48 protein-coding genes (2 of these 48 only partly in view) are annotated in these 57,671 nt (G+C 60.1%); 16 read left to right on the forward strand and 32 right to left on the reverse strand.

Going from position 1 to position 57,671, the window contains the following annotated elements; genetic code table 11:
- The 6 genes from AC30D7_RS02935 to pdxR form a co-directional block, all read right to left on the reverse strand.
- Positions 1-56: the beginning of an undecaprenyl-phosphate glucose phosphotransferase gene (locus AC30D7_RS02935; protein ID WP_490132960.1), read on the reverse strand. It extends 1,336 nt beyond the left edge of the window; only the first 56 of its 1,392 coding nucleotides appear in the window; it begins with the start codon at positions 54-56; its stop codon lies off the left edge, out of view.
- Between the two features lie 139 nt (positions 57-195).
- Positions 196-2,439 carry a GumC family protein gene (locus AC30D7_RS02940; protein WP_490132961.1) on the reverse strand — a complete coding sequence of 748 codons (2,244 nt, stop codon included), beginning with the start codon at positions 2,437-2,439 and terminating at the stop codon, positions 196-198.
- A 2-nt stretch (positions 2,440-2,441) separates the two neighbouring features.
- The gene (locus AC30D7_RS02945) at positions 2,442-2,975 is read right to left on the reverse strand and encodes a polysaccharide biosynthesis/export family protein (protein ID WP_490132962.1); all 534 of its coding nucleotides are present in this window, start codon (positions 2,973-2,975) and stop codon (positions 2,442-2,444) included.
- A gap of 13 nt (positions 2,976-2,988) precedes the next feature.
- On the reverse strand, positions 2,989-4,149 hold the full coding sequence (locus tag AC30D7_RS02950) for an outer membrane beta-barrel protein (protein WP_490132963.1): 1,161 nt from the start codon (positions 4,147-4,149) through the stop codon (positions 2,989-2,991).
- 231 nt (positions 4,150-4,380) lie between these two features.
- On the reverse strand, positions 4,381-4,902 hold the full coding sequence (rfaH, locus tag AC30D7_RS02955) for a transcription/translation regulatory transformer protein RfaH (protein WP_490132964.1): 522 nt from the start codon (positions 4,900-4,902) through the stop codon (positions 4,381-4,383).
- 492 nt (positions 4,903-5,394) lie between these two features.
- Positions 5,395-6,927, reverse strand: a complete 1,533-nt coding sequence (gene pdxR, locus AC30D7_RS02960) for a MocR-like pyridoxine biosynthesis transcription factor PdxR (protein ID WP_490132965.1) — start codon at positions 6,925-6,927, stop codon at positions 5,395-5,397.
- A 109-nt stretch (positions 6,928-7,036) separates the two neighbouring features.
- Between pdxR and AC30D7_RS02965 the strand changes: the two genes are divergently transcribed.
- A complete protein-coding gene (locus AC30D7_RS02965; RefSeq protein WP_490132966.1) occupies positions 7,037-7,672 on the forward strand; it encodes an FMN-binding negative transcriptional regulator in 636 nt (211 codons plus the stop codon).
- Between the two features lie 37 nt (positions 7,673-7,709).
- Here the strand turns inward: AC30D7_RS02965 and AC30D7_RS02970 are convergent, their stop codons facing one another.
- The 6 genes from AC30D7_RS02970 to AC30D7_RS02995 all read right to left on the reverse strand — a co-directional run bounded on the left by AC30D7_RS02970 (position 7,710) and on the right by AC30D7_RS02995 (position 14,523).
- Positions 7,710-8,702: a LacI family DNA-binding transcriptional regulator gene (locus tag AC30D7_RS02970; RefSeq protein ID WP_490132967.1), complete on the reverse strand. Its 993-nt coding sequence runs from the start codon at positions 8,700-8,702 to the stop codon at positions 7,710-7,712.
- 75 nt (positions 8,703-8,777) lie between these two features.
- Positions 8,778-10,268 carry a glycoside hydrolase family 32 protein gene (locus AC30D7_RS02975; RefSeq protein WP_490132968.1) on the reverse strand — a complete coding sequence of 497 codons (1,491 nt, stop codon included), beginning with the start codon at positions 10,266-10,268 and terminating at the stop codon, positions 8,778-8,780.
- Positions 10,265-11,398, reverse strand: coding sequence for an ABC transporter ATP-binding protein (locus AC30D7_RS02980; protein WP_490132969.1), 1,134 nt, complete (start codon positions 11,396-11,398; stop codon positions 10,265-10,267). Before AC30D7_RS02980 ends, AC30D7_RS02975 begins: the two co-directional genes overlap by 4 nt.
- 27 nt (positions 11,399-11,425) lie before the next feature.
- Entirely contained in the window at positions 11,426-12,268 is an 843-nt protein-coding gene (locus AC30D7_RS02985) for a carbohydrate ABC transporter permease (protein WP_490132970.1), read from the reverse strand.
- The gene (locus tag AC30D7_RS02990) at positions 12,265-13,227 is read right to left on the reverse strand and encodes a carbohydrate ABC transporter permease (RefSeq protein ID WP_490132971.1); all 963 of its coding nucleotides are present in this window, start codon (positions 13,225-13,227) and stop codon (positions 12,265-12,267) included. The genes AC30D7_RS02985 and AC30D7_RS02990 overlap by 4 nt, the downstream gene beginning before the upstream one ends.
- A gap of 21 nt (positions 13,228-13,248) precedes the next feature.
- Positions 13,249-14,523 (reverse strand): ABC transporter substrate-binding protein, encoded by a 1,275-nt coding sequence (locus AC30D7_RS02995; protein WP_490132972.1) that lies wholly within the window; start codon positions 14,521-14,523, stop codon positions 13,249-13,251.
- A 168-nt stretch (positions 14,524-14,691) separates the two neighbouring features.
- On the opposite strand from AC30D7_RS02995, the gene AC30D7_RS03000 reads away from it, so the two are divergent.
- Positions 14,692-16,257: a carbohydrate porin gene (locus tag AC30D7_RS03000; protein ID WP_490132973.1), complete on the forward strand. Its 1,566-nt coding sequence runs from the start codon at positions 14,692-14,694 to the stop codon at positions 16,255-16,257.
- Positions 16,258-16,377: 120 nt separating this feature from the next.
- Here the strand turns inward: AC30D7_RS03000 and AC30D7_RS03005 are convergent, their stop codons facing one another.
- Positions 16,378-18,264 carry a sigma-54-dependent Fis family transcriptional regulator gene (locus AC30D7_RS03005; RefSeq protein ID WP_490132974.1) on the reverse strand — a complete coding sequence of 629 codons (1,887 nt, stop codon included), beginning with the start codon at positions 18,262-18,264 and terminating at the stop codon, positions 16,378-16,380.
- A 347-nt stretch (positions 18,265-18,611) separates the two neighbouring features.
- Here AC30D7_RS03005 and AC30D7_RS03010 point away from each other — a divergent pair, with 347 nt between their 5' ends.
- The 5 genes from AC30D7_RS03010 (at position 18,612) to AC30D7_RS03030 (ending at position 24,023) form a co-directional block, all read left to right on the forward strand.
- Entirely contained in the window at positions 18,612-19,670 is a 1,059-nt protein-coding gene (locus tag AC30D7_RS03010; RefSeq protein ID WP_490132975.1) for an ATP-NAD kinase family protein, read from the forward strand.
- Between the two features lie 33 nt (positions 19,671-19,703).
- On the forward strand, positions 19,704-20,681 hold the full coding sequence (locus tag AC30D7_RS03015) for a thiamine pyrophosphate-dependent dehydrogenase E1 component subunit alpha (protein WP_018928914.1): 978 nt from the start codon (positions 19,704-19,706) through the stop codon (positions 20,679-20,681).
- 33 nt (positions 20,682-20,714) lie between these two features.
- The gene (locus AC30D7_RS03020; RefSeq protein WP_030128853.1) at positions 20,715-21,734 is read left to right on the forward strand and encodes an alpha-ketoacid dehydrogenase subunit beta; all 1,020 of its coding nucleotides are present in this window, start codon (positions 20,715-20,717) and stop codon (positions 21,732-21,734) included.
- Positions 21,731-22,843, forward strand: a complete 1,113-nt coding sequence (locus AC30D7_RS03025; protein WP_490132976.1) for an acetoin dehydrogenase dihydrolipoyllysine-residue acetyltransferase subunit — start codon at positions 21,731-21,733, stop codon at positions 22,841-22,843. The genes AC30D7_RS03020 and AC30D7_RS03025 overlap by 4 nt, the downstream gene beginning before the upstream one ends.
- Before the next feature lie 94 nt (positions 22,844-22,937).
- Positions 22,938-24,023, forward strand: coding sequence for a 2,3-butanediol dehydrogenase (locus tag AC30D7_RS03030; protein WP_490133058.1), 1,086 nt, complete (start codon positions 22,938-22,940; stop codon positions 24,021-24,023).
- A gap of 71 nt (positions 24,024-24,094) precedes the next feature.
- Here the strand turns inward: AC30D7_RS03030 and AC30D7_RS03035 are convergent, their stop codons facing one another.
- From AC30D7_RS03035 to AC30D7_RS03090, 12 genes are all read right to left on the reverse strand, one after another.
- Positions 24,095-25,150 (reverse strand): hypothetical protein, encoded by a 1,056-nt coding sequence (locus AC30D7_RS03035; protein WP_490132977.1) that lies wholly within the window; start codon positions 25,148-25,150, stop codon positions 24,095-24,097.
- 33 nt (positions 25,151-25,183) lie between these two features.
- Positions 25,184-26,992, reverse strand: coding sequence for a hypothetical protein (locus AC30D7_RS03040; protein WP_490132978.1), 1,809 nt, complete (start codon positions 26,990-26,992; stop codon positions 25,184-25,186).
- Positions 26,993-26,995: 3 nt separating this feature from the next.
- Complete coding sequence (locus AC30D7_RS03045) at positions 26,996-28,306, reverse strand: hypothetical protein (protein WP_490132979.1); 1,311 nt, start codon at positions 28,304-28,306, stop codon at positions 26,996-26,998.
- 19 nt (positions 28,307-28,325) lie between these two features.
- The gene (locus AC30D7_RS03050; RefSeq protein ID WP_490132980.1) at positions 28,326-29,249 is read right to left on the reverse strand and encodes a hypothetical protein; all 924 of its coding nucleotides are present in this window, start codon (positions 29,247-29,249) and stop codon (positions 28,326-28,328) included.
- A 67-nt stretch (positions 29,250-29,316) separates the two neighbouring features.
- Positions 29,317-31,695, reverse strand: coding sequence for a hypothetical protein (locus AC30D7_RS03055; RefSeq protein WP_490132981.1), 2,379 nt, complete (start codon positions 31,693-31,695; stop codon positions 29,317-29,319).
- 10 nt (positions 31,696-31,705) lie between these two features.
- Positions 31,706-32,845, reverse strand: a complete 1,140-nt coding sequence (locus tag AC30D7_RS03060) for a hypothetical protein (RefSeq protein ID WP_204125415.1) — start codon at positions 32,843-32,845, stop codon at positions 31,706-31,708.
- A complete protein-coding gene (locus AC30D7_RS03065) occupies positions 32,824-34,269 on the reverse strand; it encodes an alkaline phosphatase family protein (RefSeq protein WP_490132982.1) in 1,446 nt (481 codons plus the stop codon). The genes AC30D7_RS03060 and AC30D7_RS03065 overlap by 22 nt, the downstream gene beginning before the upstream one ends.
- Positions 34,259-35,491, reverse strand: a complete 1,233-nt coding sequence (eboE, locus tag AC30D7_RS03070) for a metabolite traffic protein EboE (RefSeq protein WP_204125413.1) — start codon at positions 35,489-35,491, stop codon at positions 34,259-34,261. Before eboE ends, AC30D7_RS03065 begins: the two co-directional genes overlap by 11 nt.
- Positions 35,488-36,372 (reverse strand): TatD family hydrolase, encoded by an 885-nt coding sequence (locus AC30D7_RS03075; protein WP_490132983.1) that lies wholly within the window; start codon positions 36,370-36,372, stop codon positions 35,488-35,490. The genes eboE and AC30D7_RS03075 overlap by 4 nt, the downstream gene beginning before the upstream one ends.
- 36 nt (positions 36,373-36,408) lie before the next feature.
- On the reverse strand, positions 36,409-37,182 hold the full coding sequence (locus tag AC30D7_RS03080) for an EboA domain-containing protein (RefSeq protein WP_490132984.1): 774 nt from the start codon (positions 37,180-37,182) through the stop codon (positions 36,409-36,411).
- Positions 37,179-38,069 (reverse strand): UbiA family prenyltransferase, encoded by an 891-nt coding sequence (locus tag AC30D7_RS03085; protein WP_490132985.1) that lies wholly within the window; start codon positions 38,067-38,069, stop codon positions 37,179-37,181. Before AC30D7_RS03085 ends, AC30D7_RS03080 begins: the two co-directional genes overlap by 4 nt.
- A complete protein-coding gene (locus AC30D7_RS03090) occupies positions 38,066-39,940 on the reverse strand; it encodes a 3-dehydroquinate synthase (RefSeq protein ID WP_490132986.1) in 1,875 nt (624 codons plus the stop codon). Before AC30D7_RS03090 ends, AC30D7_RS03085 begins: the two co-directional genes overlap by 4 nt.
- 442 nt (positions 39,941-40,382) lie before the next feature.
- Here AC30D7_RS03090 and ltnD point away from each other — a divergent pair, with 442 nt between their 5' ends.
- The 5 genes from ltnD (at position 40,383) to otnI (ending at position 45,767) form a co-directional block, all read left to right on the forward strand.
- The gene (ltnD, locus tag AC30D7_RS03095) at positions 40,383-41,288 is read left to right on the forward strand and encodes an L-threonate dehydrogenase (protein ID WP_018928932.1); all 906 of its coding nucleotides are present in this window, start codon (positions 40,383-40,385) and stop codon (positions 41,286-41,288) included.
- 10 nt (positions 41,289-41,298) lie between these two features.
- A complete protein-coding gene (gene otnK, locus AC30D7_RS03100; protein WP_490132987.1) occupies positions 41,299-42,591 on the forward strand; it encodes a 3-oxo-tetronate kinase in 1,293 nt (430 codons plus the stop codon).
- Positions 42,588-43,226 carry a 3-oxo-tetronate 4-phosphate decarboxylase gene (otnC, locus tag AC30D7_RS03105; protein ID WP_490132988.1) on the forward strand — a complete coding sequence of 213 codons (639 nt, stop codon included), beginning with the start codon at positions 42,588-42,590 and terminating at the stop codon, positions 43,224-43,226. Before otnK ends, otnC begins: the two co-directional genes overlap by 4 nt.
- Positions 43,227-43,420: 194 nt before the next feature.
- Positions 43,421-44,881 carry a GntP family transporter gene (locus tag AC30D7_RS03110; RefSeq protein WP_018928934.1) on the forward strand — a complete coding sequence of 487 codons (1,461 nt, stop codon included), beginning with the start codon at positions 43,421-43,423 and terminating at the stop codon, positions 44,879-44,881.
- Positions 44,882-44,984: 103 nt separating this feature from the next.
- The gene (otnI, locus tag AC30D7_RS03115; RefSeq protein WP_490132989.1) at positions 44,985-45,767 is read left to right on the forward strand and encodes a 2-oxo-tetronate isomerase; all 783 of its coding nucleotides are present in this window, start codon (positions 44,985-44,987) and stop codon (positions 45,765-45,767) included.
- A gap of 4 nt (positions 45,768-45,771) precedes the next feature.
- Here the strand turns inward: otnI and AC30D7_RS03120 are convergent, their stop codons facing one another.
- From AC30D7_RS03120 to AC30D7_RS03130, 3 genes are all read right to left on the reverse strand, one after another.
- Positions 45,772-46,590 (reverse strand): DeoR/GlpR family DNA-binding transcription regulator, encoded by an 819-nt coding sequence (locus AC30D7_RS03120; protein ID WP_018928936.1) that lies wholly within the window; start codon positions 46,588-46,590, stop codon positions 45,772-45,774.
- 111 nt (positions 46,591-46,701) lie between these two features.
- Entirely contained in the window at positions 46,702-47,259 is a 558-nt protein-coding gene (locus AC30D7_RS03125; RefSeq protein ID WP_019578696.1) for a hypothetical protein, read from the reverse strand.
- Between the two features lie 86 nt (positions 47,260-47,345).
- Positions 47,346-48,644, reverse strand: coding sequence for a methyl-accepting chemotaxis protein (locus AC30D7_RS03130; protein ID WP_490132990.1), 1,299 nt, complete (start codon positions 48,642-48,644; stop codon positions 47,346-47,348).
- Positions 48,645-49,162: 518 nt separating this feature from the next.
- Here AC30D7_RS03130 and AC30D7_RS03135 point away from each other — a divergent pair.
- Genes AC30D7_RS03135 through AC30D7_RS03150 form a run of 4 tightly spaced genes read left to right on the forward strand, consistent with a single transcriptional unit; the run spans position 49,163 to position 53,482 of the window.
- A complete protein-coding gene (locus AC30D7_RS03135; RefSeq protein WP_490132991.1) occupies positions 49,163-50,020 on the forward strand; it encodes a sugar phosphate isomerase/epimerase family protein in 858 nt (285 codons plus the stop codon).
- The gene (locus AC30D7_RS03140; RefSeq protein WP_490132992.1) at positions 50,013-51,062 is read left to right on the forward strand and encodes an isopenicillin N synthase family dioxygenase; all 1,050 of its coding nucleotides are present in this window, start codon (positions 50,013-50,015) and stop codon (positions 51,060-51,062) included. Before AC30D7_RS03135 ends, AC30D7_RS03140 begins: the two co-directional genes overlap by 8 nt.
- A 25-nt stretch (positions 51,063-51,087) precedes the next feature.
- Positions 51,088-51,885 carry a transporter substrate-binding domain-containing protein gene (locus AC30D7_RS03145; protein WP_096480308.1) on the forward strand — a complete coding sequence of 266 codons (798 nt, stop codon included), beginning with the start codon at positions 51,088-51,090 and terminating at the stop codon, positions 51,883-51,885.
- A 49-nt stretch (positions 51,886-51,934) separates the two neighbouring features.
- The gene (locus AC30D7_RS03150) at positions 51,935-53,482 is read left to right on the forward strand and encodes an amino acid ABC transporter permease/ATP-binding protein (protein WP_490132993.1); all 1,548 of its coding nucleotides are present in this window, start codon (positions 51,935-51,937) and stop codon (positions 53,480-53,482) included.
- 29 nt (positions 53,483-53,511) lie between these two features.
- Here AC30D7_RS03150 and AC30D7_RS03155 read toward each other — a convergent pair whose 3' ends face one another.
- The 4 genes from AC30D7_RS03155 to AC30D7_RS03170 form a co-directional block, all read right to left on the reverse strand.
- Positions 53,512-54,276, reverse strand: coding sequence for a substrate-binding periplasmic protein (locus AC30D7_RS03155; protein ID WP_490132994.1), 765 nt, complete (start codon positions 54,274-54,276; stop codon positions 53,512-53,514).
- 214 nt (positions 54,277-54,490) lie between these two features.
- On the reverse strand, positions 54,491-55,468 hold the full coding sequence (locus AC30D7_RS03160; protein WP_490132995.1) for a helix-turn-helix domain-containing protein: 978 nt from the start codon (positions 55,466-55,468) through the stop codon (positions 54,491-54,493).
- Between the two features lie 88 nt (positions 55,469-55,556).
- Positions 55,557-57,035 carry an aldehyde dehydrogenase family protein gene (locus tag AC30D7_RS03165; protein ID WP_490132996.1) on the reverse strand — a complete coding sequence of 493 codons (1,479 nt, stop codon included), beginning with the start codon at positions 57,033-57,035 and terminating at the stop codon, positions 55,557-55,559.
- A gap of 75 nt (positions 57,036-57,110) precedes the next feature.
- On the reverse strand, positions 57,111-57,671 hold the 3' portion of the coding sequence (locus tag AC30D7_RS03170; protein WP_490132997.1) for a VOC family protein. 288 nt of this gene lie beyond the right edge of the window; only the last 561 of its 849 coding nucleotides appear in the window; its start codon lies off the right edge, out of view; its stop codon occupies positions 57,111-57,113.

A 57,671-nucleotide genomic window follows, 5' to 3' on the forward strand; every position in this document is an offset into this window, starting at 1 on the left:
CCCCAGAAGGTCAGACCTCGGCGGTGAGTCATTTGAGCGGTGTATAGCGATGTCATCGGCTCAACCTCCAGGCATGGGTTGGACAACGGTGCCGAATACGGCACGCCCTTTCCCGCACACTGGTATCGATCGACTGGGATGAAGCGGTTTTTGGTGGTTGTTGGAAAGAAGTTACTCAAGAGACAGGCGCAAGAGTTACCGGGTCAGATAGTCGTAGTTCTGAAACGTATCGCTGTGGCTATAACCCTGCTTGCGCGCCTTGCGCAGGTCAACCTGGTTGAGCACCACGCCAAACACCGGCGCGTGGCTCTGTTGCAGTGTCGCGAGGCACTTCTGTACTTGGCTGATCGGTGTGCTTTCGGCCTTGATTACGTAGATCACCGCGTCCGAATGCTTGGCCAGTAACAGCGCGTCGCTGACCATCTGTGCAGGCGGGGAGTCGATGATGATGCGTTGGTACCGTGACTTCAGCGCTTCGAGAAGGGGCGTCAGGCGTGGCGAGCTGAGCAGGTCCAGCGGCGCGGGCGAAAGCTTCCCGGCCGGTAACATGTCCAGATTGCCGACCGTCCGGATACAGTCTTCGAGCCGCGCGGTACCGGCCAGGACATTGGCCAATCCCGGGCTGTCCGCCGGAAGATCGAAATTGTGCGAAAGGCTGGATCGGCGCATGTCGGCATCGATCAACAGGACCCGCTCCAGCAACGCAAGCGAGTAAGCCAGGTTGTTGGCAATGGTGCTTTTACCTTCATCGGCCATGGTCGAGGCAACGAGCACCACCTGTGACGGCTTTTCTCCGCCGTGCAACATCAGCCAGGTGCGCAAGTTGCGAATGGTCTCGCAAAAACGCGGATGCTCGTTGTCGTCGAACAATCGCGCCAGTTGCCGGCGGCTTCTCTTCGTGACCAGCGGCACCACACTGAGCAGGGGGATGTTAAGTGTGCTTTCGACTGCTTCGTCGGTCTTGAAGGTTTTGTTCCGGGCTTCGGATATTAATGCCAGCGCCATGCCGATCAGCGCGGCCACGACGGCGACAATCATCATGATCAGTTTTTTGCGGGGTTTGCTCGGCTCCAAAGGCACAATCGCCGGGTCAACGATGCGCGCCTTGGTGGAATCCATGTCTGAGGTAGCCGCAGTTTCCTTTAACCGGGTGATGAAGGTTTCATACAAGGCGCGGCTGCTGTCGACTTCACGCTGGAGTTCACGCAGCTGGAACTCCTTGCGCGAAATATTCTGTATCTGCGTCTTGTTGCTGTTGAATGAGTTTCGCAGTGAGCTTTCACTGGCCCTGGCTAACTGGTAATCCTGTTCGATGCTGGCAACCACCTGTCGAACCTGTAGACGCAAACTGTCGGTGGCCGTACGCAACTCGGCGCGAGCGGCGATCAGGGTCGGATGTTTTGGACCGTAACGCCCCGACAACTCTTCGACCTTGGCTTGAGCCTTGGCCTGTTGTGCCTGGAATTTCTGCACCAAAGCGTTGCTCAAGACGGCGGGCACACTGGAGAGTCTGCTCAGATCGCCATTGCTCAGAGCCTGGACCTGACGGTACCGGCTCTCGGCTTCCGCCAGGTTACGGCGGGCATCGATCATGCGGTTGCCGGTCATTTCCAGTTCATTGGCGCTGATGGTGGCGACACCGCCAACATCGACCAGGCCTTGTTCTTCCCGATAAGCCTGAAGCTTGTTTTCTGCACTGCGCAGGTTATCGCGCAATTCGACCAAGCGTGAATTCATCCAGCTGGCGTTGGTCTGCGAGGACTTCAGGCTATTGTCGAACTGGCTATCAATGAAGCCTTGGGCAATCGCATTGGCGGTTGCGGCCGCCAGGTCAGGATCAGGTAGCATCACCTCTATATTGAGCAACTGGCTCTTGCCGACAAATTTGACGTCGGTGCGTTTCATGAGGTTCTGCGTGACCTCATTGAATATGTCGGTTTCAGTGGGTATTACCTGCTGGGGTAGCAAAAAATCCAGAGCCGGCAACCACTGGCCAAGATCAAGGCTTGCCAACCATTTGCGTGGCGTAAACCAGGACTGCGGTTGCTGGCGTGGATCGGTCACCGGGTTAGTGGTGAGGTTGAGCTTTTTGACGGCGCGTTCGGCCAGGTCCCGCGATTGCAGGAGCGCCAGTTGCGTCTGCAAGTAATCGACGGTACCGGAACTTGAATCTGTGACTTGCTGGAAGGTCAGCAGTGGTGGCGTTTTTTCTTTGATCAGCAGGGTGGTGCTGCCGATGTACTGTGAGGGAATGAATGACAGAATGGCTATTGCAAGCGCACAGGCAAGCAGTATCAACCATGCGATTTTCCAACGAGCACGCCAGATCACCCTCCAATATTTGAGCAGGTCAATGGTGTCCTTTTCCTCGCTGTGCTGCTGATACTGAGGCAGAGGTTGGAGTGGACGTTCGACGTAGATGCTTGGGCTGTTGTCCATGATCAGAAAAAGCCTTGTGCAATGGAGATGGTGTCACCGGGGGCGATGGTGGTGCTGCGCGTGACCGTATCGGTCAGGGGTGGTGAGCCATCGCCGCGCACGATGGTCACTCGCTTGATCGAGGCCCGTTCGGTCAGGCCTCCGCCCAAGGCAATGGCTTTCTCAAGCGTCAGCCCGGGCTCGTATGGATAGCTGCCGGGTTTCTTCACCTCGCCATTGATGTAGAACGAGCGGTAGACGATCAGGTTGAGGCTGACCTTTGGGTCGACCAGGTAACCTTGCTTGAGCCCGTCGACGATGATTTTTTCTACCTGATTGGGGGTGAGCCCCTTGGCGGCGATCTCTCCCAGGAACGGATAGGAAAAGGTACCGGCGTCATTGAGGCGGATTTTGTCAAAGCTCAGATCCCGCTCTCCGAATACGGTGATGCGCAATACATCGCCGGCCGCCAGTTTGTACTGGGCGCCGGGGTCTGCTGCAAAAGTTGCGGGCAGCAGCCACGGCACCAACAACAAGCCAAGCATTCGCGAGTTCATGGAAGGAAACCTCTTAGAGACTTATGTTGAAGCTGAGCAAGAAAATGTTGCGTTCAAAACTATGGTTGTCGGCGTCGGAATTGTCGTTGCGATAGCGATAGCCCAACTCGATATCCAGCCAGCGACGCATCTGGTATTCCACGGCGAGGTTGTAATCGTGCAGGTCGTCGGTACGGTTCTGACCCTCGTATTGATAACGGGCCAGCCCAACTTCGGCCACGGTGGTGATACGTTCGGTCCAGCCATGACGCCAGCCAAACAGGGCAGAGGTGGTCTTGACGGCGTCAGCGCCATCGTCGCCCTCGGCCAATGCCTGGTGAGCAACAAACGAAAAGGTCGAGTAGGTGCGTGGTTTCCATCGCAGATCCACCTGCCAGGTCGGGTTATTGAGGTCCTTTACGCTGTTGTCATCGAAGTTCTTGCGCTCATAGCCGATACGGACTTTGCCGCTGGTGCGTGCGGTGAAGTCCCATTCGCCGCCGGCCAGGACCGCATCGGAGGTGCTGTTGAGGCGGCTGTCGGATAGCAGGTAGTCGAAGACCGTATGGTCGTACTCCAACAAGCCACGGGTGTTGCTGCCTATGCGGTGGTACCAGGTGGTGGTCAAGCCGGTGGTGTTACGCTCCTTGTCTTTGTTGATGCCGTCGGAGTTGTCGTAACGAAGTTGAGCGTAACTGGCGCCCAGATCGATCTGATTGTCAGCGCTCCGGGCGCCGAAGGTATAAAGACCATTGACGCGGTTAGTGCGAATCTTGTCGTTGATCCCTTCGACTGCAGTCGAGGTTGTACGCTCATATTTACGTGCTTCGGCATCCAGTTTCAGTCGATGACGATCGGTAAATTCCATGATGCTGTTGAGCCGCACACGTTGTGCCGTATTCGAGGCGTCCGAATGATCATGATAAATGTATCGGGTAGGTTGCCAGATAAGTCGCGTGGCACTGTTTCGATCTTCGGCCTTGAGTTCGAAAGAGGGCGCCACCTTGGTCACCATGGACGACTGACGCCCTCGCTCCAGTTCCCGGAAGTTGTCATCGTAGCTCTCTGAAAATAACAAAGTGGGGGTGAAGTTGAATCCGTAGATGTCAATGGTCTGGGGATCGAGGCTCCAGGCCGCTCCGGGATACAAAGAGATCATTATCAGTGCGAATGGACCGCGTGTCTTAAGGGTCATGTTATTGCTCCTGGGGACGAATCCAATGACGATAGACCGGAAAAACAGGGCCGAATGTGCGCGATGTAACATGGGTTGATGTCAGTAATTTTTTAGGCGAGTGAAGTTTGTAAGTGTGAATAGTTGCGCGCCTGAATAGGGCTTGTGAAAAAAGAAAGTATAAACTTTGGTTTAAATTCAAAGTTGGATGGGTGCGTTAAAGTTGGTTGGCGAGGCAGGTCAAGTAGGGTCTTATAGCTGGAGTCGCGCTCGCTCAATATCAATCAGTGGAATACGAATCGGCTGTTCTCTATTTAGAAAGTGAAGCAGGATCATAACTCTCTCATCACCTAACATGGTCAGGAAAATACCTTCGAGTGTCGACAGCGGTCCTCGGGTTATTTGCAGTTTTTCACCGGGCTTGAACGAGTGAGTTGCAAGAATTTCCGGTGGCTTATAGCACCGGCTACGCAAATGTTCGATGACATCGTCAGGAACTGTTGCAGGGCCGTGATTAAAGTCGACGATTCGGCTGACGCCACGGGTAGAACGCAAAGGCGCCCACTTGTCGTCACGACTCAACTGAATGAAAAGGTACCCCGGGAAGAGGGGCTCAAGGTATTGATGGGGTCTGCCGTGAATCAGGCGCTGGCTAACGATTTGCGGGCAAAATATGACATAGTTTTGCCGCAATAGATTGATTTTGGCCCGTTCGTCCTGACGTGGCTTGCACTGTAAAAGATACCAGTTGGAGGCTTGGGTACTCGTCAACATACTGGCAAGCTCCGTAGCGTTGGTTTAGGCATGTCTGTTGCTTGTCAACAATGCCGTTATCCTTCCAGTGAACTCTATGAAGTTGTGGAAGTCCTGAAAGTGTTAAGTTTTTAGAACGGTGTATCAGCGATGAAGCATGTAACGCACGGGAAACGGTAAGGGGAGCGCACAGGGCTTTAAAGTGGAATGTGTAAGCCTTACTTAACGCTGTGCGTCATATTGCCTTCGAGCACGAAACGAAGCGGGTCTTTTGCGATGGCCAAAGCTACCGCATGGTCCGAACCTTCGGGCCCTATAAAAATAAGTAATTTCGATCGTGGGTCTTATTTAAATGCAGTGGGCAACGAGATCCACCCACTGCATCCTCGCCTTTATCAGGATCAGGCGTCGACCCTGTTAGGTATTGATCACTCAAGGCGACCTGTCAAATGTCACTAGTCAAAAATATAGCCTTCTGTCCAATAAGTTATTAAAGCAATTCAACTTATTGTTTTAAGAATGATTTTTGGCAATTGGCATGGTCCTGCGGCCCAACGGATTCGCGGCCGACGCGATGACCTGCGCCAGGCGCCGCGTGGCGCACTCAATGTCTTGGGCACTGAAACCGCCCAAGCCCAGAATCAATCCCGAACGGCCGTTGCCGCCGGCATACATCGGGGATACGGCACGTACCGATACCAGAGCTTCCGAAGCTTTGGTCGCGACCCACTGATCATCGATACCCTCCGCCAGCCAAAGCACCAGATGCATGCCCTGATCGCTCGGTTCCAACCATGCAAATTCGCGAGGAATCAGTCTGGTAACGGTCTCGATGATTTGTCGGTGGATGTCGGCGTACACGCCGCGAATTCGCCGGATGTGTCGATCCAGATGTCCTTGCGCGATGAACGCTGCGAGTACGTGCTGATCGGCGTTGGCGGGATGCCGATCCATGAGAACCCGCGCACCGCAAAAGGCTTGCACCAGATAGGGCGGAACGACTGCGTAGCCGAGTCGTAACGAGGGGAACAGTATTTTGCTGAACGTCCCCAGGTAGATAACCCGGTCGGGGTCCAGCCCTTGCAAGGATGGAAAAGGGTGGCCGGCGTAACGCAGCTCACTGTCGTAATCGTCCTCGACGATCCAGGCATCGGACGCCCTGGCCCATGACAACAAGGCATCGCGTCTGGCCATGCTCATTGGCATACCGAGCGGGTATTGGTGTGACGAGGTCACGAAAGCGGCCCGTGCCTGGGGGCATTGTTCGATGCCGTGTTCAACATTCAGCCCCTCGGCATCAACCGGGACGCGGATCATTTGATTGCCATGGCCCGCGCTTTCAAGAATCCCGGTAATCCCCCGGTAGGCCGGATCCTCCACCCACGCAAAATCACCCACATCGAGCAACACCTGACAGGCGAGGTACAGGCCTTGTTGCGTGCCGGAGGTGATGATCACCTGGCTCGCTTCACAGCGCACGGATCGTGACTTGCGCACGTAATCCGCTACCGCTTCACGCAATTCAAGCTCGCCTTGTGGGTCGCCGTATCCCGAGGGCGCCCCAGGCCCCCGCGCCCTGATGCGATTGCCAAGGCGACGCCAGATATCGTCAGGCGCCGCTTTGCCAATCGGCACCGAGACCGAGAACGGAATCTGCGCAGCCGCTCCAAATTGCCGGGCCACCTGAGCGAACCGTTCGATTCGCACCGAGGGCGTCCACGACCTGGCTTCGGTTGGCCGGCCTTGCTCCTGCCCGGTGGTTGGCGACGCGTCTGCCAGGGAGCGGGCCACCCGTGTGCCTGCTCTGCCTTGGGACTCCAGAAAGCCCTCGGCGATCAATTGCTCAAAGGCCTCGATGACGGTGCCTCGGGCAATCATCAGCGATTTGCCGAGAGTGCGCGTTGAGGGCAACAGCTCGCCTGGCTTGAGGTCGCCCCTGCGGATCGCGGACCTGAGTGCTTGAGCCAACTGTCGTCCCAATTGACCGGTGGTTCGATCCAGCGTGCCCAGCGATGGAATTTCAACAACGTTGGCTTTACGTGCCATCAATTCTGGCCCAGTGATTCTGTTGGATATTGGCTCTATACCATGGGCCAGATCATCAACACAATTCACATGAAGGCCACCTCACCCCTGAACGATTGAAGGAGTTGATATGTACGTACCCGCCCATTTTGATGAGCCTCGCGCCGAAGCCCTTCATGAGCTGATCGCCGAGCACCCGCTGGGCATTCTGTTTACCAACGGCGAAAGTGGACTGGATGCCAACCACGTTCCTTTCGAGTTGAAGGCCTCGCAGGGGCAGTTCGGTGTGCTCCAGGCGCACGTCGCGCGTGCCAATCCAGTCTGGCAGGACGTTAAAAATGGAGACGAAGTGCTGGTGGTTTTTCGCGGTGCCGAGGCTTACATCTCGCCCACCTGGTATCCAAGCAAGCACGAAGCCCATAAACAGGTTCCGACCTGGAACTATAAGGTGGTGCACGCCCATGGGAGGATCACCATTCACGATGATGAGCGCTATGTCCGTGGGTTGGTGGCGCTCCTGACCCGAACCCATGAGTCATCCCAGCCCGAGCCATGGAAAATGACCGACGCTCCGAAGGACTACATCGCCTCGATGCTTAAGGCGATCGTAGGGATAGAGATCGAGATCACCCGCCTGGTTGGTAAGTTCAAGCTGGGTCAGAACAAGGAAGCGAGAGACATCCGTGGTGCCGCTCAGGCACTCAAGGACAGCGGAAAAATCGTATTGGGAGAGGCAATGCTCGCGGGTGTCGATGCCAAATCCTGAGACGCCTCGTACACTGGCTGGTCTACGGCGCTCGCACTCATAGCGACGCCCTGATCACCAATGGACAATCAACCGGCTGGGCTCCCTCCACCTCAAGGGCTTCGATCAGGTGCCGGGCTGCATTGCGACCGATTTCGTAGTACGGCAGTTGCACCGTGGTCAGCGGCGGGATGAACAGTTCGGCGATACCGATCATGTTGTCGTAGCCGAGCACGGCGACATCGCCGGGAATTTTCAGACCACGGCTCAACAATAGCTGATAGGCACAAAACGCAATCCGATCGTTGCCACAGATCAGAATGTCGAATTGTGGGCGACCCTCAACAATGTGCCGGTCGAGGATGGCTGCGGTTTCACCGTAGGCGTCATGCTCGGAAAGGTCGTATTGCAGAAGCGCGTCAGGCGCCAGCCCGAATGCCTGACAGGCGCGCAGCAGGCCTTCTTGTCGCAGCCCCCAGGCCAGGCTCTGTTTTGGCAGATTGATGCACAGTGGGCGCCGATAGCCTTGGCTCAATGCGTGATGCACGGCGCGATACTGCCCCGTTTCGTCGTCCGGCACATAACTGACCAGGCGACTGTCATCGGCCAGGCAATTGGCGAGTACCAGCGGTTTGCTCTTCAAACGCTCGGGAATGCTGACGTGGCGAAAGCCCATGGCGCTGAAGATCAACCCGTCGGGACGGTGCGACAACATCAGGTCGATGTTCTGGTCGGTGGGCGGGTTGCTCAACAGGTTGAGGATGAAGACATTCCAGCCGGCTTGCTGCGCGGTCTGTTCGATGGACAGCAGCAGCTCCACCGCGAACGGTGTGGTCGCAGTGTCCAGCGCGAACACACCGATGGTGCGCGACTGGAGGTTATCGCCGCGCATCTTGCGCGCCGACAGGCTCGGTACGAATTGCAGTTCATCAATGGCGAGACGCACCCGCTGAAGGGTTTCGGGGCTCAGTTTTTCCGGGTTGTTGAGCGCTCGAGAAACCGTCATCAGGGACACGCCAGCCAGTTGTGCAACGTCTTTCACTGAAGTCATGCGAGGCGAGGCCGGTCAGGTTGACGCAGAATCATGACACAGGGCCCGGGTTTCTCGCGACCCGAATGACGCCGCTCACAGCCATCCCGAGGCCAGGGGCCATGCCCTGGGAATGCAGACACGTCCGCCACTGCCGCTTGCCAGAAGCTTCACCCCCAGACTGTCGGGCCGTGGATAGAGGCGACTGCTGAGGCTGAAACGGCCGTTTTCGTCGAACACCTCGATGGACGAACGATCGAGAAACACGCGCAGTTCCAGTCGCTCTTGTGTCGGGTCAATCGACACACTGCGCTGGCCGCTGACTTGCGCACCCGAGCGACTGCGATCCAACACCAGGCGCTGCAGCGCCGCATCGTAATAAAGCAGGGTTTCTTCACAGCCATCGTCGCTGCAACGCAAGGCGATGCCCAGGTGGCCCTCGGTGCAGCCGCGCAGATCCAGATGCAGATGAATTTCGAGTCGGTCGCCATTCACATGCGGCACCGGACGGGTTCCCGACTCATCCCACCACGGCGTGGCTGGCATCGGTGTTTCGCGCAGAGCGGTGAGCTCCCGTGCCGGATACACGCAAAGGCGATCGTCATGCAGTTCAAGTTCGCGCGGCAAGCCGAGCATGCCGCACCAGTGATGGGCCTGGCTCGGCATCGGGCTTTCCCACATGTCCAGCCACGCCCACAGCAGGCGCCGACCATCGGCGGCCACCAGCGTTTGCGCGGCATAGAAATCGTGGCCGTTATCAAGCTCGATAAAAGGCCCGCCGGTGAAGTGCCATTGGCTGTCGAGTTGGCCGACGCGATAACCGGTCTGGTATTTGTTGAGCCGTTCGTAACCCTGGGGTTGCATGCCCTGAGGGGAGTACAGCAACACATCGCGCCCGTTCAGGCGAAACAGATCCGGGCATTCCCACATATAGCCATCGCCCTCGCTGCCGCTAGCCACGTAGTCGAGGAACTCCCAAGTATGCAGATCCGTGGAACGGTACAGCGGCAGCAGCGGTTTATCGCCCAGACGTGCGCCGGCAATCAGGTACCAATAGTCATCTTCTTGCCAGACCTTGGGGTCACGAAAGTGCATGATCGAGTCTTGCGGCGCGGTCTCGATGACCGCGCCATGTTTGACGAAACGAATGCCGTCGACACTGGTGGCCAGGCACTGGACTTGACGGATCGAGCTTTCATCACCCACATCCTTCAGCCAGGTGTGCCCGGTGTAGATCAGCGCCAGGGTGTCTCCACACACCACCGCGCTACCGGAAAAACAGCCGTCGCGGTCGAAGTCATCGCCGGGCGCCAGGGCAATCGGCAGATGCTGCCAATGGACCAGGTCGGCGCTCTTGGCATGCCCCCAATACATCGGGCCCCACTTCGCGTCAAAGGGGTGGTGTTGATAGAAAACGTGATACTCGCCACGGAAGTACACCACCCCGTTAGGGTCGTTCATCCAGCCTGTCGGGGGGGCAAGGTGATATCCGGGGCGGTAATCGTGGATGACCCGAGACAGGCCGTCACTCAGCGCTCGCTGCGCAGCAGATATTGGATCGTTCATGGTATTCAAAGGCAAAGTCATAGGACGCCTGCTCGTGCCGAGCGCAGAGTGACGGTTTCAATGGCATGTGGGTGGCGCCTCAAGGCTGTGCCGTCGGCGTCGAACAAGTGCAGGTTGTCGACGTCCAGCTGCAGCTCGACCCGATCGCCCGCCTGCCATCCGGCGTGGACTTCACAACGACAGATCAGTGGCTCGTCCTGACCGGTCTCGAGGTGGACGTAGGTTTCGCTGCCCAGGTATTCGACTACGGTCACGACGAAGCCGGCGGTTCCTTGCGCCGCCTTGAGTGACACGTGCTCCGGACGAATGCCCAGGCTTAGCGGCGTGCCTGCCACCAGATTCGAGCTGTCGAAGGGCAGGGACGTCATGCCTGACACGAGGCTGTCGACCAGGCTGGTTTCGCCTGGCGCCTGCAAGCGAGCAGGCAGAAAGTTCATTCTGGGTGAGCCGAGAAATCCGGCGACAAAGCGGCTGGCCGGGCGCTCATAGAGTTCGCGCGGGGAGCCGACCTGCTCGACGCGACCGCCATTGAGCACGACAATTTTGTCGGCCAGGGTCATCGCTTCCACCTGATCGTGGGTGACGTAGATCATGGTCGAACCCAGACGGGCATGCAGCCGGGCGATTTCATTGCGCATCTGCACCCGCAAGGACGCATCCAGGTTGGACAGCGGCTCATCGAACAACAAAATGTCCGGCTCCCGCGCCATCGCTCTGCCCATGGCCACACGCTGACGTTGTCCGCCAGACAACTCCTTTGGCTTGCGTTGCAGCAGTTTGTCCAATTGCAGGATTTGCGCGGTTTTCAGCACGCGCTCGCGCAGGCTGGTCTTTTCGGTCTTGGCCAATTTGAGACCAAAACTGATGTTGTCGTAGACGCTCATGTGCGGGTACAGCGCATAAGACTGAAACACCATGCCGACGCCACGCTCGCGCGGCTCCAGGTCGTTGACCCGACGCCCGTCGATCAGCAGATCGCCGGCGCAGATCGAGTCCAGTCCGGCGATCAGTCGCAGCAGGGTCGATTTTCCGCAGCCCGAAGGGCCGACGAACACCACGAATTCACCTGCCGCAATCTCCAGATTGACGTCGCGCAGAATCCGCGCGCCGCCCAATTGTTTGTTCACGTTATCCAGTTTCAACTTGATCACGATGCTGTTCCTTGTAGTTGTCGGGCATCAACCCTTTAACGCGCCGGTGGTGAGGCCGGAAACGATTCGGCGCTGGAAGATCAGCACCAGAATCACCAGAGGGACGGTGACCAGCACAGATGCCGCCATCAGCAACCCCCAGGGCAACTCATGGGGGCTGCCGCCGGAAATCAGGGCGATGGCCACCGGCACCGTGCGTTGGGTGTCGGTGAGGGTGAAGGTCAGGGCAAACAGGAACTCGTTCCACGCCGCGATGAAAGCCAGCAAACCCGTGGTGACCAGGGCGGGCCAGAGCAGCGGCAACAGCACTCGGGTCAGCGCGACCCAAGGCGACGCACCGTCCATGATTGCCGCTTCTTCCAGCTCATGGGGCAGTTGGCCCATGAACGTGGTCAGCACCCAGACGGTGAAGGGCAGGGTGAAAATCGTGTAGCTGAGAATCAACGCCCAGGATGTGTTGTACAGGCCCAAGGCACGGATCACCTCGAACAGCCCCGACAGCACCGCGACCTGGGGAAACATCGACACCCCAAGGACCATCATCAACACCGTGCCACGCCCACGGAATTTCACCCGGCCCAAGGCATAAGCGGCGGTCAGGCTGAGAAACAGCGCCAGCGTCACCACGCTAAGCGCAACCACCAGCGAATTACCGATAGCCCGCAGGAATGAGGCTTGGTTGAGCACCGCCGCGTAATTGGAGAAGTCGGGTTTTTTGATCCAGTAACTCACCTCGAACAAGGCGCTGGACGGCTTCAGCGAAGTGACGATGGCGTAGTAGAAAGGGAACACCGCATACAGCAGCAACACCCCGATCAGGCACCAGAAACCGAAGCGCAACAGTGCTTTTTTCAGTAGGCGAGGGCTCATGACCGGACCTCCAGTTGGCGGCGTCCGAGGTAGAGATAAAGCATGGCGATCACTGCAACCACCAGAAACAGCAGGGTCGAGGCGGCGCTGCCGTAACCGACGTCCTGGAACTCCACCAGATGCTGGCGGGCATAGACCGACATGCTCATGGTGCTCGACGAGTTTGAGGTCAGCACATAAATCACGTCGAACACCCGCAGGGAGTCGAGGATGCGGAAGATCGCCGCCACCAGCAATGCGGGCATCAGCAGTGGCAGCGTCACCCGCCAGAACACCTTCAGCGGATGAATACCATCGACCCTGGCGGCTTCGTAGCAGTCACTCGGCAACATCTGCAAGGCGGCGAGCATCAGCAGCGTGACAAACGGTACGGTCTTCCAGACGTCGACGATAATCACCGCCCACATCGACAGATCGGCATCTGCGGTCCAGGCCAGAGGCGCGGTAATCAGGCCGAGGCTGAGCATCAGGTGATTGATGATGCCGAACTGGTCATTGAGCATCCATGACCAGATCTTCGCCGAGACAATGGTCGGAATCGCCCACGGAATCAGAATCAACGCTCGCACCAGGGAACGGCCGGCGAACTGGATGTTCAGCAGCAACGCCACCAGCAGCCCCAGCACAACTTCCAGCCCCACCGACACCACGGTGAAATGCAAGGTGTTGCGCACCGCGTTCCACCATTGCGGATCGACCAGGATGCCCGACCAGCTGGAACCGTTGTGGAACAGATAATTGCTCAGGCCAACGAAGGTGCCGCCAGCGGTGTCCGCCAGGTTGGCGTCGGTCAGGCTGAACCAGAATGTCCGCAGCAACGGCCAGGCCGCCACCAGGGCCAGACACAGCAACATCGGCGTCAAAAACAGCCAGGCGGCCCGCACTCGGCGACGCTGTACCGGCGTTTCCCTGGTGAGCAGGAGCTCGTCACAGGGGACATGGGTAGTAGAAACAGACATGGTGATTTCCTTCCTTGTGGCTTACCAGTTCCGGTGTTTGATGCGCGTGAGTTCGCCTTCCAGTTCGGTCAGCGCCTGATCGACCGGCAACTCGCCGGCCAGCACGCCATGCACTTGATCGAAGAACGCATTGGAAACCCGCGGATAACGCGCTGCGGTGATTGAAGCGGGGCGCATGACGCCGTCGTTGAGAATGCTGTGCAGCTGACTGTAATAAGGCATGGCCGCGAGCAGCTCGGGATCCTGGTAGAGCGACTCGATCACCGGGTTATAGGCGCCAATCAACGCACGATGTTTTTGCTGTTGAGCGCTGGTCAGGTAGCTCACCAGTTCGGCAGCAAGCTTCGGGTTGGCGCTGTAACGCGACACCGCCAAACCCCACCCGCCGAGAGTGGAGGCATGGGTGCCGGTGCTGCCGCCGCGGGGCAGGGGAGCGACCCCGACTTTGTCTTTTACCGCACTGTCCTGGCTTTGCACCAAGGCCCAGACATAAGGCCAGTTGCGCATGAACAGCGCATTGCCCGACTGGAATACGCCGCGTCCTTCTTCCTCGGTGTAATTGAGCACTCCACGCGGGGAGATGTCGCCTACCCAGCTTTTGGCCAGGGTCAACGCCGTTCTTGAGGCCTGGCTGTTGATCACGATGTCGCCTCGTGGATTGACCAGCCCGCCGTCCGGTTGGCTGCTGATCCATTCCAGCGCATTACACGTCAGGCCTTCGTAGGCACGCCCTTGAAAGATGTACCCCCAGGCGTTGGCGTTGCCGGCATTGCGCTCGGCCTGCTGTACATCCTTGGCGGTAGCGGTCATTTCCTCCCAGGTCTGGGGGACTTGTTTGTTGTATTTCTCGAGCAAGTCCTTGCGGTAGTACAGCAGGCCCGAGTCGGTGAACCACGGCATCGTCACCAGCCGTCCGTTCACCGTGGCGTTGTCCACCTGTGCCTGGAAGTAGCCTTGGGTCGCGTCGGCGGGCAGCACCTCGCGCAGATCCAGCAGATGTTTGGCCAGCATCCCCGGCCACACCATGTCGATCTGAATGATGTCGATGTCGCTGGACTGCGCACTGAGGATCTGTTGATAGAACGACAACCGCTCGGTTGCCGAGTTAGGTGTGGACACCACCTCGACGTGATTGCCGGTCTGTTGAGACCACGCCTCGACGGCCTCTTTGCACAGTTGTAATTCCGCGCCCACCGCACCGCAGGAAATCGTCAGATTGGCTGCGCTGGAGAGGGATGGAAGCCCGGCGCAAAGGGCAAGCAGTGCTGCTGGAAAGAGTGATTTGAGCTGTTTCATAAAGCCCTCTTTATTTTTGTTTTTAGAAAAGTTAACGTTAACATCGCCAAATGTAGCAGCGTATTTGCGATGAGGCATCCTTTTTTTCGTGGATTTTGACAATTCCCAACTCACGAAAGAAAAGCCCGTTCGCAGGACAAAAAATAAAAACAAAACAGGAAATCCCCCATGCAGAAAGCATCAAGCTGGCTACTCGCAGGCGTACTCGGCACCTCGGCGGCCACTGCTCAGGCCGCGACTCTGGAAGAACGCATGGCCGCGTTTGAAGCCCGTGCCAGCGCTGCGGAAAAACGTGCAGCCGCCGCCGAACAACAAACCCAGGCGCTCGCCAGGGAATTGCAGCAGCTCAAACAGTCCACTCCCGCCTTGCAGCCTGTTGCGTCCACTGCGACCGCCACTGCGGCGCCCAGTTTGGATACGCGGTTGGCAAAACTCGAAGCCCGTCAGCAAAGCATGGAGAAGGAGGGCAGTACCGGGCACCTCACCGACGGGTTCAGCTTCAAGGGCTACGCCCGCTCGGGATTGCTGATCAACGATGGCCTGGGGGGCGGGCGGGGCGGTCCTTATACAACGCCTGCCGGTTCAGTCGGTGGCGCCGTCGGCCGACTCGGTAACGAAGACGACACGTACATGCGTATAGACCTGTCGAAAGAAGCCTATGCGCAGAACGGCACCCATTCCAAATTCACGGTTTCCATCGCCGATGGAGTGGAAAGTTCCAATGACTGGACGGCCGCCGAAAGTAACCTGAATGTGCGCCAGGTATTTACGGAACTTGATCATCTCGCCGCATTCAAGGGTAATTCGACGTTCGAGAACGCCACCCTGTGGGCAGGCAAGCGATTCGACAGGGACAACTTCGATATCCATTGGCTGGACTCGGACGTCGTCTTTCTGGCCGGCACCGGGGGTGGTATCTACGACGTGCAGATGAACAAGAACTGGCGCTCGAATTACTCGTTGATCGGGCGTAACTACGGGGATTTCAGTGAGGGCGGTGTCAATGCCGATGTGGAAAGCTACATCCTCACCTCCAACCAGTTCTTCGATAATGGTCAGTGGCAGTGGATGTTCAATGGTATTGGTTCAAAGAAAAACGACTTTAGCACTCGCACTAATGAAGCGGGCCTGAAGCCTGCGGACTCCGGCTTGCACAGCATGGTGGCCAACCACCAGAAAAACTTTTTCGGCAGGGAAGGCTTCTTCAAGACGGCGCTGCTCTACGGGCAAGGGTTGGGGGCCGAGGTCAAGAACATTGGCTCGGACGGCGAACTGATCGACGACGCCCGTGCGCTGCGCCTGGCGCTGTACGGCGAAACACCGATTGCACCCCACTGGCGTATCGGCCCCAGCTTACTGGCTGAACAAAGCAAGGATCGCTACGTAAAGGGTGACGACTATCGCTGGATGACCCTGAACATGCGGCTGGCCAATGAAATCAACAGCAATTTCGAGATGGCCTACGAAATGAGCTGGCAAACCATGAACCTCGACCCCAAGGGCTACCTGCAACGTAATGCGGTGGACGGTAACTTCTGGAAATTCACCATCGCCCCGACCTTCAAACCCGACGTTGGAGACCTGCTCACACGCCCCGAGTTGCGCGTATTCGCCAGCTTCATGAACTGGTCTTCGGACCTGGACCGATACAGTTCCACAGACAACTTCGGCAAGACAGACTTCAACGCTGGGGGTGTGTGGCAATACGGGATACAGATGGAGACCTGGTTTTAATAGCCGGGGCTTGCTCCCACATTTATTCGATGCCGTTCACCAATACTGTGATCGATGCAAGTCCATTGTGCTGTCCGGTGGCCAACGCTCATTGAGCGGGGCCGCCGGATGAACTCGTGGTCAGCCCCTGCCAGGCATGTCGATGCCATGTTGATGGACCCGTCGATACAGCGTTGCCCGGGAGATGCCCAAAGCCTTGGCCGCTGGTGTGGGTTTCCAGCGATGACGCACGAGGGCATCGATGAGTGCCTCGCGTTCAGGACTGGCGCAGCGTTCCAAGGCGTCAGCTGACGCCGAATCATTGAGTCGACGGCCGGGCAGATGCTCAGGCAAGTCACTCAACAGAATCAATTGGGTCTCGCACACCGCGCAGGCGTAACGCAGCACGTGCCGCAGCTCGCGCACATTACCCGGCCAGCGATAGCCGAGCAGGCATTCCAGGGCGGCGCTTCCCAGTTGCATCGCCATCGCGCAGGCCGACGATTCTTCTTCGAGTATCCGGTTGATCAATGCCAGTCGATCACTGCGTTCGCGCAACGGCGGCAATTGGAATCGCGCACCACTGAGGCGGAAGTACAGGTCCTCGCGAAACTCGCCGCTGGTCACCAGGGCTTCCAGATCGCGGTGGCTCGCGCAGACCACCTGAATGTCTATCGCCTTGCTTCTCGACGCTCCCAGGGGCGCCACTTCGCCCTCGGCTAAAACCCGCAGTAGCCGGGTTTGCAGGGGCAGGGGCATATCGCCGATTTCATCGAGAAATAGGGTGCCGCCATCGGCCTGTTCCAGCAGACCTTGCATGCCTTTATTCGAAGCACCAGTGAAGGCGCCGGCTGCATAACCAAACAGCTCGCTTTCGATCAGGTTTTCGGGAATCGCTGCACAGTTCACCGCAATAAAAGGTCGATCACGGCGCAGACTGGCCTGGTGCAGCTGGCGGGCGAAGACTTCCTTGCCGGAACCGGTTTCGCCGTGGATCAGCACCGGCAGATGACGGTCTTTGACCCGAACCGCAAGGCGCAAACTTTCTTCCAGTCGCGGGTCGAGTTCGGCGGGTGACAGTACCCGACGAGCCGGGCTGCGTTTCACCTGCCGTGGCGCGCTGAGTCGCCCATGCAAGACATGACGGCCACCCTGGCAGTGAAACAGGCAGAGCGATTCGTCCCTGGCGCGATGCAATAACTGCTGATCGAACACTTGGCCGATGTGGTCCGGCAGTTGACCAAAACTTTGCGACAGCCATTGCCGCGCCGCGGGGTTGAGTGCCTGCAGTTGTCCGTCGTCGTCCCAGGCGAGCAGGTAATCGGGCTGGCTGTCGACGTAGCCTGGGCTGTTGTGGGCCCGCAGCACCCAGTAACCCTGGGCACTGTTCATGAAAAACGCCTGTTCTATTTCCCGTGCGCTCTGCACCACCATCTGCCGGATCAGATGCTGCGAACGACGGTCGTCCGGCGAACGCACCGCAGACACATCGAGCACCCCGAGCAGTTCGCCCCGAGGGTCAAAGACCGGAGCGGCGGAGCAGGTGAGTCCGATAAAAGCCGCGCGGAAGTGATCCCGCTTGTGCACCGTAACCGGTGTTCGTGCGGTCAGCACCGCGGCCACCCCACAGGTGCCTTCCTCACCTTCTGACCAGCAGGTGCCCAGGTACAGGCCTGCTTTGCGGCAATCATTACGGATGGAGGTTTCCACGCGATAGTCGATGGTCTGGCCCTGGGCGTCGGTGAGCAACACGCAGTAGTCGGCATCGCGCACGCGACCATGGAGTCGGGCGACTTCTTCGCTGGCGATGCGCAGGAACAGTTCGGAGCGTTCTCGACACTCTTGCAGCACGTTCTGGGACAGGATCCGCGGCCCTTGTAATGAGCCAGGGTCCAAGTGGTGTTGCTCCATGGAACGGCGCCAGGAATCCAGGATCAAGTCCGGCACGGGCAGTTGCGGCAGGTGCGCTGCGTTCTTCAAAACACGGCTGACGCAATCCACATGCGCCTTCGAGTGTGCGGAAAGCATTTAAGGCCTCCGGTTCGATCTTCTTTTAGTTGTGCGGGCTATTAAGCGCCGTTCAGGGACGGTCGACAAGCATCGGTTCACCGCACTGCAAAGCTGAGACGCGACGTCTCAAGGTCTGACCTCTAACCCGTGCAGGCTGACATGGGACGTCTCAATCGAGCGGGATCCCATCACTTGGAAATGTAGTCAAAACCGCTCTGGACCGGGCTTTTCGGCGATCTTTTGCGATTCTGGCACCGGCCTTGCTCTAACCCTGGCAACCAGCACGACTGGCAACCCGATAATAACAAGAGGTGCCCTATGTCCTCCTGCCGAGGCTTTTACTCTGCCGTACCCGTGGTGGCGACATGAGTCGCTTGCCCCTGACCGTCGGCATCATTGCCAATCCGGCGTCCGGCCGGGACGTAAGGCGTCTGACGGCGAATGCCGGGTTGTTTTCCAGCACCGACAAGGTCTCGGTGATCCAACGGCTGCTGGCGGCTTTTGGCGCCACCGGTGTCGAGCGCGTGCAGATGCCCACCGACATGACCGGCATCGCGGCGGCGGTGAAGAAGAACAGTCATGGCCGTCAGGCGCGTGACAGCCACTGGCCAACTCTGGAATTCCTGGAACTTACCTTGCGCCAGAGCGTGGCGGACACTCGCCAGGCCGCGCGCTGGATGGCTGAACGCGGCGTGTCGCTGATTGCCGTGCTCGGCGGTGACGGCACCCACAAAGCGGTGGCTGCCGAAGTCGGCGACATTCCGCTGCTGACCCTGTCGACGGGGACCAACAATGCCTTCCCGGAACTGCGTGAGGCCACCAGCGCCGGGCTGGCCGGCGGGCTATTCGCCAGCGGCCGGATCCCACCCGAAATTGCCTTGCGTCGCAATAAACGCCTGCTGGTGCGGATTCCCAGCCGCAACCTGTGCGAAGTGGCGCTGGTGGACGTGGCGGTGTCCTCGCTGCCCTTCATTGGCGCCCGTGCAATCAGCCGTGGGATCGATCTGGCGGAGGTGTTCGTCACTTTCGCGGAACCTCAGTCCATCGGCATATCGGCCCTCTGCGGGTTGTGGTTTCCAGTATCGCGCCAAGCCCCCAACGGCGCCTGGATGCGCCTTGATCCGCAATCGTCCGAAGCCTTGCTGGTGCCCCTGGCGCCCGGCCTGTTGCAAGGCTGCGGCGTACTCGCGGCCGGCAGCCTTGAACCCGGTGTTGCCCATCGCCTGTGCCTGAGCAACGGCACCCTGGCCCTGGATGGCGAACGGGAAATCGAATTCAACGCCGATGACTTGCCCACCGTGACCCTCGACTCCGGCGGTCCGCTGAGCATCGATGTCAATGCGGCGCTGGCCTATGCCGCGCAAGAGCGGCTGCTGGCCATCGGTCGTGAACACCCGCAACACCCTTTGAACCTTGCACTTTGAAACTTGAGCCTCAAGACACCCTGGAGAATAAAAATGTCGACACAGCTGACTGCTGATCAATTGCTGCATGCCTATCGGGTGATGCGCACCATCCGCGTCTTTGAAGAGCGCCTGCACGTGGAGTTCGCCACCGGCGAGATTCCCGGTTTCGTCCATCTTTATGCCGGTGAAGAGGCCTCGGCCGCCGGTGTCATGGCTCACCTGAGGGATGATGACTGTATCGCCTCCAACCACCGTGGCCACGGTCATTGCATCGCCAAGGGCGTTGATGTGCACGGGATGATGGCCGAAATCTACGGTAAGAAAACCGGAGTCTGTCAGGGCAAGGGCGGCTCCATGCACATCGCCGATTTCGAGAAGGGCATGCTCGGCGCCAATGGCATCGTCGGTGCGGGTGCACCGCTGGTGGTAGGGGCGGCCCTGGCCGCCAGACTCAAGGGGACCGACGGCGTCGCCGTAGCGTTTTTCGGCGACGGCGGTTCCAACGAAGGGGCCGTGTTCGAAGCGATGAACATGGCCTCGGTGTGGAACCTGCCGTGCCTGTTCATTGCCGAGAACAACGGTTACGCCGAGGCCACGGCGTCCAACTGGTCAGTGGCCTGCGATCACATCGCCGACCGCGCAGCCGGTTTCGGCATGCCTGGGGTCACCGTCGACGGCTTCGATTTTTTCGCCGTTCACGAAGCCGCCGGTGCCGCGGTGGCGCGGGCCCGAGCCGGTGAAGGACCGTCGTTGATCGAGGTCAAGTTGACCCGCTACTACGGTCACTTCGAGGGCGACGCCCAGACCTATCGGGCACCGGACGAGGTCAAGTATTTCCGCGAACACAACGACTGCTTGATGCAGTTTCGCGAGCGCACCACCCGGACCGGATTGATCGATGCCAGCCAGTTGGACCAGATCGATGGCGAAGTGGACCTGCTGATCGAAAATGCCGTGCGCAAGGCCAAGTCCGACCCCAAGCCAAGCGCCGCCGACCTGCTCACCGACGTCTACGTTTCCTATCCCTGAACGCCCCCTATAACAAGAATCGAGACCTTTATCATGGCGAGAAAAATCAGTTATCAGCAGGCAATCAACGAAGCCCTGGCCCAGGAAATGCGCCGCGACCCCAGCGTGTTCATCATGGGGGAAGACGTCGCCGGCGGTGCCGGTGCTCCTGGTGAAAATGACGCCTGGGGCGGGGTATTGGGCGTGACCAAGGGCCTCTACCACCAATTCCCCGGCCGCGTGCTGGACACGCCGCTGTCGGAGTTGGGTTATGTCGGTGCCGCGGTAGGCGCAGCAACCTGCGGCGTGCGCCCGGTGTGCGAGTTGATGTTCGTCGACTTCGCCGGTTGCTGCCTGGACCAGATCCTCAATCAGGCGGCCAAGTTTCGCTACATGTTCGGGGGCAAGGCTTCCACCCCGTTGGTGATTCGCACCATGGTCGGCGCGGGCCTGCGGGCCGCCGCCCAACACTCGCAAATGCTCACGTCGCTGTGGACCCACATCCCCGGCCTGAAAGTTGTCTGCCCGTCATCCCCTTATGACGCCAAGGGCCTGTTGATCCAGGCCATCCGCGACAACGATCCGGTCATCTTCTGCGAACACAAACTGCTCTACAGCATGCAGGGCGAGGTGCCGGAAGAGCTCTATACCATCCCGTTCGGCGAGGCCAACTTCCTGCGCGACGGCAAGGACGTGACCCTGGTTTCCTATGGGCGCACGGTCAATACGGCGATGGATGCAGCCCGCAGCCTGGCAGGGCGGGGGATTGACTGCGAGGTCATCGACCTGCGCACCACCAGCCCGCTGGACGAAGACAGCATTCTGGAAAGCGTGGAAAAGACCGGGCGCCTGGTGGTGATCGACGAGGCCAACCCGCGCTGTTCCATGGCCACCGACATCTCGGCCCTGGTGGCGCAAAAAGCGTTCGCCTCGCTCAAGGCGCCCATCGAGATGGTCACCGCGCCGCATACGCCGGTGCCGTTCTCCGACGCCCTGGAAGACCTCTATATCCCTGACGCGGCGAAGATCGAAAACGCCGTGCTCAAACTGATCGAGTGGAGCAAGCGTTCATGAGCCAGATCCATACCCTGACCATGCCCAAGTGGGGCTTGTCCATGACCGAAGGCCGGGTCGATGTCTGGCTCAAGGAGGAGAGCCAGGCGATCGCCAAGGGCGATGAAGTGCTCGACGTAGAAACCGACAAAATTTCCAGCAGTGTCGAAGCGCCGTTTTCCGGTGTGCTGCGCCGGCAGATCGCGCGCCAGGATGAAACCCTCGCAGTCGGTGCATTGCTCGGCATCGTGGTCGACGGCGAAGCCAGCGAGGCCGAGATCGATGCGGTGATCGAACAGTTCCAGGCCGCGTTCGTGCCAGGTGACGGTGCCGAGGAAGACAGTGGGCCGAAGCCGCAGAAGGTCGAACTGGACGGGCGACTGATCCGTTACTTCGAGCGTGGCGAAGGCGGGGTGCCGTTGGTGCTGGTGCATGGGTTCGGCGGTGACCTGAATAACTGGATGTTCAATCATGAAGCATTGGCCGCCGGGCGCCGGGTGATTGCTCTGGATCTGCCGGGCCATGGTGAGTCGACCAAACAACTGGAGCACGGCGATCTGGATGAGTTGAGCGGGGTGCTGCTGGCTCTGCTCGATCATCTGGATGTTCCCGTGGCGCATCTGGTGGGGCATTCCATGGGCGGGGCGGTGTCGCTGAACACGGCGCGCCTGGCTCCCCAGCGGGTGCGTTCCCTGAGCTTGATCGGCAGCGCCGGCCTGGGCGCGGAAATCAACGGCGATTACCTGCAAGGTTTTGTCGAGGCAGCCAGCCGCAATGCCCTCAAGCCACAATTGGTGCAACTGTTCTCCGACCCCGAACTGGTCAATCGGCAGATGCTCGAAGACATGCTCAAGTACAAGCGCCTGGAAGGGGTGGATGCGGCCCTGCGCCTGTTGGTTGCGGGGCTGTTCAAAGACGGGCGGCAACAACTCGATCTGCGCGGCGTGGTGCAAGAAAACCGGCAACCCGTGTTGCTGATCTGGGGCAGTGACGACGCGATCATTCCTGCGACCCACAGCGCTGGACTGACCGCCCGGGTCGAAATCCTGCCGGGGCAAGCGCACATGGTGCAGATGGAAGCGGCCGAGCAGGTCAATCGGCTGATTCTGGACTTTGTCCAACAACACTGATGCCTCCCTTGGCGGCCGGCCATTTGCCGGGCGCCAAGGCCAACGATTTCAAGGAGATTCCAACATGAGCCTTCCAATTGATCCGACCCGCAGCATGCGTGCCGCTGTCTGGCATGGTCGTCACGATATCCGCGTCGAAGATGTGCCGTTGCCCGTCTCGCCACCGGCGGGCTGGGTGCAGATTCGCGTGCAATGGTGCGGTATCTGCGGCTCCGACTTGCATGAATACGTCGCCGGGCCAGTGTTCATTCCGGTGGATGCGCCGCACCCGCTGACCGGCATCAAGGGGCAGTGCATTCTCGGTCATGAGTTCTGTGGCGAGATCGTCGAAATCGGCGCCGGGGTCCAGGGGTTCAGTGTGGGCGAACCGGTGGCAGCCGATGCCTGTCAGCACTGTGGCACTTGTTATTACTGCACCCATGGGCTGTACAACATTTGCGAGAACCTGGCGTTCACCGGGCTGATGAACAATGGCGCGTTCGCCGAGTTGGTCAATGTACCGGCCAACCTGCTTTACAAGTTGCCGGCCAACTTTCCCGCCGAAGCCGGGGCGTTGATCGAACCGCTGGCAGTGGGCATGCACGCGGTGAAAAAGGCCGGGAGTTTGCTGGGGAAAAATGTGGTGGTGGTTGGCGCGGGAACCATCGGCCTGTGCACCATCATGTGCGCCAAGGCGGCTGGCGCGGCCCAGGTCATTGCTCTGGAAATGTCGGGAGCGCGCAAGGCCAAGGCGCTGGAGGTGGGGGCAAGCCAAGTGCTGGACCCTAATGAGTGTGACGCGTTGGCTGAGGTGCGGCGGCTGACCGGCGGGCTGGGGGCGGATGTCAGTTTCGAATGCATCGGCAACAAACACACGGCCAAGCTCGCCATCGACCTCATCCGCAAGGCCGGCACCTGTGTGCTGGTAGGCATCTTCGAGGAGCCCAGCGAGTTCAATTTCTTCGAGCTGGTCGCCACCGAAAAACAGGTGTTGGGTGCACTTGCCTACAACGGTGAGTTTGCAGATGTGATCGCCTTTATCGCCGACGGCCGGCTGGACATCACGCCGCTGATAACCGGGCGTATTCAGCTGGAACAGATCGTCGGGCAGGGCTTTGAGGAATTGGTCAACAACAAGCAGCACAACGTGAAAATCATCGTGTCACCCGCTCGAATCCGAGACGCCTCAGAGAGCGATTGATGCGAACCGGGCCTGAACATTCCTGCCGAATTCGGGGCAGGTAATGTTCAGGCAACTTGTGGCCCACTTTTTCAGAGCTGCACCCGCCGCAGTCTGCCGCTCAATGGGACGACGGTGTTGTCTGGCATGGGCAGTGGCCGGCCGGTCAAACCCATGCCTTCGCTCACCAGCACTGCATCCTCCAGCAGACACAGGTTGGAAGGGGTATCCAGGTCGCGGGCGAGCACGGCGACCTGGGCGGTTTGCAGGTTGCAACTCAGCAGTCGCCCGGTGAAACGGGTAAAGCCGCCGTGCAGCGGTTCGCCGTTCCAGTCGGGTGGCAAGGGTTGCTGCAGGCGGTCGCAAAGCTCCAGCACCAGCACGTTGCCCCTCGGACACAGTGCCAGTCCGGTGGGCAGTTGCAGGCCGCGAATCAGGATCTCGATCTGCCCGCTGTCAGGCCAGACCCGAATCACTTGGCCGGCCTTATCGGCAAAGTCGATGCCTTTGCGCGTCGGGTCGCCCTGCAACTCTCCGGAAAACAGACTGATCAGCACTGCGTCGGTCGCCGGTTCGTACACTAGGGTCACCGGGACGGCTTCCTGGCCCTGGTCCAGTTCGGGCAACCGGACCAGCACGCGTTCGTCCTGTCCGCTGGCGAATTCCACCAACTGATTGGTATCGGGTTTGACCGCCAGCCAACTGCGGCGGGTCGGGTGGTAACACAGCGCATTCAGATTGCCACGGCTGTGAAACACCGGTTCGGGCGGTGTGAATTGCAGGTCCAGCAATTTGGAACCCTCGACGTAATCGGTCTGGCTGACCAGACAGCGCCCGTCACCGCAGGCGATGTCCGACAGCCCCATGATTTCATCGCGCAGCATGCGCGCCTGCATATTCATGGCGCGAAAACCTTGCGCCAGTATCTCGCCGGGTAGATAGGCGCCAGGCTTGTGCGGATCCGGTCGCAGTCGACTGATGCGGCCGCTGAAGGGCTGTTCCGGCAGGCCCGAGCCGGCTTCGGTCAGCAGCAGGCTGCCATCGGCCTGCACACAAATGCCCCGAGGGTTCAGCAGGCCTTCGGCGATGATGGTGCTCGGGCACAGGGTTTCGCTGGGCCGCGCCGGGATATTAATGGGAACGGGCATAGGGCTCTCTCCATGAATAACGGATGGATGCGGTTACTGCGGCGGTTGCCACGGTTCACCGGTGAGATAAGCCCGGAGCAGCGCCCGCTGGCAGGGCGACATCGAGCGCACCACGGGCATGAACAGCGTGGTGCCTTTGTACGCATCCGAAGTTCGGGCGAGGATGGGGTTCTTGGCGCCCATGACCGCGTCGGGCTGATTGAGCGGGATGTAGCGCGACATGGCGGGGAAGGCCAGGTAGTGAAAGCGCAAAACGTTGGGGTACATCAGCTCCCAGGTGATGTGGGTGCCCGCGGGGATGCCGAAGTCGGTCTGTGCGTATTTGCGGAAGCTGGTGAAGTAGCCACTGCTTGGAAGGCCATTGGCCGTGCAGGTCAAGGCGACAAAACCCGCCTGGGCGGCGCTACCCGGTTTGACGGTGACCGGGAAACTGATCGCGAGCTGGCCAGGGTTAATGGTCAGCGATGCAGGAAAATCGAGGAAGTCCCAGTATTGCGGCTCATCGTACACAGCAGGAGCAGCAGCCTGCAGGTCGATTTCGGTGGCGCTTCGGACCGGGCCGCCCAGATACCTGACCTGCAAGGTGATCGACAGGCCATCGGGGTAGTCTTCCAGATAGACGTTGCGCTGATCGGCATACACCCGATAGGTCGATTCGGTGGCTTGCAACGTGGTACCGGCGACCTTGCCGGGCGCGTTGATCGCCAGGGCGGCGGTCTGCACTGCCTGTAGCTGGTTGGCGGTCAAGGGCAGGTCGACGATGCCGCCATACACGTAGTAGTCGAATAGAAAGCGGTTGGTCGGGTCCAGGGTGGCCAGTTCAGTGGTGCCTGCGGTGATGGTGACGGGGCCGTAGTTCGCGTTCGGTCCGATAGGGCTGGTGATATCGTCCCTGACGGCCCTGAAGGTTTGCTTCGGAATGACGTTCACCATGTCGATGCTCAGGTAACCGTTGCCGCCCAGGTCGGCATAACCAGCATTCCCCGTACTCTGGTTGACCAGTTGCCGGCCCGGCTGGCAGTTCAGCGGCTCGTCGGCGAAGGCCGGGGCCAGTGTACCGATGACCCTGCCGATGCTCGGGTTGGGGGTGTATCGGCCGGCGGCATAATCGGCGTCCAGCTGTTCGGTGGTCATCGTGGGGCACATTTCGAACATGACGAAACGCAGGACGATGCCGGTCGCACCCGGCGCCTGGATGATCGAGCGCAGGCCGCTGCTGTTCTGGTTCCAGCTGACGATGCTGCTCAAAGGGAAGGTCAGTTGAAACGTACCGCTGGCGTGGAAAGATCCCGGCGCATCCATTTTCGCGGGCAACAGCACACGTCCCGCCACGTCGAAACTGCTGCACACGGTATTACTGCGAATCAGCAACTGGATGTCGCTGTTACCACCAATCTGCAGGCCGCCGACGAATATCTGGGTGGTGGTCGAGGCGGTGGGGTCCAGGTCCACCATCATCGGGCCGGAGACGGGGCCTTGTCCGGTCACCGGATCCACCGAGCCGAGCAGATAAACCGGCTGGCCCACCATGTCGCCGGTGGTGCTGATGCTGCCCGGATTACCCTGGGAACTGATCAAGGCGTTCTGCATGTCGACGACATGCTGCCCGTAGTGATTCCAGCCGCCGGCGGTGTAGTAGTCGCCGTCGGGCGCGTTGATCATGTTGTTCAACTGATCGTCGGTGTAAGACTGGGCTCCCGGCGCCAGGGTCGAAGTGGTCAGGTCGAAGAGCGGCCATTCCTCATTGCCGTCATAAGGGATGGTGGGGGAGTTGTTCGGCAGGCTGACGTCTGTGCGGATGCCTCCCCAGAAATTCAGCCGTGGTCCATTGAGAATGCTCATGATCTATTCCTCGTCCTTGGTGGTTTTGCCGACAGGCGCGTTGGCGAATTTGAACATGTAGGAGAAATCGGCCTTGTAGGGGCTCTTGACCGGTGTCGCCATGGAGTGGCAATTCATGCAGCTGCTGTTGGGCTGGATGTAGCTCTCCATGGTCACGTTGGCCGAGAGCGACGGGGTTGGCTGGCCCAGTGGGTTGCTGGGGTTGTCCGGCATCAGCGGGCGTTGGGTGGTGATGAGTTGGTAATACTTCAAGACGCTTCTTTGCAGGCCCGGGTCGGTGCGGTAGTTGGTGTTCACCCCGTTGGTGACCTCGGCAATCGGGGTGACCCGGTTCAGCGGGTTCGGGGTCTGGAACGTGGTGCCGGGTTTGGGCACGCAGACCAGTTGTCCGCCCTGAGTCTGCCAGTCGCAGGGTGACTGGTTGAGGCTGACGAGGGGCGCGGTGGGGTTGAAGTAGGAGTAGGTCATGCCGGGTGTCGGCTGATCGACCCATTGGCCATGCACCAGCTCCTTGGGCGGAACGTTGTCGATCTGCTCGAAGGTCGACCAGATCCACTGCGGATAGCCGTTGACCTTGGTGATGATGTGCAGGCCCACCAGGCCCAGGTAGGCCTCGGTGACACCGCTGCGCTGGCCCTGGTCGTTGAACGTGGCCGCGCGCGCCAGCATGGTCAGGTAGTGGCTGGCATTGTCGTTGGGGGTGAGGATGCGCCAGCTCGACTTGACCTCGATGACCCCATTGGGGAAGTTGATGTTATTGGCTTTGGAAACGACGTCGGCGTTATAGAAGTTGTTGTTGACGATGTAGTCGTAGGACGTCTCGTTGGCCGAGATGTCGTAGTAGGTCGGGTTACCTGCCTGGTCGATCAGCCAGCCGCCGACGGCCTGGTCCACGGCATTCACCTGGGTGCTGTTCTTCAGCGCGGCGATGTTGATGATGCCCAGGCTTTTGGCGGTCTGCGGGGTATTCCACGGGCCAGGATTGGCGCCCCTCGGCAGAAAGATTTCCTCCACGGTCTTGTAGGTCTGCCAGACTGTATAGCCTGGATCCCCAGGCTGTTTGGCGCAGTCGGGATCACCGCGCTGCCCATCCTGTGCGGGCCAGTTCAAGGCGATGAACATCTGCCAGCTGTATTGATCGAACTGATCCTGGCTGGCGGTGGCGACCGGCGCGGTGCTTGGGGGCTGGCAACTCAGGTTGCTGGCCTGCGTCGACGGCATGGCCTGTTCCCGGGCCAGGGCTTGCTCCTGGGATAAGCCTGACAGACTGGCCAGGCCCACTGATATCACGCAGAGACGGAGTGTGGTTTTCATGGCGATCCTTCGTCATTGGTCAGGGTTTGCGCTGCATCAGCTTGTTCCACTGCGCTTTTTGGCCGTTGCTCTGTGACGCCGGTGGCTCGAACAATTGGCAGGGCGGTGGATTCGACGGGCACATGGCAGCCACTTGCGCCCAGGTCTGGGCCGGGTCCGGTTTGGCGATGCGGAAGTTGGTGTAGTTCTGGCTGACGATGGGCGCATTGGCGACGCTGGTGTCACCCGAAAAGAAGAACGACTGGGGGTGCCGGTAGGGCGGTTGTCCCGTTGGCTTTTTGAAAAACGCATAGCCGAACAGGATCGGACCTTGCGGCGAATCGAGGTCCAGGGCGTAGGCCTGCACGCTGCCATTGAGGTTTTTGCTGCGCTCGGCGCTATAGGGCAGGTGCTGGATGAAGTCTTGCCGTGGCGGATGATTCATCGGTGAAAACATGCAACAGGCCGGCATGTCTTTGGGGCGGTCTTGCGGGTACGTCAGGAAGTACGCCTTGTTGCCCAGGGACACGAACGAGCAGGTGTAGTTGTTGTTCTTGATCGGGAAAATGGGCAAACAGTATTTCTCGTAGTGCTCCATCATCGCGCCAAAACCGTCGCCATCCGGCGGGATGTAGGCGGTGTCGTAATAGCTGGTTCCGCGAGAAACGGTGTAGTCCGCCGGGGTCAGGGTGGTGGGTGGATTGCTGTAGGGCGGCGGGTTTTTCTCGTAGTTGTGCATCACCCGGTACATGGTCCAGTCGCTGATCCAGTACGCCGGAAAAAACGGATCGGAAGGCTCGCCCGGTGCTCGTGTGGCGATGCAATTACCGTTCTGTTCATTGCACCCCTCGGTGTTGTGCACTCCCATGGTGAAGTACACGGCGCCGCTGTCCGCCTGGGCGAATAGCGCCGGGATGAGTAGCAGGGTCAACAGCAACAGCCGGTTCAAAATGCTGGCTTTCATATGACACTCCTGTGAAGTGCCGGGTGACAGGTTCGTCACCCGGTGGTCCTGCGTGAGCGTTGTAGTTTTAGCTTTGTTCGTAGTCGCTCATGCTGAGCGGGATAGGCGGGTAATTGCGTTTCACCAGGGACTGCGCCCACAGCTCCAGTACGGCGCGTCGGCTTTGTGACATGTCGCGGGTGATGGGCATGGCGAGTGTGCTTTCCTCCTGGTACTCCTTGCTGATCAGCACAATCAGTTGGTCGATGGCGCCTTCAACTCGTGCCTGGGAGTTGAGCGGCATGAACTTGTTCATGATCGGGTACAGGTAATAGAAGGTCTGCAAGATGCGTGGGTAGATGAAGTTCTCCCACAACAGCGTCGCGGCGTTCTGACGCGTGCAGATGGAGTTCCAGTAGGTGATGAAGTCCTGTTGCAACTGAGGATCCAGTGGCAGGACGCGCATCGGGGCGAGGAAGTCTGTGTAGGCCTGGGTGTAGTTGAAACTGAAGGGGACGGCCGGGTTGTTGTGATCTTCCTGCACGAAGAACCGCAGAGTGGGAAAACCCGGGGCTCGAGCACTCACGCCCAGTTGGGCAATGCCGCTGGCATTGGTGGTGATCTTTGCAACAGAGTAATTGACGATGCTGTTCTGAGCATCGCGCAGCGTCCCGGTTCGGGAGATGGCTGAGTCGAATGTCAGGCAAGGGCGCAAATTGACCGCGACTGGTTTGCCCAAGTCATGCAGGAACTGCTGATAATTTACCGGTATTCCCGAAGGCCCGGCATTCGACGTATCCACGGCCTGTAGGGCGGTGAGTCCACGGCCGCTACCGGTAGCCAGGTGGCTTGATATCGCGAGCATGTCGTTGAATTGCGGCAGATTGGGCTTGTTCAATGTGCGGTCTGCCGGATGGTCGTAGAACAGCGTGAAGTCGGCCGGATTACTGAATGCCAGATAGTAGTTGCTGGTGGTCACCGAGAAGGGGTTGCCATACTCCGCCACCCACAGCACGGTGTTGGCCGCTGGCTTGCCATCCTTTTGCACCATGATTTGCAGTGTCTTGTGATCACCCACGTCGATGAAACTGCCGCTTTCTATCACTTCGGCGGTCCACATCTGCTGAGTGGAAGCGATCTGGGGCGTTTGTGTGCCCTGTAGCTGCAGCTCCAGAGGGCCGGCCTGCAGGGTCGCCTTGTCTGCGTCGTTGAGCGTGAAATCCAGCAGGCCGGAACGTTTGTCGAAGGCAGCTTGTCGATACTGCTCGAAACCGAAGTTGATCACCGGGTTGAACTGTCCATCCTTGCGTACGCCCAGTAGATAGTTGCCGGCATGGAATTTTTCGGCCGTCGGGATCGGGGCGTTGGAGTCCACTGGATAGAACGGAAAAGTGTTGCCCAGATCCAGCGACAGGGTGTTGCCGGTAATCTGGGCCGACATCACACCCAGTGTGATGCTTGTGGCATCGACAGGCTGGTTTGTTTTGAAAACAGGTACCGGGTTGGCAGATACCAGGCGCCGGCCGGCGGGTGCGGTGGGGTATTCGTCGGCAAACCAGAGACCCAAGGTCGCTGCGGTGCGGCTGTAGGCGGGGTTGAAGAATATATCGGAAACGTTGTCCAGGCCCTTCTGATACATCGCTTGCACTTTGGCCATGTCCGCGGCTGTCGTTGAGTGGGTATTGATCGGCGGGAAATCGTTGAAAATGCCGTTCTTGTCATAGTAGGTCAGGTAGGTGGAAAACCTGAACATCAAGCCACGAGCTCCTTGTTGCTTCATCTGCTGTTGAAGCTGACTCAGCAGCGCGGAGTTGCCCATAACCCATTCCAGGTTTTCCTGAGGAAAGCAGGTCTGCCAGGTGGTGGTGACATACTTCAGACCACCGAGGGCCCCCCAATTGAAGTTCAGGAATCGATCCAGCATCCGGTATTGCCGATTGAGGGTCAGGCCGCATTTATCATCCCCCAGCATCAGCTTGTCGAAATACAACGCGGTGAAGGTGTTCTGCCACGGGCTGATGTCCACGAAGCGCGCGGCAGTAGGACTGGCGCTGCCGAAGGGGTTACCGAGCAATTGGTAGTTCTTGCCGACCAGCGCATCCTGGGCGATGTAGTTGTTGGCCTGCAGCTCGCCGCCGATGACCACGGAGCGGATATCGTCGTAGCTCACCGTGCCGCAGGCATTATCGCCAAACAGATCCCATTCTGCGGGAATGTAGGGGGTCGGACTGCCATTGGTCGGCACCATCGACACATAGTCCGGGACGTTGTTCACGGGACTGATGACCCAGGGCATCAGCTTGTTGGGGGCGTTCTGGCGCGTGATGTCGTAGAAGTTCACAAACGGCCAGTTAATATCCATGTTGACCGCGTCATAGAGTGGAAACACATCGTTGTTGTTGGCTGTTGGCGGGTTCCAGAACATGTGGCCGTTGAGGTAGATACGGGGGAAATTCAATACGCTCATGTCATGCTCCTTAGCGTTGCCACTGGGCGTGTTTCAACGACCAGACAAAATCCAGTTTGTTGTAACCGGCGAAAGCCGAGTTCGGCAGCGGGGTGGTGGGGTAGACAATGCCGCCCTGTTCTTTCAGGGCGAAATTGAAGTAACCCTTTTGGTTCGAGTAGGCGGCGGTGCCGTGGCAGGCCAGGCAGGATGAGGTGTTCTGGAAGGCCGATTCCAGCTGGGAGTTGGCCAGCACCTGGGTGATGGGCTGGAATTCCACCCCGATCAGTTCGTACTTCGACAGGGAGGGATTAGCGGCCTGAAAGCTGGTATTGACCGATTGGGCAGCCGGTGTCGGTCCTGTGGTGTTGGTCATCGGGGTGGCCGGTACGGCATTGGTCACGGTGTACTTGCTGTTGTTGATGTTTTCGAAGGTGGTCCAGACCCAGTTGGCGTTCAGCTTGTTGACGACATGCAAGCCGCTTAATGCTGCATAGCCGACCTTGTATTGACCGTTTTTCAGGTAATAGGCCTGGGCGATGTAGTAACCGTCTTTCTCCAGTTTCTGTTTGTAGGTCGCGTCGGAGCCGATCCACAGCCAGGAGGATTTCAGCTCCCAGGCAATGGGCGGAAACTCCAGATTGCTGGTCAGGGCGGCCTGGCCGTTCATGTTGTAGACCTGCTTCTGCACGATGTAATCGAACGTGCCCTGGCCCATCAGCAGCTGAAAGCGTACAGGGTTGCCTTTTTCTGTTGAGGGCACTGCGCCGCCCATCTGCAGAATCAAGCCATCGACCTGTTGGGTGGCATTGAGGTTATGGAAGGTTCGGGACATATCCATTCCTAGCGCCTTGGCCTGTGTAAGCACCGCGTTCGGCGGCGGCACGGCCGTGCCATAGGGGGCGGGCTTGGCGCCGTTGGGCAGGTAGACCTGATCGGAAGGCTTCATGGATTCCCACTCGCGGTTGGGGCTCCCCGCAGCGGCGGGCTGGTTCAGGCAGACGAACCAGTTCCAGGCCATGGCCTCGGGACTCTTCTGGAACTCTGCCCGGGTCTTGTCGACGTCTCCTCCAAACTGCAGAAAGTTGCTGCAGTCAAAGGTGTTTGTGCTCTGAGCCTGAGCCAAACCGGCCAGGGCACTCAGAACTGTTATAGAAATGGCTCGCCGCATGGAAGCTCCTTGGCATTGGCCGGGTCGGTGTGTGAATGCCCCAGGAAGTGTTCCAGGAGCAGTTGCTTCACGGCCGTGGCCGCAAGACGCTGCGGCAACGGCAGATCGCAATTGGTGATGAGCAGCGGGCCGGTGTTCTCGCTGTCGGGCGGGCGGCCATGGCTGCCACGGACCAGGCGGGTGTCCAGCGGAATCAGGTCCATGTAGTAGCGAAACCCGAGCTTCTTCTGCAGCAGGCGGCGCGCCACTTTCAATTTCGGGAAGCGAATGGCCGGGTCGATGAACAGTTCCAGTGGGTCGTAGCCGGGCTTGCGATGGATGTCCACGGTGCGGGCAAAGTCAGGTGCCTTGCGATCGTCGAACCAGTAGTAGTAATCGAACCAGTAACCCGGCGCGGCCACGGTCACCAGCTCGCCGCTGCGCGGATGATCCAGTTGCCAGGCCCGTTGTTCGGCTTTATCCAGCACCTGCTCGATGCCGGGCTGGCGCTGCAACAACGCTTTGACGCGAGGGATGTCTTGCGCCTGCTTCACGTAGACATGCGCGATCTGATGATCGGCCACGGCAAAGGCCGCGCTGGCGCCAGGGTCGAGCAACTCCCAGGTCAGCGATTGGCGCACCTGCAACAAGCCTTCCGAACGTAACAGCCGGTTAATCGATATGGATTGCTGTACCGCTTCGATCCCGTACTCGGACAACAGCATCACCGCCGCGCCTTGCTCCTGGGCAAAGGTCAGCAGGCGACCCACTTCATGGTCGATAGCCCGCACCTCGTCGGTAATCGACGGATGATCGGGCCCCAGTCGCTGCAGGCAGTAGTCGAGATGTGGCAGGTAGACCAACTGCAGGTCAGGTCGATCGATCTGGAACTCAGCGATGGCGCAGTCGACGATCCAGCGGCTCGACGCGATGCCGGCCGCCGGGCCCCAGAAACCCGGAAACGGGAATTCGCCGATCTGCTGCTCGATACGCTTATGCAACGAGGCCGGTGACGAATACAGGCCGAACAGCTTGCGGCCATCGGCCGGGTAGTGCGGGCGTGGGGTGATGGCGGCGTCCACGTCCGCATACATGTTGTACCACCAGAACAACTGGCTGCAGCGAAAACCGGGAAGCTCACGCTTGAGCGTCTGCCAGACTTTCTCACCCTGGATCAGTGCATTGGGTTGCAGCCAGAAGCGCACTTCGGCCTGATCGCGAAAATACCAGCCATTGCCGACGATGCCGTGTTCCGACGGCGACAGGCCGGTGAGAATCGACGCCTGCACCGTTGACGTGACGGCCGGAAACACCGGTTGCAGACTGGCCATTTTTGCGGTTTTCAGCAGGGCATTGATGTGCGGCGTTGCCGGCCCCAGCAGCGCCGGGGTCAGCCCGACCACGTTGATCAGCAGCAGCGGTTGACGCGGGTGATCAGAGGGCATCGGCGTACGCCTCCCGCACTTGGGGTTGCAGCAGTTTTCGCTGACGCAGTTGTTCTTCGACCCAGTGCAGCTCCGCGGCGATTCCCTGCAGTTGGGCGTGCTCGGTGTTGGGTCGCAGTTGAGCGGGCAGGACGCCCCAGCTGTAGGTTTCCACTTCCAGCACGGGACGAAAGTCCCCATGGTCTGCGAGAAAGTCGAAAGTCTGCGACAGCGCGATCTGGCTGCCGCTGAGCTCAGGCAGCAGCAAGTGTTCGCTGAACAGCGGGATGTGGAAATGAATCCGCAGTTCGGGGTACTGCCCCAGGTTATTGGCGCAATCGTCGAGGGCGGCGGGCAGGTCGGCCCAGCCCGATAACCGCGCCTGCGCATCTCGGGCTTTGACTTGATGCAGGTAGGTGGTTTCGGCGAAGTCGCTCAAGGTCTTGAGCACGTGTTCGCGCCGGTTGTGGTCTTCAGCGGGCAGGTGACAAATCAGTGCGTTCGACAGCTGGATCTTGCCGACAGGCACTCGGGCCTGGCGCAGCTTTTCCAGCGACTGATAGCAGTGTTCGAAAACCACGGCCTGGTGGCAGACATCAAAACACAGCGCCAGATAGTCATGGTGCGGATCGCTGGCTTGGTAGCGGTGGAAGAAGGCGATGGCCTGGTCGGTGTTTTCCAGCACACAGTCCGGCTCCATCTCCAGGCAGAACACGATTTTCTTGCCCGTCTCCCGATGCAGCCTGGCCAGTGAAGCCGTGAGTTGGCGCAGCAGGTGTTCGGCACGCTGCTGTCGCCGCGGGTTCCAGTCGGCGGCATAGCCCAGCGGTACGGTGGAAATCACGCCTTGGGGGCAATCCGACGGCAGGGCGTGTGCCAGGATTCGGGCCAGATTCAGGCTGTACGCCAGCCGTTTCGGATCAGTCCAGTTGGGCAAATAGACGTCGGCTTTCACCGCGCCTTGATGAAATTGGCCATAGGGAAAGCCGTTAAGTGAAGTCAGCCGCAGCCCGCTGCGTTGCAGCAGGCTGAGGAAGTCCGCGCGAGCTGACGCCTGCTGTAGTTCGGCCGCGGCGAGGGCGCTGATCCACAGCCCACTGTCTTGCTCGTTCAGGCCGCGCAGGGTGCGCACACCCCGGAAATGCCATTCGATGGATGACCGTAGCCCCGCCAGGTCACGGGTCGGGTGCACATTGCTGCAATAACCGACCTGCGCGGCAGCCCAACCCGTGCCTGCACTCATTTGATCACCGGTTCCTGACCGCGCAGGGCAGAGTTGTCCTGCCATTGCCGCCGCTGGTCGATGGGCAGCGGGGTGCTGACCAGGGCCTTGTCCAGTTGGCCGCTTTGGGCAAAAAAGTCCACGGGGTTATGAAACAACACCTGTTCGACCTGGGCTTCGCTGAAGCCGGCCGCCAGCATCGCCTCGCCCGTTTTCGGCACCTTGAGCGGGTCGCTGATGCCCCAGTCGGCGGCGCTGTTGACCACCATTTTCTCAGTGCCGTACTCCTTCAACAGGGCGACCATGCGCTGTTCCGACATCTTGGTGTTGGGGTAGATCGAATGGCCGCGCCAGCAGTCGGTGTCCAGCACCAGCGGCAGGGTCAGTTCATTGAGGTGGTCGATGATCACCAGGTGCTCGGCAATCCCGACTTCGCGAATCACCGCCAGGGTGCGTTTGGTGCCACCGATCTTGTCGCGGTGTGGGGTATGCACCAGCACCGGCAAATTGAATTGTCTGGCCAGCTCCAGTTGGGCGGCGAGGAAGCGATCTTCTTCCGGGGTGATGTCGTCGTAACCGATTTCGCCGACTGCGACGACGCCGTCTTTCACCAGGTAACGCGGCAGAATCTCCAGCACTTCATTGGCCACTGACAGGTCATTGGCCTCCTTGGGATTGAGGCCGATGGTGCAGAAGTGATGGATGCCGAACATGCTGGCGCGAAAACGCTCCCAGCCCAACAGGGTGTCGAAATAGTCGATGAAGCTGCCGACACTGGTCCTGGCCTGGCCCTGCCAGAAGGCCGGCTCGATCACCCCAGTGATGCCGGCGGCGGCCATGTTCTGGTAGTCATCGGTGGTGCGGCTGACCATATGAATATGCGGGTCGAAGTACTTGAGCATGGTAAATCCTCGTCAAGGAAAAGGAGTCGTTGAGTGTCAGTTCAGTGGGGTGCCGGCCAGGTGCTCGTGCCATTTCGGCGGCAAGCGTTGTTGCTGACTCAGGCCGGCCAGGCGCTGGCGTTGCGCCGGGCTGAGCAGGTCGAAAGCAATCACTCGGGGCAGCCCGGCGGACACCGTTCGTTCGGCGGCAAGCTGTTCGTCCAGCAGGTCAAGGGCCAGCTGGTTGAGGGTGACGCTGTGTCGTTGCGTCAGGCCGATCAAGCGGCTCACGTCGAGCCCCATGCCCAGTGCCTTGAGCACCAATTGATGGAAGGCCCGTTCGCTGTAATGGCGCGATGGGTAGAGGGTGTCGAGCGCGAGGGCGGCGAACACCTGGCTGTTACTGGTACGCCCGGCCTGCAGCGCCAGTTCCACGCAAAGCCCGCGACTGTCGAGCCAGTCGAGGGCCTTCAGGGTGGCGATTTTTTCTTGATCGTCACCCCACAGGAACAGTTGGCGCAGCAACGGCAGTTGCCCGGCGAGGGGCTGTTGCTCCAGGACCTGAGCCAGCAACAATGCCCGCGCCAGCTGGACGTTGCTCCAGCCGGGACTGTGGGGCAGCGGTTGTTCCTTGAGGTTGCGCTTGCACTGGCTGCTCAACAGCGCCGCGGTATTGGCGTCCGGGCGTTGGGCAAGCCGCTCCTGGGCCTGGCGCCACCACTGCAGCTCGGTGTCATCGAGTTGTTGGGTGAGGGCCTGGTGTTGTTCGGCGAGGCAGTCGTGGCGCATTTCGAGGGCCGCCGATGGCGATGCAGTGACGTCCATGTTCATGTCGGTTTGATCCAGCGCTGGAAGTGTGGAAGCAGGAAAAACACCAGAACGCATAACAGGCTGCCCAGCGGCTGGTTGGCCACAGCCAGCACCAGGGCATCAAACAGTGGCAGAGCCGCCAGACCTGCGCCGATAAAGGCACGGACTTGCCGTTGCTGCGGGTTGGCCAAGTGGTGCCAGTAATGCCAGCCCAGCCAGCCAAGCCAGAGCAGTAGCACCGGCCAGAACCAGGCGTTGTCGGAATAGATCGCCAGCGCCAGCGGGCTCAACATCAGCAGTAGAGGCAGGCGGCTGAGCAACTGGTTGTTGTGCTCCTGACGAGCCAGGTAGGTCAGGCCGCTGATGTAGACGCCAAGCAACATGGCGCACAGCCAGATCGGCTCCGGCGGCACCGCCAGGCTGGCCGCCGCCGTCAGGTAGAGGGCCGAGCGGCAGGCGCCCATCAGCCAGACGCTGTGGGCGTATTTCTTGTGCAGCACGTTGTAGCCGAGGATGCAGCTCACCAGCAGGGTGGCGCTGCCCAGCAACCAGTGCGGCTGGTCGATCAGCTGGCTCAGGCCCAGCACCGAGGCCGCAGCCAGTATCAGCAACAGCGCAGTAGCCAGCCCCACTTGCTGGCGGCTGACCAGGCCCAACGTGATCGGGCGGGGGTTGTGGTGCTGTTGGTCCCAGTCGGCGTCCAGCAGATCGTTCAATAACATGCCGGCCAGATACAGCAACGACAGCGCGGCCAACAGCAGGATCCACACCAGCGACGACGGCGGCGCCAGGGCACCGGCGCTGCTGGCCAGCAGGGCGGCGGCCAAGGTGTTGGTCCACACGGTGGGCAGGTTGGATACCCGGCCGAGGGTCATCCAGGTTTTCAGGTTCAGCGGTGTCTGGCTCATTGCGCGCAGCCCTCGCTGAGCGTGAGCGCCGGGTCGATGCGGGTCGACAGCCGTTGCAGCGCCTGTTCCATCCGCGCGGCATCGATCTCATGCAGGTCCACCGACTCGCCGATCCGGCTGAGCATGGGGATGGAGAGTTGCCCGCCCAGGTGCTGGCGGAATTCCTCCAGCCCAAGCAAAACCTGTGAGCGTCCCTGTGCATCTTTCAAGCTCAGTTCCGGTGGGCACAGGCTGAAGCCGAGCTTGAGCAGCAGGTTCAGCACCCGTTCGGTGTCGGCATCGCTCAACAGCCCCAGGGCATTGGCATAGAGCCCATCCAGGGCCATGCCCACCGCTACGGCTTCACCATGGCGCAGTCGGTGCTGGCTGAGGTTTTCCAGTTTGTGCGCGGCCCAGTGCCCGTAATCCAGTGGCCGCCCGTTACCGCGTTCGAAGGGGTCGCCGGCACCGGTGATGTGCGCCAGGTGCAGTTCGGCGCAGCGGCGAATGGCATAGCGGCTGGCCGAGTGATCGAAGTGGGCGAGGGCATCGGCCTGTTGCTCCATCCATTGGAAGAAGGCCTGGTCTTTGATCAGCGCCACTTTTACCGCCTCGGCCAGCCCGGCGATCTGGTCGCGGCGGGTCAGGCTGGTCAGCAGCTGGAAGTCGTTGATTACCGCTGTGGCGGGGTAGAAGGCGCCCAGCAGGTTCTTCTGGCCGAAGGCATTGATGCCGTTTTTCACCCCGATGCCGGCGTCGTTCTGCGCCAGTACGGTGCTCGGGATGCGGATCAGGCGAATGCCACGGTGGAAGGTGGCGCAGGCGTAGCCCACCGCATCCAGCACCGCGCCGCCGCCCAGGGCCAGCACATAGCAATGCCGGTCCAGCCTATGCTGCAGCATGTCGCTGTAGAGTTGTTGCAACACCTGTGAATCCTTGCTCAGTTCTCCGGCCGGCACCGCAATCGGCGCGGCCTGCAAATGCAGGTCCGCCGCATGGGCGGCAAAGTAGGCATCGATCTGTTCCAGCAGGTGTGGGGCGCTTTTCAGCAGTTGTTCATCGGCGAACACCAGCACCGTCACCGGGCCTCTGTGCTGAGCAGTGAGTTGGCGGTGCAAACAAGGATTGGACGGCTCGAACAGGTGATCGGTGAACACCACCGGGTAGTCGTAACGGACCTCGAAACGCCCGTGCAGGGGTTGCTCGGCGTTTTGCTTGCGCAAGGTTTTGAACAGGCTGTACCCGGCAATAAACAATCCGGGCAACACCATGCTGGCGAGGAGCGTCACCAGCAGCGCGTTCTGCTCGACGAGGTAGGTGCCAATGGCACTGTAGGCCAATGCCAGGCCGGCATTGGCCAGGGTTGTGACCAGCACAAACGCGGGCAGCGGATAACGTTGCATCCCGGCGGCCACCACCGAGGTTTCGGCCAATACCGGCACCCCGCGCAGGCAGATCAACGACAGCGTGCCCAGCCGGTACGCTAACTGCCCCGGCTGGCGCTGATGCAAGCCCAGGCGACCGGACAACAGCCGAAAATAGCCGGCCCCCAGCGCATAACCCAGGCCAGCCCCGAGGCACAGGCCGATGAAAATCACCAGATAACCGCCAACACCGCCGAGCATGGCCACGGCCAGCAGCGAGACCATGCTCGAAGGCACCGGCAGCACCACATCCAGCGCGAGCAGGGCAATCAGCAGCAATGCCAGGTTAAGTGTTTGGGTGGGCGTGGAAGGCAGGTACAGGTTGAGATGGGTCAGGAAGTCCTGAATCTGTTGTTCGAACAACAGGAAGCTGGCGATCACCAGGCCTGAGAAGCAAAGCAATGAAATCCAGAAATGACCGGCAGGCCCCCGTTGCGAGAACGCACGATACCCATGGCTGCGCTTCATCAAGCATCCCTCTTTATTGTTATGACTGATTCCGTGTCAGTAATTAAAAGCAGCGTCTGGTCGGTATTGGATCAATAGGTTCTCTCGCCTGAAGGGCTGGTTTATGTACGGTTTGGTTACGCCTGTAGAGATAGTTCTGAACTTAGACGCTCATCGTGTTTTTGCAAGGCAATCTGATGGCAATCTGGCTTTTTACCCCCTGCAGAAATGCGTCATCGCGACGCATACTCCTGAGTCGATGTTAAAAAATGTTATTTTGAAAAAATACTTCACATAATCTGTTCATTGGTGGATTATCTGCTCAACCCGTGTCAAGCAGCTCGTTGCTGCCATTGTGTTGGGCTATCCGCTGCCATGTCGCCGGAGCCCACCTTTACAACGCGGCCCGTCACCTGCGCTTTGTCGGCGTGGAACAGGCCGTTGCTTCCCTCAGGAGTACCCCATGAATAACAAGAATGTCGGTGTTGTCGGTCTGGGCGCGATGGGGTTGGGCATTGCCCGCTCTCTGTTGCGCAGTGGTTTCAATGTGCATGCCTGTGATGTGCGTGCGCAGGTGACTGAACAGTTTGCCGGGGAGGGCGGCGTGGCGTGTTCTTCGCCCGCGCAGATGGCCGCGGCGTGCGACGTGATCATTACCGTGGTGGTGAACGCCGAGCAGACCGAAACCGTATTGTTTGGCGAGGGTGGCGCCGTCGCTGCGTTGCGCCCTGGCAGCCTGGTGATTGGTTGCGCCACCGTGGCCCCGACCTACGCCGTCGACCTGGGCCAGCGCCTGACCGCCCAGGGCTTGCTGTATCTGGATGCCCCAATCTCCGGTGGCGCAGCCAAGGCGGCTGCCGGTGAAATGACCATGATGACGTCCGGCCCGGCCGATGCTTACGCCAAGGCCGAAGCCGTCCTGGCAGGCATGGCCGGCAAGGTTTATCGCCTGGGCGACAGCCATGGCCTGGGTTCGAAGGTCAAGATCATCAACCAGCTGCTCGCCGGGGTGCACATCGCCGCTTCCGCCGAAGCCATGGCGCTGGGCCTGCGTGAAGGGGTCGATGCCGACGCGCTTTACGAAGTGATCACCCACAGCGCCGGCAACTCCTGGATGTTCGAAAACCGCGTGCCGCACATTCTCAAGGCCGATTACACGCCATTGTCCGCAGTGGATATTTTCGTCAAGGACCTGGGCCTGGTGCTGGATACCGCACGGGCCAGCAAATTCCCGCTGCCGCTGTCGGCCACCGCTCACCAGATGTTCATGCAGGCTTCCAGTGCCGGCTTCGGGCGTGAGGACGACTCGGCAGTGATCAAGATTTTCCCCGGCATCGAGTTGCCGACTGCCAAGACCGAGCCGGTTTGAGGAACGCCCAATGAACACAACCCCTGCACGCCCATTGCTGGGCTGCATCGCCGACGATTTCACCGGTGCCACGGACCTTGCCAACATGCTGGTGCGCGGCGGTATGCGCACCGTGCAAAGCATCGGCATTCCGAGCAGCGAAGTGGCGGCCGGGCTCGATGCCGATGCGATCGTCATCGCCCTGAAGTCGCGCACCATCCCTGTCGCCGAAGCGGTCGAGCAGTCCCTCGCTGCGCTGGCCTGGTTGCGTGAGCAAGGCTGCGAGCAAATTTTCTTCAAGTACTGCTCGACGTTCGATTCCACCGGGGCCGGCAATATCGGCCAGGTCAGCGAAGCACTGCTGGCGGCGCTGGGCGGCGACTTCACTCTGGCGTGCCCGGGGTTCCCGGAAAATGGCCGGACGATCTTTCGCGGCCACTTGTTCGTCCAGGATCAACTGCTCAGCGAGTCGGGCATGCAGCATCACCCGCTGACGCCGATGACCGATGCCAACCTGGTGCGGGTGCTGCAGTCGCAGACCCATCTGAACGTCGGCCTGTTGCGCTACGACACCATTGCCCAAGGGGCCGATAAGGTGCGTGGGCGCATCGCCGAACTGCGGGCTCAAGGTATCGGCATGGCGATTGCCGATGCCTTGTCGGACCAGGATCTGTACACCCTTGGCACCGCCTGTGCCGACTTGCCGTTGTTGACTGGCGGCTCGGGGCTGGCCTTGGGCTTGCCGGAAAACTTCCGTCGCGCCGGTAAATTGCGCGACCTCGATGCCTCGAAACTCCCAGCGGTATCCGGTGGTGAAGTAGTGTTGGCCGGCAGCGCTTCGATCGCCACCAATGGCCAAGTTTCAGCCTGGCTCGAAGCCGGTCGGCCTGCATTGCGGATTGATCCGCTGGCCCTGGCGGCGGGTGAACCGGTGGTTGCCCAGGCTCTGGCCTTCGCCAAGAACAATGAACAAACCGTATTGATCTACGCCACCAGCGCACCGGACGAGGTCAAGGCTGTGCAACAGCAACTCGGCGTCGAACAGGCCGGCAGTCTGGTGGAAAACGCGTTTGGCGAAATAGCCCAAGGCCTGCGTCAGAGCGGCGTGCGGCGCTTCGTGATCGCTGGCGGTGAAACTTCGGGCGCGGTGGTTCAGGCGCTGGGTGTGCAACTGCTGCAGATCGGCGCGCAAATCGATCCGGGTGTGCCGGCAACGGTCAGCAGCACCGATGAACCTCTGGCCCTGGCGCTCAAATCAGGCAACTTCGGTGGTCGGGATTTCTTCAGCAAAGCCTTGAAGCAATTGGCGGAGGGTGCACAGTGAGTAATGAAAACGCCCTGCGCGAAGAAATCTGCGACGTTGGCCGCAGCCTGTATGAGCGCGGTTACACCGTCGGCAGCGCCGGCAATATCAGCGCGCGGCTGGACGACGGTTGGTTGATCACGCCGACTGACGTGTGCCTCGGCCGCCTCGACCCGGCGACCATCGCCAAGGTCAATCTGTCTGGCGAATGGGTCTCCGGTGACAAGCCGTCGAAGACATTGGCGCTGCATCGCCAGGTCTACGACCGCAACCCGAGTGTCGGTGGCGTGGTGCATACCCATTCCACTCATCTGGTGGCGTTGACCCTGGCGGGTGTCTGGCAGTCGAACGACATCTTGCCGCCACTGACGCCGTATCAGGTGATGAAAGTCGGGCATATCCCGTTGATCGGCTACCAGCGTCCTGGCTCGCCAAAGGTTGCCGAACAGGTCGCACAACTGGCCAATAGCGTTCGTGGCGTGATGCTCGAACGGCTGGGGCCGGTGGTCTGGGAGAGTTCGGTGTCCAGGGCCAGTTACGCCCTGGAAGAACTCGAGGAAACCGCGCGGCTGTGGCTGATGAGCAATCCCAAGCCTGAACCGCTCGATCAGGCAGCACTGGACGAGCTGCGAGCGGCCTTCGGTGTGCACTGGTAGTGCGCTGAAGTTTTTTAACACGATAGACCGATAAAGCAGGCCCTGTTCGGGAGACGTGCAGCGACTCCCACGACCCCGGCTTGCCTGAAAAATACAATAACAAGAGGACATCCAGGCATGACTCACCTTCACTGCGGCATTTTCAGACCCGGTTGCAGCACCCTTGTGTTCACCCGGCGCGGAGGGCTTGTGAAATGAGCCCGTTAATTCTGATGGTTACCGCGGGGCTAGGGATCGCTCTGTTGTTGTTTTTGGTGCTCAAGTACAAGTTCCAGCCGTTCGTGGCGTTGATGCTGGTGAGCATTCTGGTGGCGCTGGTGGCCGGGGTGAAACCGGCCGACCTGGTCGCCACCATCGAAGGCGGCATGGGCAAGACGTTGGGCCACATCGCGATCATCATTGCCCTGGGCGCGATGATCGGGCGGATCATCGAGCTCTCCGGTGGTGCCGAGGCGCTGGCCAAGACGCTGATCAGCCGTTTCGGCAATCGACGCACGCCGCTGGCGCTGACGATCGCCGGGTTCATGGTCGGGGTGCCGGTGTTCTTCGAGGTCGGCGTGATCATCCTGATGCCGCTGGCCTATGGCGTTGCTCGCAGTGCACGCAAGCCCTTGTTGGTGTTCGCGCTGCCGATGTGTGCGGCGTTACTGACCGTACACGCCTTTCTGCCGCCACACCCGGGCGCGGTGGCCGCTGCCAGTCAGTTGGGTGCCGACCTTGGCCGGGTGCTGATGTTCGGTCTGCCGATCACGGCGTTCCTCTGCTATGTCGGCTACCGCGTGGCCGGGCGCATGACCCGTCGGGTGTACCCGATGACCGATGATATCCGCGCCGAAGTCTATGGCCCGCATGTCACCAACGAAGACCTGGTCGCCTGGGCCAATGGCAACGGCAAGAGTGCTGAACGAGCCGCCGTGGCCGCGTCGCACATGGGCCTGGAAGAGTCCACCAGCGCTATCGTTTCCAAGTTGCCGCCAGCACCCGCGCCGGGTTTTGGCATGATCGTCAGCCTGATCGCACTGCCGATCATTCTGATTCTGCTGGGGACGTTGTCCAATTCGTTGCTGCCTGCCGACTCGGTCTTGCGCGGCATCATGACCGTGCTCGGTGCGCCATTGGTGGCGCTGCTGATCGACACCTTGCTGTGTGCCTGGTTGCTGGGTTCGCGTCGGGGCTGGAGTCGTACCCAGGTGTCTGACGTGATCGGTTCGGCCTTGCCAGGTGTGGCCATGGTGATCCTGATTGCCGGTGCCGGCGGTGTGTTTGGCAAGGTGCTGGTGGATACCGGCATCGGCGCCGTCGTCTCCGATTTGCTGCGCACCACCGGCCTGCCGGTCCTCGCGCTGGGCTTTCTGCTGACCATGCTGCTGCGTGCGGTTCAGGGTTCGACCACGGTGGCGTTGGTGACCACTGCCGGCATCATCAGCCCGCTGATCGCGACCCTCAACCTCACCGCGAATCACATGGCGTTGCTGTGCCTGGCCATGGGCGGTGGCGGGTTGGCCATGTCCCACATCAATGACGCTGGTTACTGGATCTTCACCAAGCTGTCCGGGCTGAACGTGGCCGATGGCCTGCGTACCTGGACCGTGCTGACCACCTTGCTCGGCACGCTGGGTTTCGGTATTACCTTGCTGATCTGGCCGTTTGTCTAACGAACTGTCGACTTGTAGGAGCCAGGCTTGCCGGCGAAGGCGTCTTTAAGAGCGCCTTCGCCGGCAAGCCTGGCTCCTACAAAAAACATACATAGGAGCTACCATGCCTCGTTTTGCTGCCAACCTCAGCATGCTCTACCCGGAACATGAGTTTCTGGATCGCTTTGCCGCCGCGGCCGCCGATGGTTTTGAAGCGGTGGAATACTTGTTCCCTTACGACTACAGCGCCCAGGAACTCAAACAACGCCTGAGCGACAACGGCCTGGTGCAGGCGCTGTTCAACGCCCCGCCCGGCGATTGGGCGGCGGGTGAGCGGGGCACGGTGTCGTTGCCGGGCCGGGAGAGTGAATTTCGCAGCGGTTTCGATCGCGCGCTGGAATACGCGGCGGTGCTGGGCAACTCGCGCATCCATGTGATGGCCGGGTTGCTACCGTTGGAAAGCGATCGCCCGCGGCATCACGGCGTGTACCTGGAGAACCTGGCCTACGCCACCGCGCAGGCCGCCAAGGTCGGTGTCACCGTGCTGCTGGAACCGATCAACACACGCGACATGCCGGGCTTTTTCCTCAACCGCCAGGATCAGGCCCAAGCCATCTGCAAAGAAGTGGGCGCCAGTAACCTGAAGGTTCAGTTCGACTGCTACCACTGCCAGATCGTCGAAGGTGACCTGGCGACTAAACTGCGTCGGGACTTCGCCGGCATCGGTCATATCCAGATCGCCGGCGTACCGGATCGACACGAGCCAGACCTGGGTGAAGTCAACTATCCCTATCTGTTCGAGCTGATCGACCAGTTGGGTTATGACGGCTGGGTAGGGTGCGAATACCGGCCTCGTGGAAACACGTCGGCCGGTTTGCAGTGGCTGCGGGACTGGAAGGCGCGCTAACGCCTTACAGGTTGTTATCGGAAGGCAACAGCAGTTCGACACCCTGCTTGCGGATGCTATCGGCCGCGGCAGGGGTCAGTGCGTCGTCGCTGAGGATGATGTCGAACTGCTCGAGCCCGGCGATCCGGTACATGCTGAACGTGCCGTACTTCGAACTGCTGGCCACCAGCACCACTTGCGAGGCCGATTGCATCGCGACTTGCTTGACCTCCACCTTCAGCGCCGACGGCGTGGTGAGGCCGCGACGCAAATCCCAGGAGCTGGTGGAAATGAAAGCGATATCGGTGACGATCTGACGCAAGGTGGCCACCGCCAGCCCACCCACGCACGATTGATTCGAATGATCCAGTTGCCCGCCGGTGTGAATCACCGTGACATGGGGCGCATCGATCAGCGCCTGGACAATCCCGAAGTCGTTGGTCACCACGGTCATTCCCGACAGCGCCTTGATGTACGGGACGATTTCCAGTGTGCTGGTCCCCGCATCCAGATAAACCGTCATATCAGCATGCAGCAGCCGCGCGGCCAGCTTGGCCATCGCCTGCTTTTGCGGCAACTCGACCACCGCCTTGAACTGATGACTGGGCTCGCTGTGGAGCTGGCTGGCGATGCGCACGCCGCCAGTGACCGAGTAAGCACGGCCTTCCTGTTCAAGCAGAGCGATATCGCGGCGAATGGTCATGTGCGAGCAGTCGAACATTTCCATCAACTGATGAACACTCAGCACCTGATGCTTGCGCAGCTGGCGCAGCATTAATTCACGGCGCTGTTCAGGAATCATCGGTGCGCCGCTTTCGGCGGCGATGTCCTTTTGACTAGGCATTCGGGCTCCAGAGTGAAGAAATCCGCCGACAAGGAAAGCGGTGCAAACATAGTAGCGAATCTACGGTAAAGGAACGAGCTGTTGCGGATCACTGTTCGGGTAGCGGCAGCCTCAATCCAGATCCCGGCGGATAGCGTCCAGGCGTTCGTCGAGCAATGGGGTGAGGAGGGCGTAGCACTGCGCCGGAGTGATGGACACGGTGGTTGTACCGATCAGGCAGCGTTGCAGTTGTTCGAGCGCAGTGTGCAGCGAATGGGGAGCGTGCTTGAGCAAGCGTTCGTGCAGGTACTGCAATTGAATCAGCATTTCCAATGGGCAACTTCGATGGGCGGCGGCGCGTACCGACAGCCCGCGCAGTCGTCCCAGCTCTTCAAGTTCCCAGCAGCGCGCGGCGATGCTCGGGCGCGCCAGACTGAGCGCACAGCGTTGCAGTTCGAGGTGCTGGATGGCGCCGAGCAGGTCCTGCAGCAATCGGCAATGGCCATCGAAATCCGCCGGGTCGCGGCGTAACGCACTCCAGGCCTGGCACTGTGCGGAATACGGCCACTCCCTCCAGCGTTGGTCGAGCGCGTGCCCCAATGCCTGGCAACGTTGTTGCGCCTCGCGGGTGACTTGTCCGCCGAGACCGCGATGCTGCTGTAGTCCTTGCAGCAGGTCGAGACCGAGCAACAGCGCCTGCCTTAGTCCGGTGTCACTCTGCGGCAGACGGGCTTGGCGGGATGGCCCATCGTCGAATGCTGTGGCGAATGCTGGATTCATGGGCGGCTTCCGGCGGTGAGCTGGTTGAGATAACGGGTCAGGTCGTGCAGCGCATTGGTTTGCGTGCTCTGTTCCTGCACCGCGCCATTGACCTGTTGCAACTGTTCGCTGAGGGCATGATTGGCTAGCTGATGCTCGCTGAGCGCCTGTTGCATGGCGCCGAGCTGTTGCAGATTGCTCTGGCTATGTTGCGCCAGGTCGTCGAGGTTGGCGGCGAGCTGCTCGCTCTGTTCACTCCCGGCGGCCAGCAGATCGCGGTGTTCCTTGACCTCGCCATCCACCTGGCGCACGGCCAGGGCGATCGCCGTCGCGGCGCTGGTGATTTCATGGGTCGCCCGGTCGGTGGCCTGGGCCAGGCTGCGGACCTCATCGGCGACCACGGCAAAACCGCGCCCGTGCTCGCCGGCGCGGGCTGCCTCGATGGAGGCATTGAGCGCCAGCAACTGGGTCTGTTTGGCCAATGCCTGAATGCTGTTGACCGTGCTTTCCACGGCGGTCGTGCGCTGCAGCAACGCTTCCACGGCGTGTGCGGTATGGCCCAGGCGTTGTTGAATGGCGCGCATGCTGTCACCCACTGAGCGCGCTTCCAGGCAACCGGTTTCGCTCTGGGCATGGGCGTTGGCAAAGGCTGCCAGCGCGCCTTGGGCCAGGGCGTCGATGCTGTGCAGAGTCTGATCGATCTGCTCGCTGGCGGCGGCGATCATGGCGATGCGTTGGCTCTGTTCCTGACCTTGGTCGCGGGCCTGTTGGGCCATCTGCTCGAGGGCACGGCTGGCGAACTGCACTTCGCTGCGCAAACGTTCGTTGTTGCGCAGTTGCACGCTGGCGGTCACCAGTAATGTCGCGGGGTCGGCATCCCGGGAACTGCGCAACAGTTGTGCGAGTTCCGTGTCCCAGAACGTCTGTAGCTGGCGTTGATGACGCTCGCGAAGCTGCCAGGCGCATCCCAGGTACAGCACGCCAGGTATCAGGGTCAATGCGCTTGCGGCCTGTTCGGCCAGTGCGAGACCGCAGGCGCCGAGGGCCAAACCGAGCGGTAACCAGAAACCGATCCTGCTGCGTTCGAGCAGGGCCCTGCCAGGTTCGAACAAGGCTTTGGCGAATGATGTGCCGGCCGGGTGCGATTTGCCGTCATCGCTGCGCAGATGAACGATGGCGTGACCCGGTGGGTGCATTCCTTGAGCGGACATGAGGATTTCCTTCTGATGCCGGGATGAAAGCAAAAACGGCGCACGCTCTCCTGCCGCAATGGGCAGGGGAGCGGACGCCGTTGTCCGAAATGTTTGCGAAACCATCGGTGTTGATGGCTCAAGCCTGATCAGAAGCCTAAGCAAGTTGTTTGCCAGCCTTTGTGCTCGACAACGGATCAGCCTGTCACCCCGCGGTGGAAGGAGAATTGCATCTGATGGCTACAGGGCTGTGAAGGCCGCACAGGCGAGCAACGCACCAGTCGCGGGAATGGCAGAGCCGCCGTGCTCTGTTCTGGGTCGAGTAAGTCAAGACGCATAACCTGTAGGAGCGAGGCTTGCCCGCGAAGAATGCACCGCGGTTTTTCAGGTGTTACGCGTCATCGTTCTTCGCGGGCAAGTCGGATCGCCGCACCGCTCGCTCCTACAGGATTTTCGTCGCAAATTAGTTCATGAATTTCTGAACTAACTATTTGCTGCAGCCTATTCAATCGCTTGCCGCCGTAGCCTTAGGATTCGTCACACGGGACCGCAGCCATCAGAGCCGCGGCCTGCAGTAACTTCTTTCGACTGCCCAGTAACGCCAGCCCAGACAGCGGGTGGCCTGACGCAGCCGAGAGGAATGCATGAAGCTAGAAATTTTCCGCACGTTATGGGGCTATACCGCCAACAAGGCACAGGCCCTGGATGAACTGCTCGCCGCCGGCTTCGATGGCCTGGAAGCGCGCCTGCCACTGCAGGCCGATGAGCGTGGCGAGTTCGGCGCTTTCCTGCGCAGTAATCAAGTTCCCTACATCTGCACACTGTTCAGTGCCTACGATGTATTGCCCGACCAGAGCGCCACGCCCACTCAACACTTGGCCGACATAGATCGCAAACTGGGCTGGGCTTCGGAGCTGACCCCACGTTTCGTCAATCTGCTGGCAGGCAACGACCGCTGGCCGCAGGCATTGCAGGTCGAATTTTTCGGCCAGGCCATGGAACTGGCCGCCAGGCATGGCGTGTTCTGCAGTTTCGAGACCCATCGCGCCCGTTCCCTTTACAGCCCGTGGGTGACTCTGGAGCTGATCCGCCAACTGCCGGACCTGCGTTTCACCAGTGACATCAGCCACTGGGTGGTGTGCTGTGAGCGACTGCTGGACGATCCGGCCGACGATCTTTCGGCCTTCGTCGAACGCGTGCACCACATTCAGGCTCGGGTCGGCTACGACCAAGGCCCGCAAGTCCCCCATCCCGCCGCCCCGGAATATGCCCGTGAATTGGCGTTTCATCAGCGTCACTGGGAGTCCGTCTGGACCTCTCAGCGCGAACGTGGCTACCCGGTCAGCACCTTGACCCCGGAGTTCGGTGCCGACGGTTATCTGCATCACTTGCCCTTCACCAACATGCCGGTGGCCGACCTCTGGACCTTGAACCAGTGGATGGCCCGGACCGAGCGCGAACACTTCGACCGTTTCACCCGTGAAGGAGCCCGCCATGCGTAACACCTCGCCAACCCAAGCCAACTTCAACAGCATTCCAGTGGTGAACATCGCCGGGCTCTTCAGCATCGAACTGGAGCACCGCCTGGCCGTGGCCGAGCAACTGGGCCGCGCCGCCAGCGATGTGGGCTTTCTGTACATCACCGGGCACGGCATCGATCCGGCGCTGATCGAGGGCCTGCGCCAGGCGGCCAGGGATTATTTTGCGCAACCGCTTGAAGAAAAAATGCGCCACTACATCGGCGCCTCGGAAAGCCACAAGGGCTTCGTGCCCGAAGGCGAGGAGGTGTATTCCAAGGGCAAGCCGGATCACAAAGAAGCGTTCGATATCGGCTTCGAAGTGCCAGCGGATGACCCGCTGTTCCTCAACCGTACACCGCTGCTGGGGCCGAACCACTGGCCCGACGTGCCGGGTTTCCAGAGCGCGGTACAGAACTACTATCAGGCGGTGTTCGCGTTAGGCCGCCGGCTGTTCGATGGCTTCGCCTTGGCCCTGGGGCTGGAGGAGGGGTACTTCGACGCGCTGGTGACTCGCCCGCCCTCCAAATTGCGGCTGATCCATTACCCCTTCGACGCCGATGTCGTCGACGCTCCGGGCATCGGCGCGCATACCGACTACGAGTGCTTCACCATCCTGCACGCCGATCAACCGGGGCTGGAGGTGCTCAATGATCAGGGGCAGTGGATTGATGCGCCGCCACTACCCGACGCGTTCGTGGTGAACATCGGCGACATGCTGGAAGTCATGACCGCGGGTGCCTTTGTGGCCACTGCCCACCGGGTGCGCAAGGTCGCGCAGGAGCGCTACAGCTTCCCGCTGTTCTACGCCTGCGACTATCACACGCTGATCAAGCCGCTGCCGGCATTCGCCAGGGATGACCGGGAATACGAGGCGCTGGCGATTGGCGAGCACATGTGGAGCCAGGCCTTGCAGACCTACCAGTACCTGCGCAAGCGCGTGGAGAACGGCGAGCTTGAGCTGCCGTCCCGGGCCCGAAAGCCATCGAGTTTCGGCCATCTGAAGAACACCACCTCTCATTCCTAAAAAACAACCCACGGAGCTTCCCACCATGCAAAGCCACTTCGCCCTGACCAAACTGAGCCTGCTAGCCGCTGGCCTGTTCTGCGCCAACGCCGCCTTCGCCAGCACCGCGACCCCCGGTGTGTTGAAGGTCGGTATGGAAATCACCTACCCACCGTTCGAGTCTTACGACGCTGACAAGAATGTGGTCGGCTCCGACCCTGAGTTGGCCCACTCCCTGGCCAAGGCGATGAGCGTCAAGGCCAACTTCGTCGACACCAAGTTCCCCAATCTGATCAACGGCCTCAACGCCGGGCATTACGACGCGATCATTTCCGGCATGTACATCACCCCCGAGCGCCAGCTCCAGGCCCGCACCATCGCCTACGCCAATACCGGCGCCGCGATCATGGTGCCCAAGGGCAGCGAGTTGAGCCCGCAGGTTCCCGAGGACTTGTGCGGCCTGAAGATCGGCCTGGAGCAGGGCACCACTTGGGTCGCCAAGTTCAACCAGTTGTCCAGCGACTACTGCGTTCCGAACAACAAAGGCGCGATCACCGTCAACGAATACCCCTCGGCTCCCGAAGTGACGCAGGCGCTGCTGTCGAAGAACATTCAGGCCCAGGTGGAAATCGCCGGCGCCGCGCACATGATCGCCCAACGCACCAACGGGCGGGTCGTGGTCAGCTCGCAGAAGCTGGTTTATCCGCAGACCTTGGGCATCTACGTGAAGAAAGACGCCGACGCTACCTATCAGGCGCTGGTCAAGGCCCTGGCTGACAGCAAAGCCAACGGTGAATACGCCGCCATTCTCAAAAAGTACGACCTGGAACCGGTCTCCGAGTAATGGCTGAAGCCGCGCCCTCGGTCGAGGGCGCGGCGTGCACGAGGTGTCTATGCAATTCGACTGGTCTTACTTTATTTCGCTGTTCTCCAAGACTGACTTCTGGGCGGCGAGCCTGACCGTCATCGAACTGAGCGCCCTGGCCTGGTTCCTGGGGATGTTGCTGGGCTTCGTTCTGGCGTCAGCCAAGCTGTCCGGCTCGCCCTGGCTGCGCCTGCCGGCGTCACTCTACGTCTGGTTCTTTCGCAGCATTCCGCTGCTGGTGCTAGTGGTCTTCATCTACAACCTGCCGCAGATGTTGCCCGGTGCCGGGCCGGTGCTGTCGGTACCGTTCTATTCCGGTCTGTTGGCGCTGGTGGTCACTGAGGCCGCCTACATGGCCGAAATTCATCGTGGCGGGCTGATCTCGGTCGCCAAGGGCCAGAAGGAAGCCGGCCGCGCCCTGGGTATCGGCCTGCTCGGCCTGCAACGGCTGATTGTGATTCCCCAGGCCTTTCGTATCTCACTGCCGACCTTGATCAACGAATACATCACGGTGGTCAAACTGACCTCGTTGATCTCGGTGATTTCATTGACCGAACTGTTGACCGTCGGCCAGCGCCTGTATGCGCAGAACTTCCTGGTGATGGAAACCCTGGCGGCGGTGGGTGTGTACTACGTGCTGATCGTCACGTTGTTCGGCTTTGCCCTGCAGCGTCTGGAACGCTACCTGGACCTCAACCTGCGGACCCCGCAAACCCTCGACAACGCCTCGACACAAGCGCTGCGTGACAGTCTGGCGCCTGATCTATCGAGCAAGCTATCGAGCAAGCTCAAGCCGCCATCCAAAGGCGCCGCCCCGGCCCTGCAACTGCAGGGCGTGCACAAACGCTACGGCGATCATCATGTGCTCAAGGGCATCGACCTGAAGGTGCAAAGTGGCCAGGTGATTTCGATCATCGGCCCGTCCGGCTCCGGCAAGACTTCGCTGATTCGTACGGTCAATGGCCTGGAGCGCATCGATCAGGGCGAAATCCTGTTGTTCGGGGAGGGCTTCATCAATGCCGAGGACAAACCGGATGGCCGTCGGCTTCGTCAGGGTGTACGGCGCATCGGCATGGTGTTCCAGAACTTCAACCTGTTCCCGCACCGCACGCTGCTGGACAACATCAGCCTTGCCCCTCGTTATCACGGTGTCGGTCGGGCACTGAGCGAACAGCGCGCCTGCCAGTTACTCGACAAGGTCGGCCTGTTGGCACATGTCCACAAATATCCGCATCAACTGTCCGGCGGCCAGCAACAACGCGTGGCGATTGCCCGGGCCATGGCCATGGACCCGGATGTCCTGCTGTTCGACGAACCGACCTCGGCGCTGGATCCGGAGCTGGTCGGCGAAGTACTCACGGTCATCAGCCACCTGGCCCGCGAAGGCATGACCCTGCTGATCGTCACCCACGAGATGGACTTTGCCCTGTCGATTTCCGATCGGGTGATCTTCATGGAAAACGGCCACATTCAGCTGGATGCCTCGCCACAGGCGATCCGCGAGCAGCCCGAGGCTCATCGAGTGCGGCGGTTCATGGGGTTGCAGGTGCCAGAGGAGGAGGGATGCCTGCCTTGAATGGGTTTAGCCGCGTGCCCTCAGAACTCCTATGGCGACAAATAGCGCTTTTGTATGCGCGCCAGGGTGCCGTCATCGCGAAGCGTTTCAACCGCCGCGCGCAAGTCTTGCACCAGTTGAGCGGAGCACTGCTTTGAGCAAGCGAGATAGAGCTGCGCACTGCTCATGACGGGGCTCATGTGCAGTGTACGCTCAGACACTTTCGGCCAGATGTATCGACTCTCCGGGACACCGTTGAACCAGGCATCGATGCGACCTTTCAAGAGCATCTGCGCGGGGTTGTCGCCAATGGTCAGGGGGTGGATCTGCTCGTCGCTGAAGCCTTGTTCACGGAGGATTTCCTCCTGCGCACTGCCCAGGCCGACGCCGATCCCCCGGTAGGTTTGCTTCGCCTGCTCGAAGCTGCTCACCGGCCGGTCAAGGCTGAAAAAAGCACGCTCCATGGGCATGATCGGCGCGATCCAGGTGAAGCGATCTTCACGTTCCTGCGTGCGTGACAAAGGGGCGATCAGGATGTCCTGATTCTCGCTGACGTGTTTCTGCGATCTGGCCCAGGGAAGCACCTGGACATGCGCGACATAGCCGGCGTTCGCAATGGCGGTCATCACGGCCTCACCGACCATGCCGTGGCCTTTGGCGCCGTCGACGAATGTCAGGGGTGGGGCGTCCGGGATATACAGCTCGATCGGCAAGGGCGCGCCGCTCGCGTGACAGGCAATCAGCAGCGAGACCGACAGACAAAGCCAGCAAAGTGCCGTTGTCCAGACAGGCGAGACCCGTGAGCTCCCGCTCATGGTTGATCATTCAGGCATTGAAAAAAGTAGAGGAGAACCACAATTCACCGGTGGTGTTAATCACAGAGGTAATGAGTCTGGTATTGGATCCGGAAACGACGCCGTATTTTACGCAGACTTTGTGGTGGGACACATCTACCTCCCAAGTGAATGTGTTTTGCTGGGTCAGTGCCTGTTGTGCGCCCGCATCACAATGGGCGAGCAGCAGGTGGCGTCAGGATCGGGCCTGGGTATCGCGGAACAGCTTGGGCGACATGCCGAACGCCGATTTGAACTGTCTGCTGAAATGAGCGCTGCTGCCATAGCCCCAGGCAAAGGCGATGTCGGTGAGTGAGCGATGGGCATGTTCCCGGCTGCGCAGATCTTCGGCGCAGCGCGACAAGCGCCGTTGCCAGATGTATTCGCTGATACTGCAGCCGAGCTCCTCCTGAAAGGCGCGGTGCAAACTGCGCACCGAGCATTGCTCGACGCTGGCGATGCGCTCGATGGTCAGGTCGCGGTCGGCCAGGTGACGTTCGATATAGGCTTTGAGGCGGTTTTGCTTGAAGAAACGGAAGTCGTGTTCGAGTTGCTTTTCTTCCTGTTTGTTCTTCAGGGCGTTATCCAGAAGCCCCACGATACTGTTGCCGATCAATTCGGCCGAATGGTTGTTGAGCAGTGGGTACTGGCTGTAGGCATCACTGATCAGATGCATCAACATGCGGCCCAATCCATTGCGCCCGTTCAGGTGAACATCGCCCGCTTGCGGTGGCTGTCCGGCCAGCCCCTTGAAGAGCAGGATGAAATGTTCGCAACCTTGAGTGCTGGTGACGCTGAAGGGCTGGCCGCTGTCGACCAACAGCATCTCGTCAGGGGCTAACGCGCTGCTGTGCCGGCCTTGTTCGAAATGACTGACGCCGGCAATCTGCAGGATCAACATGCGCGGTGTGTCGGGTGAGTCGACCGCTTTGCTCAGATGGCGTGAGTAGCGATGGGCACTGGCGGTCATGCGGCAGAAGCCGAGCTGACCCAGATCGCCATATTCCAGCCGACCTTGAAAGTTGCTGTTATGCAACGGGTCGATGAATGTTGATTCCAGACGCTTGATGTAGTCTGGCGTGCGACCCAAGTGATCGCTCATGAACTCTTTCCACTTCATCAGCCGGTCGGAGCGAACAACCTGATCGGTGGACACACAGGCTAAATGACTCATTTTTTCGCCTCTTTTCTTATTGTTTTTGTAGATTGGGCAAATGGGTCAACACTTGCCCAATTTTAGTCCGGTCAGTATCGATCAAGAATCAGAAAGGGTAGTGGTGGCTCCCCGGTTGCCAGGTGACCCAATGGGCTCGGGTGAATTCATCCAGGGCGTAGTGACCATTGAAACGCCCGAGACCGGAGTTCTTTTCGCCGCCGAAGGGCGCATTGGGCTGGTCGTCGACGGTGATGTCGTTGATATGGGTCATCCCGGCCACGATGCCACGGGCGAAGTTCAAGCCTCGGGCCATGTCCCGGGTGAATACCGCGCTGGACAGGCCATACTCGCTGGCGTTGGCCAACTCCAACGCATGCGCTTCGTTTTCTGCGATCAGCAGCGGCAGCAACGGCCCGAAGGTTTCATCACGTGCCAGTTCCTGATCGGCCCCGACCTCACCGAAGACATGCGCAGGCAACACCAACCCGGACGCTGGGCCGCCACACAACTGCTTGAGGCCCGCGTTCTCGGCGGCATCGATTTTACGCAACAGGCCATCGAGCTGGTTCTGATTGACCACCGGCCCAATCACGGTGTCTGCGTGGGCCGGGTCGCCGGTCTTGAGCTTGCGCACTCGCTCCACCACCAGCGCGGTGAAGTCCGCATACAGCGAGCGGTCGACGATCACCCGGTTGACGCTCATGCAGATCTGGCCCTGATGCAGGAAACGCCCGACCACTGCTGCGTGCGCGGCTATCTCAATATCCGCATCATCCAGGACCACCAGTGGAGCATTGCCGCCCAACTCCAGCGCAACGCGCTTGATGTGTTTGCCGCCAGTCGCAATCCGGCCGACATTGCGACCGACATCGGTTGAGCCGGTGAAGGAAATCAGGCTTGGCACCGGGTGTTCGACGAAGGCATCGCCAATCTCCGAACCTGCACCGACCACGACATTGAGCGAACCCTCCGGGAAGCCTGCGTCTTCGAACAAATGAGCAATCAGCAGGCCGCCTGTTACCGCCGTGTCGCTGGCGGGTTTAAGCACTACTGTGTTGCCAAGCGCGAGTGCCGGGACCACCGAACGCATGCTCAGGTACAACGGAAAATTCCATGGGCTGATTACTCCGACAACACCCAGCGGTTCACGAAAGACAAAGCTCTGTTCACCGGGCTTGTAGCTTGTCAGGATCCGTCCTTCAACCTGCATCGGCAACGTTGCGCACTCACGCACCAGGTTCAGGGTGAACTGCCATTCCATGCTCGCCTTGATGCGCGTGCTGCCGGACTCACGAATCAGCCAGTCGATGATTTCATCGCGACGGTTCTGGATGACGTGAGCGAGTTTCTCCAGTTGCGCGCTGCGCTGCGTCGGATGCAGCTTTGCCCACGCCGTTTGCGCACGATGTGCCGCCTGATAGGCATCGTCGAGATCGGCAATCGAGGCCAGTGGCATTTCCAGCAGTTGCTCGCCATTGAAGGGGTTGCGGTCATCCAGGCGCCGCGAGGAACGACCTGCGCGCCAGGTGCCATTGATGTATTGGTCGCCATTGATGGCGTAGAGGGGCAAATGTTGAGTCGTCATAGTCTTACCTTTGGAGGCAGGTGGCCGCGTCGATTAAGGACATGGATGATGCAAAACCTTGTCTGTAGAAACTGCTCAGCTCCTGATCCAGGCGCGTCCCCAGGAATTGAGCGTGTATTCCTCTTGAGGCCAGACACCGGGTTGGCGGGCGGCATCGGTCATTTCGAGTTCGGCGGAAAACTCCAGGCGGTTGCGATCGGCATCGACCACCATGAAGAACAGATTGTTGCCCGGCCCATGCCGGCCGGGGCCGAAGAAAATGGTGATGCGTTCCTTGGCGAAGCGATCACCCCAGTCACGGATGTCGTTCCATTCATTGGTTTCGTAACAGTGGTGATCCCATTCGTTTTTCGAACCGCGGAAAAACGCCAGCGAATGATGCTCATCGTCGGAGCGCAGAAAACACGTCATGAGCTGGCCGGTCTGCTCGTCGACGACGTTGTCCGACACCGTGTACCCGACTGTATTGACGTAGAAATCGATCATGGCTTCCAGTTCAGTGGTCTGGAATACCACGTGTTGCAGGCGGCCCGGCATGCCTGGCCGGTCGGCGCTGGAATCCATGCGGGATACGCCAAATATCGTTTGCCGACCCTGAGGGTCACGAATCAGAAAGGCGCATGGTTCGAGCAGCGG

The organism is Pseudomonas sp. DF5 (genome assembly GCF_058148225.1).

Excerpts from the sequence above, each read along its gene's own strand:
- AC30D7_RS02940 (WP_490132961.1), bottom strand. The coding sequence starts at position 2,439 with ATGGACAACAGCCCAAGCATCTACGTCGAACGTCCACTCCAACCTCTG.
- AC30D7_RS02945 (WP_490132962.1), bottom strand. The coding sequence starts at position 2,975 with ATGAACTCGCGAATGCTTGGCTTGTTGTTGGTGCCGTGGCTGCTGCCC.
- AC30D7_RS02950 (WP_490132963.1), bottom strand. The coding sequence starts at position 4,149 with ATGACCCTTAAGACACGCGGTCCATTCGCACTGATAATGATCTCTTTG.
- rfaH (WP_490132964.1), bottom strand. The coding sequence starts at position 4,902 with ATGTTGACGAGTACCCAAGCCTCCAACTGGTATCTTTTACAGTGCAAG.
- pdxR (WP_490132965.1), bottom strand. The coding sequence starts at position 6,927 with ATGGCACGTAAAGCCAACGTTGTTGAAATTCCATCGCTGGGCACGCTG.
- AC30D7_RS02965 (WP_490132966.1), top strand. The coding sequence starts at position 7,037 with ATGTACGTACCCGCCCATTTTGATGAGCCTCGCGCCGAAGCCCTTCAT.
- AC30D7_RS02970 (WP_490132967.1), bottom strand. The coding sequence starts at position 8,702 with ATGACTTCAGTGAAAGACGTTGCACAACTGGCTGGCGTGTCCCTGATG.
- AC30D7_RS02975 (WP_490132968.1), bottom strand. The coding sequence starts at position 10,268 with ATGACTTTGCCTTTGAATACCATGAACGATCCAATATCTGCTGCGCAG.
- AC30D7_RS02985 (WP_490132970.1), bottom strand. The coding sequence starts at position 12,268 with ATGAGCCCTCGCCTACTGAAAAAAGCACTGTTGCGCTTCGGTTTCTGG.
- AC30D7_RS02990 (WP_490132971.1), bottom strand. The coding sequence starts at position 13,227 with ATGTCTGTTTCTACTACCCATGTCCCCTGTGACGAGCTCCTGCTCACC.
- AC30D7_RS02995 (WP_490132972.1), bottom strand. The coding sequence starts at position 14,523 with ATGAAACAGCTCAAATCACTCTTTCCAGCAGCACTGCTTGCCCTTTGC.
- AC30D7_RS03000 (WP_490132973.1), top strand. The coding sequence starts at position 14,692 with ATGCAGAAAGCATCAAGCTGGCTACTCGCAGGCGTACTCGGCACCTCG.
- AC30D7_RS03005 (WP_490132974.1), bottom strand. The coding sequence starts at position 18,264 with ATGCTTTCCGCACACTCGAAGGCGCATGTGGATTGCGTCAGCCGTGTT.
- AC30D7_RS03010 (WP_490132975.1), top strand. The coding sequence starts at position 18,612 with ATGAGTCGCTTGCCCCTGACCGTCGGCATCATTGCCAATCCGGCGTCC.
- AC30D7_RS03015 (WP_018928914.1), top strand. The coding sequence starts at position 19,704 with ATGTCGACACAGCTGACTGCTGATCAATTGCTGCATGCCTATCGGGTG.
- AC30D7_RS03020 (WP_030128853.1), top strand. The coding sequence starts at position 20,715 with ATGGCGAGAAAAATCAGTTATCAGCAGGCAATCAACGAAGCCCTGGCC.
- AC30D7_RS03025 (WP_490132976.1), top strand. The coding sequence starts at position 21,731 with ATGAGCCAGATCCATACCCTGACCATGCCCAAGTGGGGCTTGTCCATG.
- AC30D7_RS03030 (WP_490133058.1), top strand. The coding sequence starts at position 22,938 with ATGCGTGCCGCTGTCTGGCATGGTCGTCACGATATCCGCGTCGAAGAT.
- AC30D7_RS03035 (WP_490132977.1), bottom strand. The coding sequence starts at position 25,150 with ATGCCCGTTCCCATTAATATCCCGGCGCGGCCCAGCGAAACCCTGTGC.
- AC30D7_RS03040 (WP_490132978.1), bottom strand. The coding sequence starts at position 26,992 with ATGAGCATTCTCAATGGACCACGGCTGAATTTCTGGGGAGGCATCCGC.
- AC30D7_RS03045 (WP_490132979.1), bottom strand. The coding sequence starts at position 28,306 with ATGAAAACCACACTCCGTCTCTGCGTGATATCAGTGGGCCTGGCCAGT.
- AC30D7_RS03050 (WP_490132980.1), bottom strand. The coding sequence starts at position 29,249 with ATGAAAGCCAGCATTTTGAACCGGCTGTTGCTGTTGACCCTGCTACTC.
- AC30D7_RS03055 (WP_490132981.1), bottom strand. The coding sequence starts at position 31,695 with ATGAGCGTATTGAATTTCCCCCGTATCTACCTCAACGGCCACATGTTC.
- AC30D7_RS03060 (WP_204125415.1), bottom strand. The coding sequence starts at position 32,845 with ATGCGGCGAGCCATTTCTATAACAGTTCTGAGTGCCCTGGCCGGTTTG.
- AC30D7_RS03065 (WP_490132982.1), bottom strand. The coding sequence starts at position 34,269 with ATGCCCTCTGATCACCCGCGTCAACCGCTGCTGCTGATCAACGTGGTC.
- eboE (WP_204125413.1), bottom strand. The coding sequence starts at position 35,491 with ATGAGTGCAGGCACGGGTTGGGCTGCCGCGCAGGTCGGTTATTGCAGC.
- AC30D7_RS03075 (WP_490132983.1), bottom strand. The coding sequence starts at position 36,372 with ATGCTCAAGTACTTCGACCCGCATATTCATATGGTCAGCCGCACCACC.
- AC30D7_RS03080 (WP_490132984.1), bottom strand. The coding sequence starts at position 37,182 with ATGAACATGGACGTCACTGCATCGCCATCGGCGGCCCTCGAAATGCGC.
- AC30D7_RS03085 (WP_490132985.1), bottom strand. The coding sequence starts at position 38,069 with ATGAGCCAGACACCGCTGAACCTGAAAACCTGGATGACCCTCGGCCGG.
- AC30D7_RS03090 (WP_490132986.1), bottom strand. The coding sequence starts at position 39,940 with ATGAAGCGCAGCCATGGGTATCGTGCGTTCTCGCAACGGGGGCCTGCC.
- ltnD (WP_018928932.1), top strand. The coding sequence starts at position 40,383 with ATGAATAACAAGAATGTCGGTGTTGTCGGTCTGGGCGCGATGGGGTTG.
- otnK (WP_490132987.1), top strand. The coding sequence starts at position 41,299 with ATGAACACAACCCCTGCACGCCCATTGCTGGGCTGCATCGCCGACGAT.
- AC30D7_RS03110 (WP_018928934.1), top strand. The coding sequence starts at position 43,421 with ATGAGCCCGTTAATTCTGATGGTTACCGCGGGGCTAGGGATCGCTCTG.
- otnI (WP_490132989.1), top strand. The coding sequence starts at position 44,985 with ATGCCTCGTTTTGCTGCCAACCTCAGCATGCTCTACCCGGAACATGAG.
- AC30D7_RS03120 (WP_018928936.1), bottom strand. The coding sequence starts at position 46,590 with ATGCCTAGTCAAAAGGACATCGCCGCCGAAAGCGGCGCACCGATGATT.
- AC30D7_RS03130 (WP_490132990.1), bottom strand. The coding sequence starts at position 48,644 with ATGGTTTCGCAAACATTTCGGACAACGGCGTCCGCTCCCCTGCCCATT.
- AC30D7_RS03135 (WP_490132991.1), top strand. The coding sequence starts at position 49,163 with ATGAAGCTAGAAATTTTCCGCACGTTATGGGGCTATACCGCCAACAAG.
- AC30D7_RS03140 (WP_490132992.1), top strand. The coding sequence starts at position 50,013 with ATGCGTAACACCTCGCCAACCCAAGCCAACTTCAACAGCATTCCAGTG.
- AC30D7_RS03145 (WP_096480308.1), top strand. The coding sequence starts at position 51,088 with ATGCAAAGCCACTTCGCCCTGACCAAACTGAGCCTGCTAGCCGCTGGC.
- AC30D7_RS03150 (WP_490132993.1), top strand. The coding sequence starts at position 51,935 with ATGCAATTCGACTGGTCTTACTTTATTTCGCTGTTCTCCAAGACTGAC.
- AC30D7_RS03155 (WP_490132994.1), bottom strand. The coding sequence starts at position 54,276 with ATGAGCGGGAGCTCACGGGTCTCGCCTGTCTGGACAACGGCACTTTGC.
- AC30D7_RS03160 (WP_490132995.1), bottom strand. The coding sequence starts at position 55,468 with ATGAGTCATTTAGCCTGTGTGTCCACCGATCAGGTTGTTCGCTCCGAC.
- AC30D7_RS03165 (WP_490132996.1), bottom strand. The coding sequence starts at position 57,035 with ATGACGACTCAACATTTGCCCCTCTACGCCATCAATGGCGACCAATAC.